The organism is Methylobacterium sp. TK31 (genome assembly GCF_055361545.1).
This window is the reverse complement of record NZ_CM143964.1, coordinates 4,941,561-4,995,602: the sequence shown is the minus strand read 5'-3', so window position 1 is coordinate 4,995,602 and position 54,042 is coordinate 4,941,561. Positions and strand designations below refer to the sequence as shown.

Sequence of the window (54,042 nt, the reverse complement as noted above, 5' to 3'; positions counted from 1 at the left end):
ATACAGCGGCGAGAAGATCGGCGAGGGCAAGACCCAGGCGGGCGGCACGGCGCAGCCGGTCTATTACTGGGACCCGGTGATCGGCCCCTCGGGCATGGCTCTCTACAGCGGCGACGCCTTTCCGGCCTGGAAGGACGCTTTCCTGATCGGCGGACTCGTCAGTGAGGGCCTCGTCGCCGTGAAGCTCGACGGCGACAAGGTGGTGACCGAGGAACGCATCCCCCTGCAGGCCCGCATCCGCGACGTCCGGGTCGGCAGCGACGGCGCGGTCTATGCGGTGACGGACGGATCGGACGGCAAGATCCTGAAGCTGACCCCCGGCAATTGAGGGGCCGGCCCCGACCGGCAGTGCCGAGCTGCCGGTTTCAGGGGTCGGGGATCAGGCGGAGCCGAAGCCGCCCCAGCATGCGCCCGAAGGGTGCGGGTTCGTCGAGGGCCCGCGCCAGGACCAGACCGCCCTGGATCGCCGCCACGGCCTCCTCGGCGAGGTCGGTGGCGGCCTCCGGCCCATGCCCGACGCGCAGCAAAGCCCGGGCGAGCGCCTCGCGCCAGGCCGTGAAATATCCGGCGATGCGTGCGGCGAAGCGGTCCCGCCCCTCGGTCAGGGCGAAGGCCCCGACGAGGCAGGCCCGGCCGCCCGAGCGGAAATAGCTGTCGGTCTCGGCCAGCATCCGGGAGATCGCCGCACGGGGATCGGCGTCCTCGCGCAGGGGCGCGTAGATCCGGCTCTCGAACCAGTCCTCGATGGCTGCGAGCACCGCGTCGGCCATCTCCGCCTTCCCCCCCGGGAAGGCATGATAGAGGCTGCCCTTGCCGAGCCCCGTGCGCGCGCCGAGGAGCGCAAGGCTCGCGCCCTCGTAGCCGAATTCGCGGAAGACCTCGGCCAGGACGGGAATCGCCGCTGCCCGGGCTCCCTCCCCCTTTGCCATGCCGTTTCCCTTTGCGGGCCCCGCCCCTACAGGCCGAGGTCGGTCAGGCCGGGATGATCCTCTGGCCGCGGCGCGGACCGGTCCCAGTAGAACTTGCGCTCGGATTCCGCGATGGCGAGGTCGTTGATGCTGGCGTGGCGCTCGCGCATCAGGCCGTTCGCGTCGAAGGCCCAGTTCTCATTGCCGTAGGCGCGAAACCACTGCCCGGAGGCGTCGCGGAACTCGTAGGCGAACCGCACCGCGATGCGGTCGTCGCTATGGGCCCAGATCTCCTTGATGAGGCGGTAGTCCAGCTCGCGGGCCCATTTGCGCTGCAGGAACGCCATGATGGCGGAGCGGCCGGAAAAGAACTCCGCCCGGTTCCGCCAGCGGCTGTCCGGCGTGTAGGCGAGTGCGACTTTTTCCGGGTTGCAGCCGTTCCAACCGTTCTCCGCGGCGCGCACCTTCTGGATGGCGGTGTCACGGGTAAAGGGCGGCAGGGGCGGACGTGATTCGGACATGGCGGCGGTTCCTCGATTCGGCACGACGCGTCCGCGTCTGTACCGATCGGTACAAACACCCGGATGTTCCGTCAAGCGTGCCCGAGGAGCGTGAGCCAGGCGATGGTGGTGAGCGTCGCCAGCAGGGTCGAGAGCATCACGGCGGCGGCGACCACGCCGGTCTCGGTCCTGTAGCGCGAGGCCAGGAGGTAGGCGTTGATCCCCACCGGCATCGCGGCGAACAGGGTGGCCACGCCGGCATAGGCCGGCGGCATGGTGAAGACGTGGAAGGCCAGCACCCAGACCGTGAGGGGGTGGACCACCAGCTTGAGGACGGTGATGACGGTGGCGCTCGGCAGGTCATGCAGGACCCGGTAGCGCACCAGACCGGCCCCGAGGGCGATCAGCGCACAGGTCGAGGCGGTGCCGGCCAGGGAATCGACCAGCGTCTTGACCATGCCCGTCGGTGCGAGCCCGAGCGCCTTCATGGCGAGACCGACGATCAGGGCCAGGAAGATCGGGTTGCGCAGCAGGACGAGAGCGAGACCGCGCAGGCGCCTGAGGATCGAGGCCTGCCCGTCCGCCTCGATGAGGAAGGTGGCGCAGCCCATCATCAGGGGCAGGTGTACCGCGAGCAGCATGAAGAGCGGGAAGGCGCCCTCCTCGCCATAGGCCTGGAGAATCATCGGGACGCCGATGAAGACGGTGTTCGACTGGCTCGCCGCGAAGCCGTGCAGGATGGCGCCGCGACGCTCCACGCCCGTGCGGCGCAGACTGAGGAGCGAGCCGATCATCCAGGACAGGGCGGCGCCGCCGAAATAGCTGAACCAGTAGGACGGCGTGATCTCGCCCGTCAGGCCAGGCCGCGTCAGCGTGGCGAGGATGAGCGCCGGGACCGCGATCGAGAAGACGTATTCCGACAGGCCGTCGCTGACCTTGTCGGACAGGAAACCGGCCAGGGCCGCGATCCAGCCGACCAGGATCAGGCCGAAGATCGGGGCGACGAGCGACAGGACGGTCATCGGGGTCGAGCCGCTACTCCAACGCGAACGGCCACCGTACGCGCTGGGCGTGCGGCGGCCGTTCGGGATTCAGGACGGATTTATGTACGGGCCGAGGTCGTTTCGGGCCGGACCGATTCGATTCGGTCTGCGCCTCAGGCGGCGGCGGGCGTCTCGACTTCGGCGAGCTTCTTATGCAGCTCACGCTTCAGGAGACGGGCCGTCTGCGACAGCTCGATCTCGCGCGCCTTGATCAGGAAGGCGTCGAGGCCGCCGCGATGCTCGACCGAGCGCAGGGCATGGGCCGTGACGCGCAGGCGCACCCGACGCTTCAGGGCGTCCGACTGCAGCGTGACCTGGCACAGGTTCGGCAGGAACCGGCACTTGGTCTTGCGGTTTGAGTGGCTCACGAGGTGGCCGGTCTGCACGGCTTTGCCCGTGAGTTCGCAACGGCGCGACATTGTTCTATTTCCCGTCTCGTTCCGCATGTCCGACAGGCTGGCGGGAAACCAGAACCGCGTCGCGGCAAACGGCTTCTCGCACGCCAGGCCCGGTGGAGCGGCGTTCTCATTGAAGGCGCGAGCCTATAGGGGACTGTGCCCCTTGGCGTCAAGGTGCGGGACGATCTTTCGCGCCGTTTCGCCGGTGGCGGCCCGTTCGATTTCAAGCGCGACTGTACCGCCTCCAACGATGTGTTAACCATGAGCGCGGACGATGCCGGCGAGATGTCCCCGGCCCGTTCGACCGGAGACCGACAGCCAACCCCGAGTCCCCAGCCATGTGCGGCACCCGCAAGCGCTCCGCCCCGCTCCCCCTATTCGGCGCCAGCCTGCTGACGTTCGCGGCCCTGATTTCCGCTCCGTCGGCTCAGGCGCGCCCGAAGGCGGCCAAGGCGGCCGCTACCGTGACCGTGGACTACGACATCGCCCTGGCGGGCCTGACCATCGGAAACGCCCAGGTTGCCGGCGCCTTCGAGGGCTCCGGCTATCGGATGGACGTCTCGGCCCGCCTGACCGGCCTCGCCGGCGTCGTCACCGGCGGCATGGGCTCGGCCCGCGCCAGCGGCGCCATCGCGGCTGCACCGCAGCCTAACACCTTCGCGATTGCCACCAAGACCACCAACTCCGGCATCGCCGTGCGCATGGCCCTGGCCCGCGGCACCGTCACCCAGGCGGAGATCACCCCGCCCCTCGTCGACATGGGCGACCGGGTGCCGATCACGGCCGCCAACAAGCGCGGGGTCATCGATCCGGCGAGCGCCCTGATGATGCCGGTGCAAGGCCGCGCCGACCCCATGGACCCGGCCAATTGCAACCGCACGCTCCCGATCTTCGACGGCGCGACCCGGTTCGACGTCGTGCTGAGCTATGGCGAGACGCGCAGCGTGGCCAAGCCCGGCTACAACGGCCCCGTCCTCGTCTGCAACGCGCGCTACACGCCCATCGCCGGCCATCGCCCGGACAGGCCCGGCGTGAAGTTCATGGAGGACAACCGCGAGATGTCGGTCTGGCTCGCGCCGGTCGAGGGCACCCGCGTGCTGCTGCCGGTGCGCATCGCGGTGCGGACCACCGTCGGCACCAACATCATCGAGGCGACCCGGTGGACCCAGACCGGCGGCCAGCAGGGCAGCACCACCGTGTCGGCCCCGGGCAACCCCGTCACGCAGGCCAGCCTGGCGCAGTGACGGCGGTGCCCGGCATGCGAATCGGCCGGCGCTGCGGGCTCGCCGCGCTGCTCGTCCTGGCGGCCCAAGAGGCGCCAGCCCAGTCGAGCCTGTCCACCGGACCGAATTGCGGCGGCGACGCCTATTCCTCGGCGCAGGTCATCGAGAACCGACCGCCCCGGCGCGGCCCGCTCACCGCGGTCCCCGAGACCCTCTGCGCCGATGTCGCACCACAGGGCGCGCAGCCGCCCGTTGAGATCGGAATCTACCCGAGCCTCGGCGCATCCGGCATGCCGCCACGGGATGGCAGGCGGGGCTATGGCGACCCATATGAGGCGCAGCCGCCCCGGCAGCGCCGCCCCTGAAGGTGCCGCGGCGGTCTCCCCCGTTCCTGAGCCTGCCGGCCTCGCCGAAGGGACCGCCCCCACCTCATGATCCGCCCTTCCCTCTCCCCGCAGGCCCGCGCACGCGGCGTCACGGCGGTGCTCGGGCCGACCAATACCGGCAAGACCCATCTGGCCATCGAGCGGATGCTCGCCCATCCCACGGGCATGATCGGCCTGCCCCTCCGGCTGCTGGCGCGGGAAGTCTACCTGCGCGTCGTCGCGAAGGTGGGGGTCGACAAGGTGGCCCTCGTCACCGGCGAGGAGAAGATCAAGCCGGACCGGCCGCGCTACTGGATCTCCACCATCGAGGCGATGCCGCGCGACCTCGACGTCGCCTTCGTGGCGATCGACGAGATCCAGCTCGCCGCCGACATGGACCGGGGCCACGTCTTCACCGACCGCCTGCTGCATCAGCGCGGACGCGAGGAGACCCTGCTCATCGGCTCCTCGACCATGCTGCCGCTGGTGCAGTCGCTGATTCCCGGCGTCCATACGACCACGCGGCCGCGCCTGTCGCAGCTCACCTTCGCGGGCGAGAAGAAGCTCGGCCGCCTGCCCCGGCGCTCGGCCATCGTCGCCTTCTCGGCCGAGGAGGTCTACGCGATCGCAGAGCTGATCCGGCGCCAGCGCGGCGGCGCCGCGGTGGTGCTCGGCGCGCTCTCTCCGCGTACCCGCAACGCCCAGGTCGAGCTCTACCAGTCCGGCGACGTCGACTACCTCATCGCCACCGACGCGGTGGGTATGGGGCTCAATCTCGACGTCGATCACGTCGCCTTCGCGGCGAACTGGAAGTACGACGGCACCCGGTTCCGCAAGCTGACCCCGCCGGAGATGGGACAGATCGCCGGCCGCGCCGGGCGCCACCTCTCGGACGGTACCTTCGGCTCCACGGGGCGCTGCGCCCCCTTCGAGCCCGAAATGATCGAGGCCCTGGAGACCCACGACTTCGAGCCCCTGCGGGTCCTGCAATGGCGCAACCCCGACCTCGACTTCACGTCCCTAAAGGCGCTGCAGGAGAGCCTCGACGAGCATCCGCGCGAGAAGGGCCTGACCCGGGCCCCCATGGGCGAGGATCAGTCGGCTCTCGAAATCCTGATGCGCGAGGACGACATCCGCGATCTCGCGAACCGGCCCGCCCATGTCCGGCGGCTCTGGGACGTCTGCGGCGTGCCCGACTACCGCAAGGTCCATCCGCAGACCCATGCTGACCTCGTCGCCCAGCTCTATCGCTTCTTGATGCGCGGTATGGCGGGGCGCATCCCCGACGACTGGTTCGCCAAGCATGTCGCCATGATCGACCGCACCGACGGCGACATCGACGCGCTCTCCCAGCGCATCGCGCAGGGGCGGACCTGGACCTTCGTGGCGAACCGTCCGGATTGGCTCGTCGATCCGGTGCATTGGCAGGGCGAGACGCGTCGGGTAGAGGACAGGTTGTCCGACGCCCTGCACGAACGCCTCGCGAGCCGTTTCGTCGATCGGCGCACCAGCGTCCTGATGCGGCGCCTGAGAGAGAATACGATGTTGGAAGCTGAGATCACCGCCGGCGGGGACGTCACCGTCGAGGGCCAGCATGTCGGCCATCTGCATGGCTTCCAGTTCGTTCCGGATCCCGGTGCGGAAGGGCATGAGGCCAAGACCCTGCGTTCGGCCGCCGAGAAGGCGCTCGGCGGCGAGATCGAGGCCCGCGCCGAGCGGTTCTCGTCGGCCGCCGATGCCTCCCTGGTGCTGAGCCATGACGGCGTCATCCGCTGGACCGGCGACCCGGTCGCCAAGCTGACGCCCGGCGACAAGCTGTTCGAGCCGCATGTCCGCCTGCTCGCCGACGAGCAGCTCACCGGTCCGGCTCGCGACAAGGTCGAGGCCCGGCTCGTCGCCTGGCTCAAGGCCTACGTGGTGCGCCTCCTCGGCCCGCTGATCGAGATCGAGACCGCGGCCGACCTTACGGGGCTCGCCAAGGGCATCGGATTCCAGGTGGTGGAGGCTCTCGGCGTGCTGGAGCGCGCCAAGGTGGTGCAGGAGATGCGCACCCTCGACCAGGAGGGCCGCGGCGCGCTGCGCCGCCACGGCGTCCGCTTCGGCGCCTATCACATCTTCCTGCCGGCCCTGCTGAAGCCGGCGCCCCGGACCCTGGCGGCGCAGCTCTGGGCCTTGAAGAACGGCGGCCTCGACCAGCGCGGCCTCGACGAGATCGCCCACCTGGCCAGCTCCGGCCGGACCTCGATCAAGGTCGACCCCGAGATCGCCAAAGGTCTCTACCGGGCGGCCGGCTTCCGGGTCTGCGGTGAACGCGCCGTGCGCGTCGACATCCTCGAGCGACTCGCCGACCTGATCCGCCCGGCCATCGCCTATCGGCCCGGCACCACGCCGGGCGAGGCGCCGGTCGGCGCAGCCGACGGCGACGCCTTCGTGGCGACGGTGGGCATGACCTCCCTGGTCGGCTGCTCGGGCGAGGATTTCGCCTCGATCCTGAAATCGCTCGGCTATGCCCCCGAGACCCGCCCGGGCCCGGCCATCACCGTCCCGCTGCTCCCGGCCGCGCCGACCCATCCGGCGGTGCCGAACGTCGCCGCGGCGGGCGGCGAGACGGCCACGGACGAGAATGCACCGGCCGAGGCCGCAAGCGAAGCGGCTCCCGAGAGTGCGACCGAGGCGGCTCTGACGGACGACGGCACGGTCACGGCCGAGAGCGTCGAGCCGGAGATCGCGCCCGGCTCGACGGAGGATTCCGTCGCGGCTCCGGTGGAGACCGCTGCCGAGGAGACGACCTCGCAAGAGTCCGCCTCCGTGGAGAATCCGTCCGAAGAAGGCTTGGTCGCGGACGGTTCTATCCAGGACCATGCAGCCGAGGAGCCCGTTGCGTCGGCCGAGTCCGCCGAGGACTCCGCTCCGCAGCCCGTCGCAGATGCGGCGGCTGTCGCCGAAGCCGCGGAGCATCCGGCGGTGGGAGCCGAGACCACTGGGGCGGAGGCAGCCGCCACCGACGCGCCGACGGACGGCGAGGCCGCCGCGGCCGAAGCTTCGGCCGAGGTTGCGACCGTCGAGGTCTGGCGACTCCAGCGCCACCAGCGCAACGCCAATCCGCGCCAGAACCGTCCGCGCGGCCAGAACCGCGAGGGCAATGCGCCTCGCGCCGCCGGTGAGGCGCGCCCCGACCATCGCCGTCCGGGCGGCCCCGGTGCCGAAGGGCGCGACCGTCCGCGCGGCGGTACTCCGGGCGAGCGCCCCGATGGGGGCCGCCGCGGCGGTCCCGGCGAGGGACGGCCGGATGGTGGACGGCCGCAGCGCCGCGAGCGCTTCGAGCCGGGCCGGACGCGGCCCGAGCGCCGGGACGAACCGCGGGCGGCACCTCGCGACGAGCCCCGTCCGCAGCGCCGCGAGCGGGCTCCGGATCCGGATTCGCCGTTCGCGAAGCTCGCCGCCCTGAAGGCGCAGCTCGAGGCGGGGAATGACCGCAAGCGCTGAGGTGGGATGAAGCCGGGACGTCAACGGCTCGACAAATGGCTGTGGTTCGCGCGCTTCGCGCGAACCCGATCGCTCGCGGCGCGGCTCGTCACCGACGGCTACGTCCGGGTCAACGGCAAGCGGGTCGAAACCTCCGCGACCGCCGTCGCCCTCGGCGATGTCGTGACCGTCGCGGCGGCCCACGCTACGGTGATCGCCAGGGTGCTCGACCTCGGCGAGCGGCGCGGCCCGGCGCCGGACGCCCAGCGCCTCTACGAAGTGGTGGGCGACGCGCCCGACTGAGCAGGGCCTTCGTGTCACCGGCGCGACACGCCGCGGCGTGGTCATGCCCAGGGCCCGTCCGCCTGCTTGTCAGCCCCCCGGACAGGGTCTAGAGCCAGCGCGACTCCCTCTTGCCCATGCGATCCCGCATCCAAGCCACCCTGCATTAATTCATCCGTGCAACGATCTGCGCGAGCGACCATGCACAGGCATCGAGACGCTCCCGGCGATGCCCGGATCAAGGACTGAAGGCCCCATGACCTACGTCGTCACCGACAACTGCATCAAGTGCAAGTACATGGACTGCGTCGAGGTCTGTCCGGTGGACTGCTTCTACGAAGGCGAGAACATGCTCGTCATCCATCCGGACGAGTGCATCGATTGCGGCGTCTGCGAGCCCGAGTGCCCGGCCGAGGCGATCAAGCCCGATACCGAGCCGAGCCTCGAGACCTGGCTGAAGGTGAACGCGGATTACGCGCGCACCTGGCCGAACATCACGCAGAAGAAGGACGCGCCCGCCGACGCCAAGTCCTGGGACGGCGTCGCCGGCAAGTTCGAGGCGCATTTCTCCGCCAAGCCCGGCACCGGCGACTGATCGCCGCGACGCAGCGTCCGAACGCGGGTCCCTGACGGGTTCGGCTCTCCGCCAAGTGGCTGTGGAGAGCCGCGGGGCCGAGCGCGATCGCACGGCCGAGGACCGGCAATCCTTTGATTCGGCGACCGGTTTGTGTTATTACAAAGTTCTGCCGTCGTTCGTGCCCGACGTGCTGCCTCCAGCCATCACCTGATGGGTCTCACACTCAGTTGTGGATCGGGGCCGCATGCGATCGATCGCTGAAGGCTCCTGCTTTCTGCGAACGCTCCCTCGTTGTGCGATCATCGGCTTGCCCGGGAACCGGCGGGTTGTGCGTCGCAGATGCAGATCCTTCGGACAAGGGGCTGGAGCCGGGTGACCCACCCCGGATTACAGGGTTCGGCGCGGCGTTCAAGGCCGCGCAATGTTCTGGAGGCGCTTCTCGCATGACCACAGCCAAGAAGACGACGGCAGGCCGCCAAGGCTTCAAGACCGGCGAAGCGGTCGTGTATCCAGCCCACGGTGTCGGTCGCATCACTGCCATCGAAGAGCAGGAGATTGCCGGCTACAAGCTTGAGCTGTTCGTGGTGTCCTTCGAGAAGGATAAGATGGTCCTGCGCGTCCCCACCGCGAAGGCCAACAGCGTCGGCATGCGCAAGCTCGCCGAACCGGACCTCGTGAAGAAGGCCCTGGACCTCCTCACCGGCCGTGCCCGCATCAAGCGCACCATGTGGTCGCGTCGCGCCCAGGAATACGAGGCCAAGATCAATTCGGGTGATCTCCTGTCGGTCACCGAGGTGGTTCGCGACCTGTATCGCTCCGAGGCCCAGCCCGAGCAGTCCTACAGCGAGCGCCAGCTCTACGAGTCGGCTCTCGACCGGGTCGTGCGCGAGATCTCGTCGGTAAACCGCATCACCGAGACAGAGGCCCTCAAGCTCATCGAGCAGAGCCTGGCCAAGTCCCCGCGCCGCGCCAAGGGCGAAGCCGAGGCGGAAGGCGAGGCCGAGGGCGACGACCTGCAGGAAGAGGCCGCCTGATCGGCAGCTTCTCGTACTCCGGTCCCAGTCCCGGACAGGCGAATTTCGAGCCCGGCGCATCGCGCCGGGCTTTTTCGTTGCGGATCGATGAACGCAGGTCTCCGCTCACGAGACCGTGTGAAGCACCCCGGATCCGGAACCATCCCACGGACCTCGGGTTGTCGGGTTGCCAGGCACAGGTCTCCGGTCCGATTTCCGTCGGCGATGTCGACCCGTGGTCAGAAGCACACGTTTCATCGAGGCGGAGGCGGGGATGGCGGATATCGCAGGGATACGGCGGCAGTTCATACGCACGGCGATGGAGGCGCCCTTCCTTGCGCGGGATGAGGAACGCGGGCTTGCCGTCCGCTGGAAGGACGAGCGCGACGAACGTGCCCTTCACGGGCTGATCTCGGCCCATATGCGCCTCGTCATCGCCATTGCCGGACGCTTCCGGCACTACGGACTTCCGATGGCAGACCTCGTCCAGGAGGGCCATGTCGGCCTGATGGAAGCGGCGGCCCGGTTCGAGCCGGAGCGCGAGGTTCGCTTCTCCACCTATGCGACGTGGTGGATCCGGGCCTCGATCCAGGACTACATCCTGCGGAACTGGTCCATCGTCCGCGGCGGCACGAGTTCCGCGCAGAAGGCGCTGTTCTTCAACCTGCGCCGCCTGCGCGCGCGGCTGATGCAGTCGACGGAAGAGCATGTGGGCGACGAGATCCATCGCCGCATCGCCACCGCCATCGGCGTCTCGCGGGAGGACGTGGCCCTGATGGATGCCCGTCTCTCCGGGCCCGACATGTCGCTCAACGCCCCGGTCGGTGAGGAGAGCGAGGCCTCGTCCGAGCGGATGGATTTCCTCGTGGACGGTGCCGCCTTGCCCGACGAGACGGTCTCGGCGACGGTCGACGGCGAGCGCCGCCTGATCTGGCTCAACGAAGCGTTGACTGTCCTGTCGGAGCGCGAGTTGCGCATCCTGAAGGAGCGCCGGCTCGCCGAGGATCAGGCCACTCTCGAAGCCCTCGGGCACCGGCTCGGCATCTCAAAGGAGCGGGTGCGGCAGATCGAGAACCGTGCCCTGGAGAAGCTGCGCCGCGCTCTCGCCGAACGGTTCCCGCAGACCGGGGGCAACGTCTACGCCTGAGCGGATAGCGGGCAGCTCGCACCTTTCAGCGTGTGCTGCCCCTTGATATGACCGTCCCGGGGCGCGGTTCGCGCGCTGAGCCCAGGAGACTGCCGGCCATCGAAACAGTTCGACCCGTCGCCGACGATCCACGACCCTCCGATCTGCTCCGTGCCGATTGGAGCGCGTCTCTTGTCGGGGTGGATCGTGAGGTTTCCGTCTGGCTGATCGATCTGACACCCGTCGCGGCCGATCAGACGAGGCTTCTCGCCTGGCTCTCGCCAGAGGAACGCGCGAGGGCCGATCGCTTCCTCCGCGTTCCGGATCGCGAGCGTTTCATTGGCAGCCATGCAGCGCTGCGGCTGATCCTGGCGCAGGCCAGCGGCCTTGCCCCGCAGGCGCTGATCTTTGAGCAGGATGCCGGCGGAAAGCCGGTTCTGACACCGTCTCAGCAGGCAGACTTCCACTTCAACCTGTCGCATTCGGGTTCCCAGGCGCTGATCGGCGTCTCGACCGTGGCTCCGATCGGGGTCGACGTGGAGGCGATCCGGCCCATCGGCGATCCGCTCGCGATCGCCCGGGCGCATTTTCATCCTGACGAGATCGCGGGCCTGATGCGCGCTTCTGGAAACCAGCTGACCACGGCGTTCTTTCGATACTGGACGCGCAAGGAGGCGGTGGTGAAAGCCCTGGGCATGGGCCTCGCGCTGCCCCTCGACAGCTTCTGCGTCACCGAACCATCCGGCGATGCGATCCGCTGGAAGGGCGCGGACCCGGCATCGCAGGGTTGGTCGCTGATCGACCTCGACGTTGGGCCGGGCGCTACCGCCGCCGTCGCGATTCCCCTACCCGGTCAGGCTTGCCACCGCTTCCGTCTGCCGAACCGCTGGCCGGATCTCGCCTGACGGCGCAGCCGCCGTACGATTTCCGCTACGGAAGCGCTTGCGGCATCCGAGAGGGCTCGCTATACGTCCGCTCGCCGGCCCAAACAGCCGGCTTTGTCGGAGTGTAGCGCAGTCTGGTAGCGCACCACGTTCGGGACGTGGGGGTCGCAGGTTCAAATCCTGCCACTCCGACCAGCTTCTCAAGGCTCTGCCTTTTCCCGAGATCTTTTGAATTCCTAGCTGTGAAATGGCTCTCGCCGGTCGGCGGGACAGGTGCTCGCGTGCCCCTGGGATGCTCATCATCGTGAACGCCGCCACGGCGCGCGATAGGTCGATCGGCCCTGGATTCCCGCTCACCGAAGATTCAGCTCTCCGCCATAGCCTCGGATCGAACCGCTTCCGGTGACACCGGTGGCGCCCAGGCGAGCGATGATCGGGGACGCGTGACGGACCGACCGGACAGATCCGTCGCGATCACCCCTCCCGATTTGGTCGCCAACCGCTTCGGCCCGCGGGCGCACGGCATCGCAGGGTGGCCCTACGCCGTGCCCGCACCCGTTCTCCCGACGCATCCCGCTCCCGGCCAGCCCTGGCCGCATCTGCGCATCCTGACCCTGATTCACGAGGAGTCCGACGCTCTCGCCGCCACGCGAGCCTCCGTGGCGGCTCAGGGATACCCGAACCTTCACCACGTTCTGATCCCACGCGCCGACGCTGCGACGCAGTTTCGCTCCATCCTCTCGGACGAGGCCTGGGACGGTCTCCTAGTGCTGCGGCCGGGTGACCTCCTGGCGCCCGGCGCCCTCGCGGCCCTGAGCCTTCAGCGCGTTCTCAGCGGGGCGGATCTGATCGTCGGCCTGCGCGTCGTCTTCGACACTGCGCCGCTCGGCCTCGATGCTCTCGCGACCCCACCGGGAAAACGGATCGATCCCGTCCCACCGGATGGGCCGCTCGCTCCCTTCACCGGCGGCGAGATCCTGCTTTCGCGGGCCGTGGTGCAACGCGCCGGAGGCCTCGATCCCGAGGCGGACCATCCGGTCGCCGCGCTCTGGCCTCGGCTCGCGCGCGAGGGCCCGCAACTGGCCCGAGTCGGCCGGCCGGTCCTGCTGCAATACGAACCGGGCCGTTCGGCGCCCCCTATGGCGCCCGGCCTCTCGGTGGCCAGCCTGACCGATCGGGGCCCTGTCGGCGGAGCCGGGATCGCTCACCGGCGCCTCGCCGATGCTCTGGTCCTGGCGGGCCACCGCGTGAGCGAGCATCGCCTCTCGTCGGAATCGCCGCCGGCTGCGGCGGAATGGGTCGATGCGTTTCCGCAGACCGAACAGGCCCTGGTGCGGGGAGGCTACGATCTCGTTCTAGCCGGAAATCTTCACGGTGCGACCCGCCGCACCACGATCCTGAACCGGCTCGGACGGACCGTTCCCATCGCGGCTGTGCTGCACGACCTGTTCCCCGTCACCGGGCGCTGCGCCTCGCCCGACGGGTGCCCGGTCATCGCCGGCGGATGCGACGCAAGCTGTCCCTCGCCGGATGCCTATCCACAGCTGGAGTCGGACCGGATCGCCGGCGTGTATGCCGAAAAGCAGGCCGTCCTCGCAGCGGTCGAGGGGCCTCTCCTGCTCGCCGCGTCCGATTGGACCGAAACCGCGGCGCGTGCGCTCGCTCCGGCCGGGACCTCGATCGCCCGGATCGATCTCGCCTTCCCCACAGGGGTCTTTCGGCCTGAACGGCGCGAGGACCTGCGCTGCAGGCTCGGCCTACCCGTCGACGAGACCCTCGTCCTGTTCGCCGCCGTCATCGCGGACGCGCCCAGCAAGGGAACGGCCGAGCTCGCCGCCATCCTTCGCCGGATCGCGCGGCCGGGGCTCCGCTTCGTCGCGGTCGGTCGCTTGGACGACCCGGCCTCCCTCGGGATTCCGAACCTCATCGCCACCGGGGCCATCGCCGACGAGGCGACGCTGGCGGCCTGGTACGGCGCCTGCGACATCGCCATCACGGCGAGCCGCCTGGAGACGTTCGGTCAGACGCCGGTGGAAGCCGGCCTGTGTGGAACACCGACGATCGCCTACCGGGCCACCGGCCTGGCCACGGCGGTGATCGACGGGATCTCCGGCCGCCTCGTGCCGCCTGAGCCCGGCGCCCTCGAAGGGGCGCTGCTTGACCTGATCGCGGACGCGCCCGAGCGTCGACGGCTGGGGTTTCTCGGGCGCATCGCCCTGGAGAGCCGTAACAGCCATGCCGCCGCCGCTTGGCGCCTGAACGACGTGCTCGTCGCGCGAGGCCTGCTGCCACCCGCAACCGCGACCGGACGCATCCGCTTCACGCCAGCGATGCTGTCCGCCTTCGCCATGGCACAGGACCCTGCGCCCGGACGGACCGGACTGGTCCCCAAGGACGCATCGCCACTCCTGCGCCTCGCCCGCCGGGCCAAGCACAGGCTCGTCGGTCGGGACATGCCGCCGTGGCTGCGCCGCCTCCTCTCCGCGACCGCCACGCTTCGCATGCGCGTATGGAAGGAGCGCCCGATGACCGGTAGCCCCCAGCGGCCAACGCGCCGCATCTATCTCGACCTGACGCACCTGCGCGGGCACGTGACCGGCATCGAGCGCGTCGCCATCGACCTGTTCACGCCGGAGTCACTGCATCCGCACCCCGTCACCGCGATCCGCGCGACGGGCATCGCCGGCATGATCGCGGCTCAGCAGATCGGCCTGCCGCTGCGGGCCCTGCGCGACCCCTCCGCCCTGTTCATCTTTCCCGGGTTTCCGCCGAGCCCGCTCGCGGCCCTGCGGCGGCGGCACTGCATCACCTATGTCCACGACACCTTCCTGCTGACCCGGCCGCAGGACCTGAGTTGGAAGAGCCGGCTCTACATGGCGCCGAGCTTCGCCTTCGCGCTGCGCCACGGCCGCTTCTTCCTCGTCAATTCCGTCACCACTGGAAACGCGGTTCGTGCCCTCTGCGCCCGCGAGGCGCGGGTCGCCCTGCTGCGGCCGGCCATCCGCGACGTGTTCGGACTGGCCGACCTGCCGGCACCTCCGGCCTACCGCCCCGGAGATCCGCTCCGTCTCCTCTGCATCGGGACGATCGAGCCGCGGAAGGACTATCCTGCGGCGATCGCCATCACCGCCGCGTTGAACGCGATGGGGATCGCGGCGGAACTCCATATCGTCGGCCGGGTCGGCTGGGGCCGGCACGCCTTCCTCACCGCGCCGCCACCCTTCCTGACGCTTCACGGCTACCTCGACGACGCGGGTCTGCGCGGACTGGCGGGCCGATGCCACCTGCTGCTCTCGACCTCCAAGGCGGAGGGTCTCGGGCTGCCACTGCTCGAAGCCCAGCATGGCGGCCTCCCCGTCGTCGCCCCGCACGGCCCCGTCTTCTCCGAGGTCCTGGCCGGCTCGGGGCTGCACATCGCGCCCTCCGCGCCGGAAGAGTCGGCGGGCGCGATCCTCGAATGGGTCGCAAGGCCGACCTTCGCGAGCGTGCCGACGGCCGCGCGCGCGAATGTGGCACGCTGGAACCACCTCGCGGCCAGGGACGCGGCCTGCTTCGCGACCTTTCTGAGGATCGGCCCCGCGGCGTACGACACAGCGAGGGACCGTCTCGTACCGCCTTCCGATCGTCGCTCCGCATGACCCATGTCGAAGTTGTGCACAGGGAAGAGATCCAAACGGGGCCGCCTAAGCAGATCGCAACATGTCCGCAGGCCTGTTCTCGACAATATCCTAGCGATTCCCGGCTTCTACGGGAGTGCCCGGGATGACCGTCTTCGTCACGCCCACCGCAGAAGGTTCGTTGGCACGTGGCGTGCGGACGGGAGGGTGTCGTTCAGGGTCCGCCAAGCTTCTGTCCCGTTTGGGAACAGGTGGGCGCTGAAATTGGGACGATGTGGCTCGAAGCGGCGAAGCAGAACCGCGCGGGTGGCGGCCAGGTCGGGAGACGAGACGGATGTTCGACTTCGGAAGGCCGGTCCACGGTGAGCCGGTGATCCTCGACAGGAAGGTTCCGGCCGAATTCGACGCCGGTGCAATCCTGCGCCATCTCCTGCGCGGCACGGGCGTGATCCTGCTCGGCGGCCTCGTGGCGGTGATCGTCGCGATCATGCTGCTGAACGTGGCGACCCCGACCTACACCGCCGTTACCCAGATCCTGGTCGATCCGGCGGACCTGCCCGTGATCGCCAACGACCTCAGCAACAGGCAGCCCCAGGCCGACAGCGGCGTCTCCATCGCCGAGAGCCAGACACGGGTGATGCAGTCCGACAGCGTTCTGCGTCGCGTGGTCGAGCGTCTCGACCTGACGCAGGACGACGAGTTCGTTCCCACCCCCTCGACCAATCCGCTGCTGCTGCGGATCAAGGCGATCCTCGGCATGGAGCCGCCGCCGGCAAGCCGCGATCCTGTCAATCTCGCTCTCGACACCTTGCGCCTGAAGCTCGGCATCCGTCGCGCGGAGCGGACCTTCGTCATCGACGTCTACGTCCAGACTCAGGACCCGGAGAAGTCCGCCCGGATCGCCAACGCCATCGCGGAGGCCTATTTCGCGGAGGACGCTGCGGCCCGTACCGAGGTGGCGCGCCGGGCCTCCGACGCTCTGACGAGCCGCCTGACCACGCTGCGCCAGGCGGTCGAGGAGACCGAGCGCAAGGTCCTGCAATATCGCACCGCGAACAAGCTCGTGACGTCGAGCGGCCGCCTGCTCAGCGACCAGCAGCTCAGCGATCTGAACCAGCAACTCGTCACCGCCACCCTGAGGACGGCGGACGCGAAGGCGCGGCTCGATCAGGCGCGCCACATGCGTACCGGCGAAGCCGGGACCGCCCTGCCGGAGATGCTGCAATCCCTCGAGATGCAGAACCTTCGGCAGCAATACGCGACGCTGTCGCGCAACACCGCGGAACTGGCTGCGCGCCTCGGCGACCGCCATCCCGCCATGGCCGACCAGTACGCGCAGCAGCGGGATCTCCAGCGCCTGATCCAGCGCGAGAAAGAGCGCATCATCGACACCTCGCAGAAGGACTACGATCGCGCCGTTACCAGCGAAGCGGCGGTGCGGCGCAGCCTGGATCGCGCTAAGACCGAGACGGCGGGCAACGATCGCGCCAATGTCGGTTTGCGCGAACTCGAGCGCGAGTTGGAGGCCCGACGCTCGATCTACGAGGCCTTCCTCCGCCGCTCGCGCGAAACCAGCGAGCAGGAGCGCCTGAACAGTTCGAACGTACGGGTCATTTCCACCGCGACGCCCCCTCGCCTCCGGACATGGCCGCCCTCTCCCAAGTTGGTCCTGCCCCTCGCCCTGCTGCTCGGCCTCGGCCTCGGAGCCGGCGCCGCACTCTGGCTCGGAACCCGCCGGGACCGGCGCATCGCCCGGCCCCCCAGGCCGAGCGCGCCGACGGGGGCTCGCAGCTTTCGAGCAGTCGATGCCTGACAGGTTTCCCGTCCGCCGTTTCCTAGACCGCTCCCTTCACACCCCGCCCGAGCCGGCCTTCCCTAACCCGGGGCGGGCGGGCTTCGGGGTCCCGTCGCGCACCCCTTCCGTCGGCACGGGACGAGTTTCAAAGGCGATGACATGAGCGTCCGCTTGTTCGACATCACGTTCACGCCCGGTTCGGCCGCCGACATCCTCGCGACTGCGGCCCGCCGGCCGGCGACGCAGCCGCGCATGATCGTCACCGCGAATCTCGACCACATCGTCACGCTGTCGGAGAACGCGGCCTTCCGAAAGGCTTACGACGGCGCGGTCGCCCATACGCTGGATGGCACGCCCCTCGTCTGGCTGGCACGGCTCTGCGGGGCCCGGTCGGCGCGGCGGGTCACCGGTCACGACCTCGTGGCGGCGGCCTTCGCCGCGCCTTGGCCCGCCGGACGGCAGATCTTCCTCGTCTGCTCGTCCGAGGCCGTTGGACTGCGGCTCACCGAGCGCTTGAGGTCGGAGGGCGCCCCGCGCGCCTCGATCAGCTTCGTCGTGCCGCCCTTCGGCTTCGAGAACGATGAGGCCTATGGAGCGCAGCTCTGTGCCGCGGTGCGCGCCCACGGCACGACGCTCCTCGTCTTCGGAGTCGGCGCGCCGCGCTCGGAGATCTGGGTCGACCGACAGGGCACCAAGCTCGGCACTCCCGTCGTGCTCGCCGTCGGCGAGGCCCTCAACGTCGCGGCGGGGCTGGTGCCCCGCGCGCCGGCCCTGATGCAGCGCGTCGGTCTCGAATGGTTCTTCCGGTTCTGGCACGCCCCGCACCGGCTCTTCGGCCGCTACTTCGTGCGGTCCTGGGGCCTGATCGGAATCGTTCTGCGCCGCGCTCTGTACCGCAAGCCCAAGCGCCGGCCCCAGGCCGCGCGGTCCAGACCCGACGGACGCCGCGCGCCCGACACCCCCTGAGGTGTCGGCAGGATCAGGCCGCCGCGAACAGGTGCGGGTGCCGCACTCGGAGCGTCAGGATCAGCGCCAGCGTCTTGATGTCGGTGACTTCGCCGCGGTCGGTCATGGCCGCGAGTTCGCCCAGAGGCATCTCCCGCACGGTGATGTCCTCATGTTCGCCGAGCAGGCCGCCGCCGGGTCCGACCCGGTCGGGCGCCTCGTAGGCCGCCAGGAACAGGTCGATCTGCTCGGTCGAGATTCCTGGCATGCTCCAGGCGCAGGCTACGGATTCCAGCACGCCGAGACGAACCCCGGTCTCCTCGTAGGCCTCGCGCCGTGCGCCCTCCTCCGGCTCCGATTCGTCGAGCAGGCCCGCAGGCACCTCCAGGACGGAGGTGGCCCCCGCCGCATAGAAAGCCGGGGTCCGGAACTGCTCGACCAGCAACGCGACCCGCCGCGTCGGATCGTAGGGCAGAACCGCGGCAGCCCGTCCGTGATCCTCGATCTCGCGCGCCAGGCGTGTGCCGTCGGGCATCGTCACTTCGGCGACGAGAAACCGGCTCCAGCCGTCATGCACGATCCGGGTGCCGCGAATAATCGGCGCCATTCTGCTCTCCCCCGTCGGGCCGCCGAAGCCGTGGCGACCGGATGGCGCGGACTAACAGGGCGTTGGCGCATCAATGAGGCGTGGAGCGCGTGTTTTCGGCAACGGTCCCGGGGATTGTGAAGTTTCGACGGATCGCGAAGGTCAGGACGCTCGCATCCCGGTCCTGCCGGACGAGGGTGTCGCCCTCCTCCCGCACCAGGTGCGGAATGTCGATCACCGCCATCGGATCGGTGCAGGTCACAACCAGGAGGGTGCCGGGCGGAAGCTGCCGCAGCGCCTTGCGGGTCCGCAGAGCCGGCAAAGGGCATTTCAAACCGGTGAGGTCGAGATAGGTCACCTCGCTGGTCTCGTCAGTCATCGATATCGCGTCCCGAGTCTCGTCTACCGACGATGACCTATCATGGCGACGCAAAAAATCCCGCCGGAGGATTCAACCACCGACGGGATCTCGAAGGCCGGATCGGGGCGCCCATGGCGCCCCAAAATCGCGGATCAGTAGCCGTAGCCGTAGGCGGGATAGCCGTAGCCATAACCGTAGGACGGGGCGGCGTAGTAGCCATAGGCCGGCGCACCGTAGCCATAGCCGTAACCAGTCCCGACATAGCCGCGATCGTAGTAGCCGTAACGGGGCGCCTGGCTGGCCGCGATGGCGCCGCCGATGATGCCGAGGGCCGCACCAGCCGCAAGGGCGCCGCCGACGCCGGGTCCGCGACGGTAACCGCCGTAATAGCCGCGGCCGTAGCCGCCGCGGTAACGAACGGTCTCGACGGTCGCGCCGCCGCCGACCTGGGCCGCGCTCAGAGCGGGCATCGGGGCGGCCTGGGCGGCGGTGAAGGAACCGGCCGAGAGGCCGATGGCGGTGGTGCCCGCGAGGGCGAGAGACAAGATGCGCGACATGCGAGCGTTCTCCGTCACAGGTTCGAATATTCCTGGAAACGGTGAAGTTGGCGATCCGTTCCAGAATCGCCACAGTCAAGCTCCGGCTGCGCGTGCCTTCAAGCACATCCAGGTGTTCAGGACATTATGTCCCCGGTTTCGACGATCCGGCAGCTCTAGAAGATGCATTCCGTGAAGGCCGGCTCCACCGAGCGCTGCCAGCGCCCCTCATAATTGGCAAGGCGCTCCTCGGCGAGGGAGCGCCCGGCCGCCACGATGGCCTCGAGCGGTTGCAGGAAGTGGGTCTCGTCCCGGCCTTGCCCATCCCGCCGCGCCCGGGCGGCGAGTCCGGCACGGGCGATCGTCAGCGCCTCCGCCGCCACCGCCCCGAGCGGTCGCCCGGCGATGCGGGCCGCGAGACCGAGCCGGGGCACGGTGGCCCGCAGGCCTTCGCGATCGCAGGCGTTCCAGCCCTTCGCGATGTCCCAGGCCGCGGCCTGCGAGGCCTCGTCGTAGAGCAGACCGACCCAGAAGGCTGCCTGTGCGGCGATCATCGCCGGACCGCCCACGTCGGAGCCGCGCATCTCGATGAATCGCTTGAGCCGAACCTCGGGGAAGGCGGTGGAGGCGTGATTGGCCCAATCCGACACCGTGGCGCGTTCGCCCGGCAGCGCGGCGAGGCGGCCGGCCATCAGATCGCGGAAGGAGGCCCCGGAGACGTCGTGGTAGGTTTCGCCCCGCTTGACGAAGTACATCGGCATGTCGAGCAGCCAGTCCACGTAGGACTCGTAGCCGAAGCCGTCCTCGAAGGCGCGCGGCAGCATGCCGGTACGGTCGCCGTCCGTGTCGCGCCAGATCTCGGACCGGCGGGAGAGGAAGCCGTTGGGGCGCCCGTCGGTGAAGGGCGAGTTGGCGAAGAGCGCAGTGGCCACCGGCTGCAGCGCCAGGGCGACGCGCATCTTGGCGACCATGTCGGCCTCGGAAGCGAAATCGAGGTTCACCTGGACGGTGGCGGTGCGCAGCATCATGTCGAGGCCGAGGCTACCGACCTTGGGCATATAGCCCGCCATGATCTTGTAGCGGCTCTTCGGCATCACGGGGGTTTCCTCCCGTGTCCATTTCGGGCTCATGCCCAGATCGAGGAAACCGATGCCCAGGCCGTCCGCGACCCGGGCCGTCGCGTCGAGATGCGCGCGCAGCTCGGCCGCGGTCGCGTGCACGTCGGCGAGCGGCGCGCCGGAGAGCTCGAACTGTCCGCCGGGCTCCAGGGAGATGGCGCCACCCTCGGCACCGGCGAGGCCGATCAGGTGCCCGGCATCCTCGATCGCCTCCCAGCCGGTCTCGCGCCCGAGCCCCTCGAGGAGTGCCCGGATGCCCTTCTCACCCGCATAGGGGACCGGACGATTCCCATCGCGGTAGAATGGTACCTTCTCGTGCTCGGTGCCGATGGCGAAGCGCGCACGCGGCTTCTCGCCCTCCGCGAACCAAGCGATGAGTTCGTCCCGCGTGGTCAGGGGCGTTGTGTCGGACGTATCGCGCGCCATGCGCTGCCTCTTCAGGAAGGTCTTTCAGGGGAGAGGCGCACCGGACCGCAGCGGCGTGGCCCCTTCAATCGGGTCAACGCGCCTCATAGGCCAGCGGGCCCGCGCGAACAACGCGGCCTTGGACGACCTCAGCGGGCGTCGCCGAGCACGGCCTGAACCAGGGCCAGGACCGTCACGGCCGCCGTATCGGCGCGCAGGATGCGCGGCCCGAGGGAGAGCGCCACCGTGTTCGGGCGCTCCCGGATCAGCGCGCGTTCCTCCGGAGCGAACCCGCCTTCCGGCCCGACCAGCACCGCAAGCGGCGGCGGGGCCGCCGGATCCGCCGCCTGCCGCAGCGCGAGAACGGGATCGGAGACCGGCGCGTCCTCATCGCAGAAGACCAGCAGGCGCAAAGGGTTGAGCTCGGTGAGCGCAGCCGGGAGCTTCGCGGCGTCCCGGATTTCCGGAAGATCAAGGATGCCGCATTGCTCCGCCGCCTCGATGGCGTTGGCCCGCAGACGGTCGAGGTTCAGACGCTCGCTCTGGGTGTAGCGGGTCAGGACCGGCCGGAGGGTGCCGGCCCCCATCTCCACGGCCTTCTGCGCCATATAGTCCAGGCGTGCCGTCTTCAGCGGAGCGAACAGGTAGTGGAGATCGGCGCGCGCGGGCTGCTGGCGTGTGCGCTCCCGCACGATCAGGTCGGCGCTCTTGCGCCCGGTCGGGGCAATCTCGGCCCGCCACTCCCCGTCCCGTCCGTTGAACAGGAGGACCGGATCGGCAGGCCCGCGCCGCAGGACGTTGAGGAGATAGTTCGCCTGCGCCCGATCCAGGGGCAGCGTCGCGCCAGCAGCGAGATCGGCCTCGACGAAGAGACGCGGGGCGGTGAAGTCGTAAGCGGCCATGGTCCGCGTCGTCGCGTGGGGTATCCCGGCTGTCAACGCCGTGGGCTCAAAGCGGATCGGCTGATGCAAAGCCGCAACAGGCGGCGACATTGCGCCGGAAATACACGCCGGAATGCCGCCCGGCGTTTGCGGCTCGAAAGACGCCACATTCCTATGCCGAAACAAAGCCAAGACCAGCGTGCGCCGGATACCGGACGCATCCGGGCACGAATCAGGCCATTCCGCATCCGATCGAGGGGTCACCCCCATCGGATCGCGGATGGAGGGAGAAAGGATCTCGAGGCATGTCGTTCAAGACCATCGCGGTGCTGGCCGCCGCCATCGCCGGCACCGCGCTCTCCGGCAGCCAGGCCTTCGCCCAGGGCGCCGAGTGCGGCGAGATTCAGCAGACGCTCCAGGCCCGCAAGGATCTGATCGGCAAGGCCAACGCCGCCTCGAACTCGAAGAAGAAGATGACGCCGGCCGAGGCCTGCGCGCTGTTCGGCAAGCTCCAGGCCAACGGCGCCGCCGGCCTCAAGTGGATCACCGCAAACAAGGAGTGGTGCTCGATCCCGGATTCCTTCGCGGAAGGCTTCAAGGCCGATCACGTCAAGGTGTCGGGCATCAAGACCAAGGTCTGCGGCGTCGCCGCCCAGGCCTCGAAGATGGAAGCCCAGGCTCGCGCCCAGGCCCAGAACGGCGGCGGCGGTGGTCTGCTCGGCGGCCCCGGCCTCACCGGCAGCCTGAAGATGCCACAGGGCGCTCTCTGATCCTGTGCTGATGCTCGCACGGACGAGTCGGTCCATCGCGCCCACCCGTCCATGGACGGCGTGAGCCCCCCGAACGCGGACCGCCGCGTCGTCGATGCGGTGGCCGGACATTGGGTCGACCGGATCGCGCCGCGCTGGGCGCGGCCTTACCTGCGCCTCGCCCGCATCGACCGCCCGATCGGCTGGTGGCTCCTGTTGCTGCCGTGCTGGTGGTCGGCCTCCCTCGCGGCCATCCGGTCCGGTGCTGCTTTCCCCGATCCGGTCCATCTAATTCTGTTCTTCGTCGGCGCCGTCGCCATGCGTGGTGCGGGCTCGACCTACAACGACATCGCCGACCGCGACCTCGACGCACAGGTGGAGCGCACCCGCTCGCGACCTTTGCCCTCCGGGCAGATCCGCGCGCGCCACGCGGCACTCTTCCTAGTGGCGCAGGCCCTGCTCGGCCTCGCGGTGCTGCTGCAGTTCAACGGCACCGCCATCGCGGTCGGCATCGCCTCCCTCGTGCCGGTGGCGATCTATCCCTTCATGAAACGCGTCATGCCGGTGCCGCAGGCGGTCCTCGGCCTCGCTTTCGCGTGGGGCGCGCTGATGGGATGGGTCGCGGTCTTCGCGCACCTCGATGCGCCCGCCCTGCTGCTCTACGCAGGCACCATCGCCTGGGTGATCGGCTACGACACGATCTACGCCGTGCAGGACATCGAGGACGACGAGATCGCCGGCATCCGTTCCTCGGCCCGCTTCTTCGGTCGCCGGATGCGGGGGGCGATCGGATTGTGCTACGGCGCCAGCGTCGCCTTCATCGCGCTGGCCGCCTTCCTGGCAGGCGCCGGCCCCGTGGGCCTTCTGGGCGTCGCCCTGTTCGCGGCCCATCTCGGGCGGCAGGTGCTGCAACTCGACACGCGCGACGGACGCGGTGCCCTCCATCTCTTCCGCTCCAACCGGGAAGCGGGCCTGATCCTGTTCATGGGCCTGGCAGCGGATGCCGCCGTGAAGCAGATCCTTTAGGTCTCGTGGCCCGGCTCAGCAGCGTGCGCCCGAGATGATCTCGCTTTCGCCGCGATGAATCAGCGGGCGCACCGGCAGCGCACCGGTCTTGCGGCGGACGAGGAAGCGCGGGCGGCGGCCGTTGAGGAGGCCGTGACGACGGCGGGTCCGGGTCCGGCCCAGAGCCACCGGTCCGAGCTGGTTCGAGACGCCGGCGAGTTCGCCGTCCTCCTTGACGATCATCCGCGGCAGGCCAGACTTCGCGGAAACGTCGCGCCAATGCGCCACCACCTCGTCCTCGCAGAACGGTCCGAGGCGGGTGACGACCCGGCCGGCGGCATCGACGAGGAGCAGATCGAAGCGGTCTTCGCCGCAGGCATCCGAATCATCTTCGGCGAAGGCGAGGGCCACCCCGGCCGGCCGGCCGGGCCCTTCGCGGTCGATCACCGGAAGACGGGACACCGCGAGGGTCGGGACAGTGCCGACGAAGGAGGCATCCGCCGACATGTCGTTCATGTTCGCGAAAGTGTTCATGGCTCGTACACCCTGTTGGCGCCGGCAACCTCTATGGGTCACCCGTCTATGACAAGCAGATTTGCGTCTAACCTCCTCAGACCAGCTTAAGAGTGAGCGTTAAGCGAGTATGGACAAGCCTGAAGCAGACGGAATGCTCAACGCTTCCTTGCTTCATTCCACGAGATTTGCCCGTATCGACATCTGCGTCGCTCTGCTTGTGACAACCCACCCGGCACCGTACAACGAAGGTCGCGCCGCCCTCCAGGCATCCATGCCGGGGCGACGGGCTCTTCAACAAGCGCCCAGCCAGACCTCCAGACCCGTATGGAGACGCATGTCCGATCCGATCGCCCCGGAAGCCGCGTACGCCCTCGTTCCCGCCCTGCGCGAGACGATCCGCGAAGCGGCCGCCCTCGCCCTGCCGTTCTACAAGGCGGGGGGACAGACGGGCGCGCGGGTCTGGTCGAAGGCCGGCGGGTCTCCGGTGACCGAGGCCGACGTCGCGGTGGACACCTTCCTGAAAGTCCGCCTCAGCGCGATGCTGCCGCGGGCCGCTTGGCTCTCGGAGGAGACCAGCGACAATCCGGTGCGCCTCGATGCCGGCCTGGTCTGGATCGTCGATCCCATCGATGGAACGCGCGCCTTCATGTCGGGGCATCCCGACTGGTCGATCGCCGTGGCCCTCCTCTCGGCGGGGCAGCCGATCCTTGGCTTCGTCCACGCACCCGTGACCGACACCTTCTATGAGGCGATTGCCGGCGCAGGCGCGACCCGCAACGGGCAGGCCATCGCCGTCTCTGGCCAGGAAGCCGTCGAGGGCGCACGGGTCACTGGCCCGAAGCCGATGATGGACCGCCTTGCCCGGGGCGCCGGCGCGCACGGGCAGCAGGTCGATCTCGTCACGGTCGAGCGAGTGCCGTCCCTGGCTCTGCGGGTCGCGCGGGTCGCCGAGGGCTCCATCGATATCGGATTGGTCTCGCCCCATGCCCGGGACTGGGATCTGGCCGGCGCCGACCTGATCCTGCGCGAGGCGGGCGGCACGGTCAGCGACCTGCAGGGACGCCCCACGACCTACAATCGCCCGGACCCGGTCCATGGGGAACTCGTCGCGGTCTCCAAGGGCCTGCATGACGATGTTGTCGCCGCGCTGGCGCCGCGCTGAGCCTGACTTAGGCTGCCGTCGCGACGGTTCGGATACAGGAAAGCCCGACACCTGGGCGCCGGGCTCGACCTTGATATCGGTTCGATGATGAGATGCGATCCGCCCCGACAGAATCAGGGCGGCGTCGGATCAGTGATGCTCGCGCAGGGCGATCGCCTCTGGGGCCATGCCGAACCGCTCGGCCAGATGCCAGCGCAGTTCGCGCGGCGAATGGTAGTTGTAGGAGGTATCGATGAGGTGGCTGAGGTCGACGGTCTTGGCTTCGTGAGCCATGGTCTGCTTCAGGTGACCCACCTTGAAGGTCGCCGCATCAGTGACGGGCGAACGGACGCCGCGGCGTCGGGTGTATTCAAACAACATATTTTTCTTGTGTGCTTTCAAAACGTGCAGATTTTGCGTGCAATGTCTCGGACGGTTCAGGCTCGACGAGCCATGGGCGTCGTTGGAGTTGCGGGACTTGCCGGAGCTTCGACCCCATCTCCCCAGAAGGGTGTCGGTCGCCGGCGGCGGAGGCTTCGTCGAAGCCATTCGGGGTGACGCCAGCCCAGGGGGCTGGCGCCGGGAGCGTCAGGCCGCCTGGAGGTTACCAGCCGAGTCCTTGCCGCTGCGCTTGTCGGTCTGGATCTCGTAGGAGATCTTCTGACCTTCAATGAGGTTGCGCATGCCAGCGCGCTCGACCGCGGAGATGTGAACGAACACATCCTTGCCGCCGTCGTCAGGCTGAATGAAGCCGTAGCCCTTGGTCTCGTTGAACCACTTTACAGTGCCGGTATTCACGAAATAGATCCTCGTATCGTTCGTCGATCAACAGCGTGCGTCTACTCGACGCAAGCGGCGGATCCTCTTCGGTAGGCCTGACGGAATCAGCAGGACGTGAGACGCTTGCGGTACAAGATCCCAGCTCACCGATACCCGCTATCACCCATGTAGTCCCATCATGCGGCCGCAACAAGGCGTCCTACCCCACCGAAACGACGGCGGCGTGGCTCGCCCGCGACGGCAGACCCGGTGTCATTCGCGGGGGCGACCGCATATAAGAGTTCCTGAACAAGCGGTTAGGCGATCCATGGCGGGCATCTCGGTTTCCCTCGAAGGGGCGAACATCCAGCTTTCCTTTCAGAAGGACGATCAGGCCACAGCGGTGGTGATGGATGCCCGCGCGGCGCGCGCCCTTGTGCGCGCGGTGGGCCAGCTTCTCACCGCCATCGACGAGCCAGACGATACCGACCTGTCGGAAGATATGAGCGACGAGGAGATCGCGATGCTGGACGTGACGTCCTCCGCGATCGAAGTCGGCACCGACGAGAAGGGCCAAGCCGTGGTGGCGCTGCAGGCGGGTGCCCTGCCCCCGTTCCAGCTCCGCCTGACGGACGAAGAGGCCCGTCACGTGGCGACGAGCCTCTCCGAAATCCTGAGTGCACCGCGCGACGTGCGCGCATCGCACGGCGATCACTGATCCGCGCTACATCCGAACGCCGGGGTCGGTCGGACCGCCCGGCAGGTAATCCGGTTCAGACCCGGGGCCGGCCGGCTCGTCGATGCCCGGATCGTTGACCGGATAGGGCGTGCGCGGCCCTGTCGGCCCGATATCGGGCTGCTCGTCGGGCGGTGGCGGTGCCGGCAGATCACCGGGAATTCCACCCGGCAGCGGCTCGGGGATCGGCAGGCCGGGATTGGCCATCTCGTGGTTGGCCATGCGAAGCCTCCTGTCTGTCTGAGGGATGTGCGGACCAACACCGGCGAATGCGGCCGGGTTCCCGCGCACGCTGGGCCCGTGGGGAACCTGCGTCCGGCAGGACCTGTTCAGTGCCGTACCCTCAGAAATTCCGGAGAATTCCCATGTCTGACATCGGACAGGCCAAGGTGTTGATCGTCGCCACCGATGGCTTCGAGGAGACCGAACTCACCGTTCCGCAGAGCAAGCTCAAGGAAGCCGGAGCGACCGTCCACGTCGCCGCGCCGCAATCCCGCACGGCCAAGGAATCCATCCGCGGCTGGGACAAGACCGATTGGGGCAAGAACGTCGCCGTCGACAAGGACCTCGAGTCGATCTCACCCGAGGACTACGACGCCCTCGTCCTCCCAGGCGGTCAGATCAACCCGGACAAGCTGCGCCTGGAGCCGAAGGCCCTCGAGGTAATCCGCAGCTTCCTGGAATCCGGCAAGGTGGTGGCCGCCATCTGCCACGCGCCGTGGCTCCTGATCGAGGTAGGAGCCGCGAAGGGGCGCCGGATGACCTCGTTCGCGTCGATCCGGACGGACGTCGTGAATGCGGGTGCGGAGTGGAAGGACGAGGCGGTCGTCACCGACCAGGGGCTCATCACAAGCCGAAACCCCGGCGATCTCGACGTCTTCTGCGCCAAGATCATCGAGGAGATTCAGAAAGGCAAGCACGGCAGCCGCGCGGCAGCCTGATCGGTCCGAAGGCCCGTCGCTGATCGGCGCACGCCCGGGGCCCGGGCGTGCGAACCAGCCGGCTCGATTCATCGCGATGTTCCAGGCGCCGTGTCCTAGCGCTTGGCGACCGCCTTCTGCACCTTCGCCTTCTCCGGCGACGCGCCGGCGAAGAGCTCCGAAAGGTGACGCTGGTCCAAGGTCTTGGCGAAGTCCGGGACCGGCTCGGAGACCGCCGCGGGCTCGGCCCGCCGCGGCGTGATCGATCCGGTGGTGACGGGGTCCGCAAGGTCCGCCTGGGCGCGGAGCGGAGAGGTCGGCTCGCGCTGCAGGCGCAAGGTCCAGTGAGCGGCGGTGGAGAGCGCAGCGACCGCGAGGATCGCCTTGATGCCACCCGTCAGGAGGCGTCTCATAGTGGTCAGGCCCGAAACTACGCGGTGGCAGGCGACCGGTTCCCCGGCCGACACCCACACTTGCCCAGGATCCTTAACGACGGCGATCGGGGCGATGGCGGCCTCCGTCCCACAATGGGACGAAGCCGATGAGGTGGGCCATGCGCCAAGGCAGCGGTTCCTGTTCCCCGCGTCCTTGACACGCCTGTCGCCACCCGGCCCACTAGGCCTCACAGGAACCCCGCAGAGAACTGGTCCGCACGGTCCCGTCACGACAGACCCCGCCGCCATGCCAAGCCCGAGAGGGTTCGCGAAACCATCGGGCGCCTCGGCAGCAGGGACCGCCGATGTAGGCGGCGGAGGCTGAGCCGGCAACCGGCATCGCTCGCGTTATGACGGCTGCGACGATCCGCACGCGGCCGCGAAGGCCAGGAGGCGGGCGCGGTCGCCCGCCTCGTCCGCCCCGGACAGGCGCGCGTAGAGGTCGGCCGCGCCGGCGAAGACCTGGCGCCCGGCGACATCGTCACCGAGGAACGCGGCGATCTCGTGCATCTCGGCGACCCAGCGCTGGGCTTTGGGCAGCATGTCGGGCAGGCCGCGGGCGAAGCGCGCGAGGAGAGCCGGCTCGGTTTCGGCGAGTTCTGCCCGCAGGGCCTCGCCGGCCCCCGCCCGTTCGGCCCCCAGCACCATGAGGGCGGCCAGGGCCGTGAGGCCCTTGTTGATGCCCGCATAGGCCATCTTCAGGCCCGAGGCCGCGCCGATACCACCGGAATGCGTCCTGAGGTCGACACCGAGGTCGCGTAGAGGTCGCGCCGATTCGACGGCGTCGCCCGACACGTGGAGGCGCGGACCGGGGGTGCCGGGCTTCGGCGGCAGGCCGATGATCGCAGCGTCGAGGAAGGCCGCCCCGGTGGGCGCGACGATCCCGGCGATGCGTCGGACCGTCTCGACGTCCACCGCGTTGCAATCGACGTAGACGGGCTTGCGGGCCGCCGCCGAGAGGATCGGCACCAGGGAGATCGCGAGCGTCTCGGCGTCGGCCGGCGGGACGATGGCGAGCAGGAGGTCGGCGCGCATCAGGCCGGGCAAGTCGGTCTCGGTCATGCCGGCGGCGAATGCGCGGACCCGGGTCGCCGCGCTGCGGCCGTCGAGGACGGTCAGGACCTCGGCGCCGTTCGCGGTGAGGCGTGCGGCGAGCGCACTCCCCATCGCGCCGGCGGCTAGGATGGCGATCGTGGTCATGCGCAGGCCCCCTCCGAAGCGCGAACGGCCGCGCCGCGGCTCTCGGCCGGGGCGCGGTCGTTCACGGGACGCAAGACTCGGGCTCGGCCCCAGGGGCCGCGCCGGTTGCCGCCTCAGCTCAGGGAGCCGCAGAAGCGCTGGATCCGGGTGCAGGCCTCTTCGAGGGCGGCGTTGGAGGTGGCGTAGGAGATGCGCAGGTTGGGGCCGAGGCCGAAGGCCGAGCCGTGGACGGCCGCGACGCCCTCGGCCTGCAGCAACTCGACCACGAAATCCTCGTCGGTCTCGATGGTCTTGCCGGCCGGCGTCCTGCGCCCGATGGTCTCCGCGCAGGACGGATAGACGTAGAAGGCGCCCTCGGGCGTCGGGCACTTCAGGCCCTTGGTCTGGTTCAGCATCGACACGACAAGGTCGCGCCGGGTGTGGAAGGCCTTGCGGAACTCGGCGAGGTGCGCCTGCGTGCCCTCGAGGGCCGCCACCGCCGCCCATTGCGAGATCGTCGAGGCGCCGGAGGTCTGCTGGCCCTGGACGAAATCCATCGCCTTGATCAGGTGCTCGGGGCCGGCGGCGTAGCCGATGCGCCAGCCGGTCATGGCATAGGCCTTCGAGACGCCGTTCATGGTCAGCGTGCGCTCGTAGAGGCCGGGCTCGATCTGGGCGGGCGTCACGAATTCGAAGTCGCCGTAGGTCAGGTGCTCGTACATGTCGTCGGTGAGCACCCAGACCTGCGGATGGCGCATCAGCACGTCGGTGATCTTCTTCAGCTCGTCGCGGGCATAGGCCGCCCCCGAGGGGTTCGAGGGCGAGTTGAGGATGATCCACTTGGTCTTCGGGGTGATCACCCGCTCCAGCTCCTCAGGCTGAAGCTTGAAGTCATGCGCCATGTCGGTCTCGGCGAAGACCGGGGTGCCGCCGCAGAGCACCACCATCTCGGGGTAGGACACCCAGTACGGACGCGGGATCACCACTTCGTCGCCGGGGTTCAGGGTGGCGAGGAGCGCGTTGTAGATGACGTGCTTGCCGCCGGTGCCGACGATGGTCTGGGACGGCTTGTAGTCGAGGCCGTTCTCGCGCTTGAACTTCTTGGCGATGGCCTCGCGCAGCGGCACGATGCCGGAGACGGGCGGATACTTGGTCTCGCCGCGCCGGATCGCCTCGATGGCCGCATCCTTGATGTGCTGGGGAGTGTCGAAATCCGGCTCTCCCACGGAGAGGCTGATCACGTCCATGCCCTGCGCTTTCAGCTCGCGCGCCTTCTGCGTCATCGCGATGGTCGCGGACGGCTTCACGCGGGACAAGGCGTCGGCCAGAAAGCCCATGGGTGGTCACTCCCGTATATTTTCGAAGGTCGGATCGAGCGGCGCGGACCCTAGTCGCGCCGTCGCGCACCGGCAAGGGAGTTGGGCAAGGGAGATGAGCAAGGGAGTTCGGCAACGGAGACCGGCCGTTGCCGCATCGATCCACGCCGCGACCCGGCAACGGCCTGCAGCGAACGCAGACCGCCGCGGCTCCGGGGGGAGCCGCGGCGGCGAGGCCGTCGATAAGGGTTCGTGCGCGGGCCGGCCGGGCCGGGGCCGAACCCGTCAGATTCCGCCGAAGACCCAGCGCAGCTTCGACAGGAAGCCGCCGCCCGAGCGCTTCTCGCGGACCTCCGCGGGCTCGTCCTTCGCCGCCGTCGCGGCGGGGTCGGCCTGGATCAGGCCGAGGGCCGCCGTGTCGGTGGTCTCGCGGTCGATCAGGATGAAGCCGCCGGTGTCGCGGTTGGCCGTGTAGGCATCCACCGCCACGGCCCGGTCGAGAGTCAGGGTGACGTCGGCGATGTCGTTGGCGGTGAGGCGCGCGGCCGGCTCGGGATTGCCGGTCTCGGGATCGATCCGGGTCCGGATCGTGGACACGACGGCGTTCACCGTCACGGTCCCGATCTTGGCGAGCAGGGTGGCGCCCGGCAGCAATTCGGTCTCGGCCGCCCAGAACAGGCGGGCATCGAGGCTGTCGGTCACCCGCATCGGAGCATCGGCGGCGACGATCACCGAACCGCGCGAGGCGTCGATCTCGTCGGCCAGCACCAGGGTCACCGACTGGCCCTCGACCGCGTGGGCGAGGTCGCCGTCGGCGGTGAAGATCCGGGCGATCCTGGAGGTCCGGCCCGAGGGCTCGACGATCACGGCGTCACCGGGCGCGACGCGGCCGCTGGCGATGAGGCCGGCAAAGCCCCGGAAATCCGAGTTCGGCCGGTTGACCCACTGCACCGCCATGCGGAACGGGGCGGCCTGCTCCTCGACGCGGACCGGGACCTCCTCGAGATACTGGAGCAGCGGCGTGCCCGTGTACCAGGGAGCCGCGGTGCCCGGCAGCACGACGTTGTCGCCGTTCTTGGCGGAGAGCGGGATCGCCCGGATCTCGGTAAAGCCGAGGGGCGTGGCGAAGTCCGTGAACGCGGCCAGGAGTTCCTCGAAGCGGGTCTCGGACCAGCCAACGAGGTCCATCTTGTTCACCGCGAGGGCCACGCGCTTGATGCCGAGCAGCGAGACGAGGAGCGCGTGGCGCCGAGTCTGCCGGGTCAGGCCCTGCCGGGCATCCACCAGGATCACCGCCACGTCCGCCGTGGAGGCGCCGGTGGCCATGTTGCGGGTGTACTGCTCGTGGCCGGGGGTGTCGGCGACGATGAAGGAGCGCTTGTCCGTGGAGAAGAAGCGATAGGCGACGTCGATGGTGATGCCCTGCTCGCGCTCGGCCTGGAGGCCGTCCACGAGGAGCGCCAGGTCGATCTCGGCGCCCTGCGTGCCGTGCTTGCGCGAATCGCGCTGCAGCGCCGTCACCTGGTCGTCGAAGATCTGCTTGGTGTCGTGCAGCAGGCGGCCGATCAGCGTCGACTTGCCGTCGTCGACGGAGCCGCAGGTGATGAAGCGCAGGACTTCCTTGTTCTGATGAGCGGACAGGAAGGCATCGTAGCCGAAGACTTCGGGTGACTGATGGATCGTCATCTTAGAAATAGCCCTCCTGCTTCTTGCGCTCCATGGCGCCCGCGCCGTCCTTGTCGATGACCCGCCCCTGCCGCTCCGAGGTGCGGGCGGCCAGGGTCTCGCCGATGATCTCGGGCAGGGTCGCGGCATCGCTCTCGACGGCTCCGGTCAGCGGATAGTCGCCGAGGGTGCGGAAGCGGACCGAGACGTCCCTGGGGGTCTCGCCCGGGTTCAGGGGCAGGCGGTCGTCATCGACCATGATGAGCTGACCCTCGCGCTCCACCACCGGACGCGGCTTGGCGAAGTAGAGCGGCACGATCGAGATCTGCTCCTGCTCGATGTAGAGCCAGACGTCGAGCTCGGTCCAGTTCGAGAGCGGGAACACGCGCAGGGACTCACCGCGCTTCTTCTTCATGTTGTAGAGGTGCCAGGGCTCGGCGCGCTGGCGCTTGGGGTCCCAGCGATGCTGGGCCGTGCGCAGCGAGACGATGCGCTCCTTGGCGCGGCTCGCCTCCTCGTCGCGCCGGGCGCCGCCGAAGGCCGCGTCGAACTTGTGCTTGTCGAGAGCCTGGCGCAGCGCCTGGGTCTTCATGACGTCGGTGTGGACCTCGGAGCCGTGGCTGACGGGGCCGATGCCGCGGGCGAGACCGTCCTGGTTGGTGTGCACGATGAGGTCGAGGCCGAGTTCCTTCGCGCGCTGGTCGCGGAAGGCGATCATCTCCCGGAACTTCCAGGTCGTGTCGATGTGCATCAGCGGGAACGGCAGGCGCCCGGGCGCGAAGGCCTTCAGCGCCAGGTGCAGCAGCACCGAGGAATCCTTGCCGATGGAATAGAGCATTACCGGGTTCTCGGTCTCGGCGACCGTCTCCCGCATGATGTGGATGCTCTCGGCCTCCAGGCGCTGGAGATGGGTGAGCCGGGCGGACCGGCTCGCCGCTTGGGTGGTGGCCGCTTGCGTGGTGAGGGGGGCGGCGCTCATCGGGCCATCTCCAGGGCGTTCGAGGTCGGGGTGGTTTCGAAGGCGGCCGCTTCCTGGCCGGGCGCGACGGTGTCGGCCTGTGCTCGCTCTTCGGGTGCTTGCTCTTCGGGTGCGTGCGGGTCCGAGGTTTGGACGTGCAGGCCGCATTCCTTCTTGGACGCCTGCTCCCACCACCAGCGGCCGGCGCGCTCGTCCTCCCCGACCCGGATCGCCCGGGTGCAGGGCGCACAGCCGATGGAGGGGAAGCCGCGATCGTGCAGCACGTTGTAGGGCACGTAATTGTCGGACACGAAGCGCTCGACATCGGCGCGGGACCAGTCGGCCAGCGGGTTGATCTTGATCAGGCCGCGCGCCTCGTCGGCCTCTGCCAGCGGCGTGTCGGCGCGATTGGCCGACTGCCCGGCCCGCAGGCCCGTCAGCCAGCCGGCGGCGCCCTCCAGCGCGCGGCCCAGGGGCTCGACCTTGCGGAAGCCGCAGCAGGCCTGGCGGGCGGCGACCGAGTGGCGGAACCCGTTGATGCCGGATTCGGCCACGAACCGCTCCTCGGCCTCCCGCTCGGGCGCATAGGCGCGGATCCGGATGCCGTAGGCCGATTCGGTCTCGGTCCAGGTGTCGTAGGTCTCAGGATAGAGGCGCCCCGTGTCGAGGGTGACGATCTCCGTCCGGCCCTTGTGCATCGCGAGCGCGTGCGTGAGCGCCTGATCCTCGATGCCGAGGCTGGTGGTGAACACGAGACGGCCCGGCACCGTCGCCTCGATCAGCGCGATCCGGCCCTTCAGGTCGAGGCTCGCCATCGCGGACGCGAGGTCCCGCGCCGCGTTTTCCAGTTGAGAGCTCATGAGCGACTTCGCGGTATGACGTGGTGGACGTGACTTGGTGGGTCACTCGGTGAACGGGGTGAGTCACCTGGTGACGAGTGTGGCGATGTGACTTGTCTGGCACCTGAAATGTTCGCTATAACGAACGCTGTCAAGGCATGGCGGCCATCGATACCGGGCAACCCCCAGTCCGATCCCACCCGTGTCGCAACGGGCAGCGCCCCATTCCGTTGCCCGGTGAAGAAAATTCCTTCTCATCGGGCGGTCACGATGTGCTGACCCGCACGTCCACCCGGCTCACGAACCCGCGAGGCCAGCTTGGATTCGATCGATCTGAAGATCCTGGCGCTGCTGCAGCACGACGCCACCCTGTCCATCGCCACCATCGGCGAGAAGGTCGGCCTGTCGCAGACGCCGTGCTGGAAGCGCATCCAGCGCCTCGAGGCGGACGGCGTCATCGACCGCCGGGTCGCCGTGCTCGACCCGGTGAAGCTCGGCCTCGGCCTCACCGTCTTCGTCTCCATCGAGACGGCGGATCACTCGCGCGAGTGGCTGGAACGCTTCGCCGAGACCGTCTCGGCGATGCCGGAAGTGCTCGAGTTCTATCGCATGGCCGGCGACGTGGATTACATGCTCCGCGTCGTCGTCGCCGATATGCGCGCCTACGATACGTTCTATAAGCACCTGATCGCGACTCTGCCCCTCAAGAACGTGACCTCCCGGTTCGCGATGGAGAAGGTCAAGTCCACCACGGCCCTGCCCCTTCCGGCCCCGCCCGCCAACGGACGCTTCACCCCGACGCTGTCGGTGGTGGCCGGGGAATAAAATTCTCTTTTGCACTGCACACGCAGGCAGCTCCTTCTACCGTGACGTCGTTCTGTAAAACGGACAACCCCGTTGACAGCCGGCTTCTCAGGACGACATGGCTTTCCACATGGCACGACACGCGATCATTCCCCGCACGGCTCCCTTCGGCGACACCGAACGCGCGAGCCTCGACGCCGTCCTCGGCGCCGCCTCCCCGATCCAGCGCGCCTGGCTCGCGGGCTTTCTCGCCGGCCTCGACGCCAGCGGCGCACCGCAGGCCGCCGCCGCGCCGGCCGCCCCGCCCAAGGCCGCCGAGCCCCTGACCATCCTGTTCGCGAGCGAGTCGGGCAATTCCGAGAAGCTCGCCGGCGACATGGCCAAGCTCGCCCGCAAGAACGGCTTCAAGCCGAAGGTCGTCGATTTCGCCGACCTGGAGATCGCCAGCCTCGCAGGCGAGAAGCGCGTGGTCGCCATCGCGGCCACCTGGGGCGAGGGCGAGCCGCCGGCCCGGGCCGTGCGCGCCTACAACGAGCTGATGGCCGACGGCGCCCCGCGCCTCGACGGCGTGTCCTTCGGCGTGCTGTCGCTGGGCGACACCTCCTACGCGGAGTTCTGCGCCATCGGAAAGGCCCTGGACGCGCGCTTCGAAGCCCTGGGCGCCACCCGGGCCCATGAGCGCGCCGACCTCGACCTCGATTTCGAGACGCCGGCCGCCGCCTGGATCAAGGACACCCTCAAGGCCCTGGCCCCGCCCCCGAGCGCGGACAACGTCGTGGCGGTGGACTTCGCCGCCCGCGCCGCCGGCGACGAGGAGGACGACGTCGAGCCGAGCCGCGAGCCCCGGGTCGTGGAGGTCATCGACCACGTCAACCTGAACTCGTCGCGCTCCGACAAGGAGACGATCCACCTCGCCCTCGAATTCGAGGACGGCGCCCCCGCCTACGAGCCCGGCGATTCCCTGGAGATCTATCCGGAGAACGACCCGGCCCTCGTCGACGAGATCCTCGGCGCCACCGGCCTGTCCGGCGACGCGGCCCTGCGGCAGGCCCTACTGGCCGAGCGCGACATCACCACCCTCTCGGCCACCACGGTGGAGCGTTTCGTCAAGGCGACGGGCCATGCCGAGGCGCAGAAACTCATCGACAGCGGCGAGCTGCGCGCCTGGATCGAGGGGCGCCACCTGATCGACCTCATCACCGCCTATCCGGCGACGCTGACGGCCGAGCACCTCAACACCATCACCCGTCCGCTGCCGCCGCGGGCCTATTCCATCGCCTCATCGCGAAAAGAGGTGGGCGACGAGGTCCATCTCGTGATCGCGGCCGTGCGCTACGAGACCCACGGCCGGGCGCGCAGCGGCGTCGCCTCGACCCACGTGGCCGACCGCATCCGGAACGGCGCCAAGCTGCGGGTGAAGCTGAAGCCGAACCGGCACTTCCGCCTGCCGCAGGACCCGGCCACCGATATCATCATGGTCGGCCCCGGCACCGGCGTCGCCCCGTTCCGCGCCTTCGTGCAGGAGCGCCGCGCCGTCGAGGCTCCGGGCCGTTCCTGGCTGTTCTTCGGCGACCGGCACTTCACCCACGACTTCCTGTACCAGCTCGAGTGGCAGGAGGCCCTGGAGGACGGGTCGCTGACGCAGATCGACGTGGCCTTCTCGCGCGACCAGCCCGAGAAGATCTACGTGCAGGACCGGATCGCCCAGCACGCGAAGGAGGTCGTCGCCTGGCTCGACGGCGGCGCGAGCTTCTACGTCTGCGGCGACGCCACCCGGATGGCCAAGGACGTGCGGGGCGCCGTGGTGAAGGCCTTCCAGGACGCGAAGTCGCTGAGCCCGGCGGATGCCGAGGCGGCGGTCGCCGCCCTGGAGCGCGCACACCGCTACCAGCAGGACGTCTACTGACGGGCGCATGCGCCCTCCCCCCTCCGCGGGGGAGGGACGCGCACCGACCGCAAAGAACGCGACCTTAGAAGACCGGATGCCCGCCATGGCCGACAAGACCACCACCCGCACCTACGAGACCCCGCCCACCGACCGCCCGATCTCGGACGCGGAAGCGGCGCGTGCGGCGGGACTGGCTGCCAACGAACACATCAAGATCGCCAGCGGCTACCTGCGCGGCACCCTCGCGGACGGCCTCCTGAAGCACGCCACCGGCGCCATCTCCGAGGATGACGGGCAGCTCGTGAAGTTCCACGGGATGTACCTGCAGGACGACCGCGACATCCGGGCCGAGCGCACCAAGAAGAAGCTCGAGAAGGCCTACAGCTTCATGATCCGCCTGCGCATCGCCGGCGGCGTCGTCACCCCGAAGCAGTGGCTGGCGCTGGACGAGATCGCCACGACCTATGCGGGCGGCGCCCTGCGGGCGACCACGCGCCAGACCTTCCAGTACCACGGCGTGATCAAGTCGAACCTGAAGCGCACAATGGCGGCCATCGACGCCACGCTGCTCGACACCATCGCGGCCTGCGGCGACGTCAACCGCAACGTGATGGCGGCGACGAACCCGGCCCAGACCGGCGCCCACAAGGCCGCCTACCAGCTCGCCAAGGACATCTCGGATTCGCTCCTGCCCAAGACCAGCGCCTGGCGCGAGATCTGGCTCGACGGCGAGCGCGTGGTGGGCGGCGAGGACGCGGCCGAGATCGAGCCGATCTACGGCAAGACCTACCTGCCCCGGAAGTTCAAGACGGTGGTCGCGGTGCCGCCGTCGAACGAGGTCGACATCTTCGCCCACGACCTCGGCTTCATCGCGATCCTGGACAAGAAGGGCAAGGTGACGGGCTGGAACGTCACGGTCGGCGGCGGCATGGGCATGACCCACGGCGAGACCGACACCTTCCCGCGCACCGCGGACGTGATGTGCTTCGTGAAGCCGGAGGACGCCCTGAAGGCGGCCGAGGCCGTGATGACGGTCCAGCGCGACTGGGGCAACCGCAAGGTCCGTAAGAACGCCCGCCTGAAATACACCATCGAGCGCTACGGCCTGGCCGCCTTCCGAGCCGAGGTCGAGAAGCGCGTCGGCAAGCCGCTGGACGATCCCAAGCCCTTCGCCTTCACGGGCAACGGCGACCGCTACGGCTGGACCGAGGGCGACGACGGCCGCCATCACCTCACGCTCTACGTCGCGTCCGGTCGGATCAAGGACTACGAGAACGGCCCGCAGCTGCTCACGGGCCTGCGCCGGATCGCCGAGATCCACCAGGGCGACTTCCGCCTGACCGGCAACCAGAACGTCATCATCGCCAACGTGCCGTCCGAGAAGCGGGCGGAGATCGAGGCGCTGGTGGACCAGTACGGCATGATGAAGGGCGCCAGCGCCCTGCGCCGCAACTCCATGGCCTGCGTCGCCCTGCCGACCTGCGGCCTGGCGCTCGCCGAGAGCGAGCGCTACCTGCCGAGCCTGATGGACGAGCTGGAGGCGAGCCTCGCCTCCCACGGCCTCCAGGACGACGAGATCACCATCCGGATGACCGGTTGCCCCAACGGCTGCGCCCGGCCCTTCATCGCCGAGATCGGCTTCGTCGGCCGTGGCCCCGAGCGCTACCACCTCTATCTCGGGGCGGCCTTCGACGGTTCGCGCCTCGGCAAGCTCTACGCCGAGGACGTCACCGCCTCGGAGATCAAGACGATCCTCGATCCGCTCTTCGCGGCCTATGCCCGGAACAAGCAGCCCGGCGAGCGTTTCGGCGATTACCTGATCCGCGACGGCTACGTGACGCGCACGATCAACGGCCCGGACTTCCACGAGAACACGGGTGCGCTGAAGAGCGCCGCCTGATCGCGACCCAGCGAACCGATCCCGCCGGAGGGCGAGCGACCCTCCGGCGGCTATGGTCGCGGCTCCCGTCCGATCCGCCGAAGTGCAGGACAGTTGCGCCGCACCATCACGGCGCCCGACAGGACGCTCACCAAGTCTAACGGCCACGCTTGAACTTCGTGATCCGGGAGCGCAACCGTTCCCGGCCCGGCCCGTTGTCTGGAGAGACAGCCGGGGAGGCCCTCATGGCCAAGCATGAGATCTTGAATTTCTTCGAACATCGGCGCGATGGCGCCTGGGTCTGCGTGAAGCCATTCACGCTGACGACCAAGAGCAGCAGCGTCGATATCCGCCAGGGCATGCGCTTCGACTACGGCAAGCGCATCGGCGGCGTCGATCTCGCCGAGTATCTCGAGCAGCTGGGCTCCCAGTTCGGGTCCTGACCGAGGGAGCGGCCGGGCGCGTCGCGACGCCGCTCGGTGCTACGCATTCGCTCGTTCGCGGCCCGTCGGCTGCCCCGCACGATGGTGGACGCGGCAGGGCGCGTCTTTGACGCCGAGGTGCCAACAGCCTAGTTTACCACCATGACCCGTACAGCGGCCATCGTCCGCGAGATCCCCGACGAAGCGGCCCCGACCACGCGCTGCCGCATCCTCGCGACGGCCGAAGAGGCGTTCCGGCTCGTCGGCTACCAGAAGACCACCGTCGCCGACATCGCGAAGTCGCTTCGGATGAGCCCGGCCAACGTGTACCGCTTCTTTGAATCGAAGAAGGCGATCCACGAGGCGGTGATCAAGCGCCTGATGGACGACACCGAGCAGCGCGTCGGCCTGGCCGCCGTGGCGCCGGGCCGGAACGCGGCCGAACGCATTTCCGACGTCATCACGGTGATGCATCAGGCCTGCGTCGAGCGTTGCGAGGCCAATCCCCGCCTGCACGAGATGGTCGAGGCGGCCATCACCGAGAGCTGGGACGTCTGCCGCGCCCATGTCGATGCGATCGGCGCCGTCTTCAGCCGGCTCGTGCGGGAGGGTGCGGAGGCCGGCGAATTCGAGGCGGCCGATCCGGACGTCGCGGCGCGGTGCATCCACACCGCCATCATCCGCTACTGTCACCCCGCCCTGGTCAGCCGCTATCCCGATGCGGGCGCCCCGGCCCTCGACGCGATGATCGCCTTCCTGATCGGAAGCCTGCGCCGCAGGACCTGAGAGGCCCGGCCCCTATCGCATCTCCGCGACGATGCCCTGTGCCACCGCGCGGGGGTCCGCCGCCTGGGTGATCGGCCGGCCGACCACGACGTGGTCGATCCCGATCCGGCGGGCCTCGCCGGGCGTCATCACGCGCTTCTGATCGCCAGCCTCCGCACCGGCTGGCCGGATGCCCGGGGTGACGATGGCCCGCTCCGTCCCGATCCGGGCGCGTACCGCCTGCGCCTCCGCGGCACTGCAGACGATGCCGTCAATGCCGGCCTCGGCCGCCTGCGTGGCCCTGCGGGCGACCAGTTCGGCCACCGGCAGGGCATAGCCCGCCTCGGCCGCGTCGCGATCGTCGTAGGAGGTCAGGACCGTCACGGCGAGGATCTTCGGGCCGTTCGCGCCCCGGCCCCGGATCGCGGCCTTCATGGTCTGTGGATAGGCGTGGACCGTAAGGAAGGTGGCGCCGAGGTCGGTCAGCGCGCGCACCCCCTCCTCCACCGTGTTGCCGATGTCATGCAGCTTGAGGTCGAGGAAGACCTTGCGGCCGGAGGCGGCGAGGCGCGGCACCAGGGCGAGGCCGCCCGCATAGGCGAGGCGATAGCCGATCTTGTAGAAGGTCGCCGCATCGCCGATCCGGTCGACCAGCCGCTCGGCTTCGTCCACGGTTCCCACGTCGAGGGCGACGATCAGGCGGTCACGCGGGTCCTGCAAGGCGGTCATGGGGCTCTCCAGTTTCGCGGCGAGCGATCCCGCGCGGGGCCGCTCCTGTCAACGGGGCGCCATCGCGTGCGCCACCTCCGTCTTGAGAACGGGCAGCAGCTCGGCCTCGTACCAGGGGTTGGCCTTGAGCCAGCCGCTGTTGCGCCAGGAGGGATGGGGCAGCGGCAGCACCCGCGGCGTGCCGGGGGCCGCCAGGATCTCCCGCCAGCGCCGCACGGTGTCGGTCAGCCCCGCCTTCGACCGCCCGAGATGCCATCCTTGAGCGTATTGGCCGATCACCAGGATGAGTTCGAGCTGCGGCAGGCCGGCGAACAGCTCCACCCGCCAGCGCTCGGCGCATTCCCGGCGGGGGGGCTTGTCGCCCCCCTTGGCATCGTAGCCGGGAAAGCAGGCGCCCATCGGCACGATGGCGAGGCGGCTCGCATCGTAGAACGCCGCCTCGTCGAGGCCGAGCCAGTCCCGTAGCCGGGTGCCCGAGGGGTCCATGAACGGGATGCCGCTCTTGTCGGCGCGGTTGCCGGGCGCCTGGCTCGCGACGCAGAGCCGGGCCGAGGCCCGGCCCTGGACGATGGGGCGCGGCTCCTGCGGCAGGGGCGCGCCGTAGAGCGGCGCGTCCCGGCAGATCCGGCAGGCGCGCAGGCGCGCCACGGTGGCGTCGAAGGGGGTTTCGGCCGTGTCGATCGCGGACAGCATGATGCCCTCCGAGATAGGCGGCCTCGGGACGGCCGACGAGGGGCCGTGTCGTCGCCCCGGTCGCCGCCTCGGCTCAGGCGCCCTTGAGGCCGCTGAGGTCGAGGGGCAGCGAGCGCAGGCGCTGGCCGGTGGCGGCGAAGATCGCGTTCGAGATCGCCGGGGCGATCACGGGCACGCCCGGCTCGCCGATGCCGGTGGGCGCGGCGGTGGAGGGCACGATGTGGACCTCGACCACCGGCATCTCGCTCATCCGGGTCGGCTCGTAGGAATCGAAGTTCTTCTCCTGCACCACGCCGTCCTTGAGCGTGATCTTGTTGCGCAGGACCGAGGACAGCGCGAAGCCCACGGCACCCTCGACCTGGGCACGGATCACGTCCGGGTTGACCGCGACGCCGACATCCACCGCCGCCACGATGCGGTTCACCTTCACCTTGGCGTCCTCGGCCGTCACGTCCGCCACCATGGCGACGTAGGAGCCGAAGGATTCGTGCGCCGCGACGCCGAGGCCCCGGTTCTTGTCTGAAGCCTTCTTCGGATCCCAGCCGGCCTTCTCGGCGGCGAGCTTCAGGGTCGCGGAGAGGCGCGGGGCGCCGCCGAGCAGCCCGAGGCGATAGGCGACGGGATCGGCGCCGGCCGCATGGGCGAGCTCGTCGATGAACACCTCCATCGCCTGGGCGGTGTGGGTGTGGCCCACCGAGCGCCACCACAGCACCGGCACGCCGTCGCGGGCATTGTGGACCTCGAAGCGGTAGGCGGGCAGCGCGTAGGGCGTGTCCGAGGCGCCCTCCACCGTGGTCGCGTCGACGCCGTCCTTCACGATCATGGTCTCGAAGGCGGTGCCGATCATGATCGACTTGCCGATCGTGCGATGCTCCCAGCCCGTGATCCCGCCCTTGGCGTCGAGCCCGGCGCGCATGCGGTGGACCACCATCGGGCGGTAGAAGCCGCCGGCCATGTCGTCCTCGCGGGTCCAGACCAGATGGATCGGGGCCTTGCCGCCGGTGGCGCGGACGATGGAGGCGGTCTCGGCGAAGTAGTCGGCGCCCGGGGTGGCGCGCCGGCCGAAGGAGCCGCCGGCCCACTGCGTGTGCAGCCGGACCTTGTCGGTGGTCACCCCGAGCGTGGCGGCCACCACGGCCTGCTCGATCGTCTGGAGCTGGCAGCCGGCGAAGACGTCGTAGGTGCCGTCCGAGGCCTTCTCGATGGTGGCGTTCAGGGGCTCCATCGCCGCGTGGGCGAGATAGGGGAAGGTGAACTCGGCCTCCAGCACCTTGGCCGAGCCGGCGATCGCCCCGGCGGCGTCGCCCTTCTTCGAGGCGACGAGGCCGGGGCTGTCGAGGCGCTTGCGGTGATCGGCCAGGATCGCGTCGGACGAGCGGGTCTCGGCCGCGCTGTCGTCCCAGGTGACCTTGAGCGCGTCGCGGCCCTTCATGGCCGACCAGGTGTCCTTCGCCAGCACGGCGACGCCGGTGGGAATCGTCACCACGTCGACCACGCCAGCGACGGCGCGGGCGGCCTTGTCGTCGACGGTCTTCACGGTGCCGCCGAAGCGCGGCGCATGGGCGACTACCGCCGTCAGCTGCCCGGGGCGGCGGATGTCGAGGGAGTAGATCGCCGTGCCGTCGGTCTTGGCCACCGAATCGACGCGGGCGACCTTCTTCCCGATGAGGGTGAACTGGTTCGCCTCCTTGAGGCGCGGCTCCTTCGGCACCGGCTGGGCGGCGGCGGCCTCGGCGAGTTCGCCGAACCGGGCCTGCCGGTTCGAGGCCGCGTGGCGCACCGTGCCGGACTCGACCGTGATCTCGGAGGCCGGAACCGACCAGCGCTCCGCGGCGGCCGCCACCAGCATGGCCCGGGCGGCCGCACCGGCCTTGCGCAGCTGGAACCAGGAATTGGCGATGGCGGTGGAGCCGCCGGTCCCCTGGACGGGGCCGAAGGCGAAGTTGTTGTACAGCGTGGCGTCGGCCGGCGCGAAGGTGGTGCGGATGGTCGCCCAGTCCGCATCGAGCTCGTCGGCCAGGATGGTGGCCAGGCCCGTCGTGTTGCCCTGGCCCATGTCGAGGTGCTTGATCACCACCGTCACGGTGTCGTCGGCGGCGATCCGCACGAAGGCGTTCGGCATCGGCGGCAGGGCCGAGAGGTCGGGGCCGGCGGCGGCCTGGGCGAACTTCGCCGGATCGAGGGTGAAGCCGATGACGAGGGCCCCGGCGGCCACGGTGGCGCCGCCCAGGAAGGCGCGGCGGGACGGCACGGGCGGGGCGGCCTGACGGACCTTCAGCATGGGTGGCTCCAGTTCAGACGCGAGTGTCGGGAAGGGTCGAAAAGTCCGGGGAGGCGGGACCGACGGTCAGGCGAGGGTGCGCGCCGCCTCGTGGATCGCCGCGCGGATGCGCTGGTAGGTGCCGCAGCGACAGACGTTGCCGTCCATGGCCCCGTCGATGTCGGCATCGGTCGGCTTCGGGTTCTCGGACAGGAGGCCGATCGCCGACATGATCTGGCCGGACTGGCAATAGCCGCACTGGACCACATCGAGGCCGCGCCAGGCGGTGCGGACCGCGTCGGCGACCTTGCCGGACACGCCCTCGATGGTGGTGATCTTGGCCGCGCCGACATCGCCGATGCGGGTCTGGCAGGCCCGGACGGGCTGCCCGTCGAGATGGACCGTGCAGGCGCCGCACTGGGCGATGCCGCAGCCGTACTTCGTTCCGGTCTGGTTGAGGTGGTCGCGCAGGGCCCAGAGGAGCGGCATCTCGGGGTCGGCATCGACCTCGTGGGAGACCCCGTTGACGGTGAGTTTCAGCATCCCGGCCTCCCGATCGCAGTTTGGAACGAGGCTAATCGTTGCCGGTCCGTAACCATGTGCGGCAGCACACGCTGGTGGATGGGATTCCACCACCGCGCAGGGACCGGACACCCCCCGAAAATTCCTCACGAATTCCTGTTCATACGCCGGCGCCGGGCCGCGGATTTCCGACAATCGTCGCGGTTCCGGCAGGCGGTTCTTAACATATCCGGGGCAGGCTCGGAGGGGTTGTATCCCAGCCTCTCGACGGTCCCGTTCCCGACCGCGACGCCTCCTCCGACTCCTCAAGACGGTGATGACCGACCTGACTGCCGAGATGATTCAGCGCGGCCGTGGTCCCTCTCCCCAGGAGGCCGCGCGCCGTCGCGAGGTGGCGCGCGACATGCGCTCGGCCCGGGAGAAGCTCACCTCGACGAGCGGGCTCGAACGCGCCTTCGACTACGAGCTGATCCGGGTCTACGCGCAGTACCGCTCGGGGGCGGTGATCCCCCTGGCCCTACTCGGCCTCGTGGTGGCCGGCATCGCGGCGATCTGGACCCCGCCGGCCCTCGCGGCGGCCTGGGGCCTCTGCCTGCTGGCGACCGTCGCCGTGGCGAAGCTGCTCACGCGCCGCTTCCTGGCGCAGGACCCGGCCGCGGTCTCGGTGCGCAGCTGGCGCCGCACCTTCATGGCCGCGGAATTTCTGCAGAGCACCGCCTGGGCCATGATGGTGCTGGTCGGGGCCTCGGGCGCCCGCACCTTCGTGCTGTTCGGCCTCGTCATCGTGGCCGCCATGGCGACGATGCTCGCCGCGACCCTGCCGGCCGCCGCCGGGGCCGCCCTGGTGCCCCTCTGCATCGCCGCCCTGTCGCTGCTCGCCGTGTCGCAGGACATGAACACGATGATGCTGGTCACCATGGTGGTCGGCGCGCAGCTGTTCTTCCTCGGCCTGGGGCGCCGGGTCTACGCCTCCACCGTGGAGGCGCTGCAATCCCAGGCGGAGAAGGATTCGATCTTCGGCGAACTCGAGCAGGCCAAGGCCAATTCCGACGAGGCCCGCCGCCGCGCCGAGGAGGCCAACCTCGCCAAGTCCCGCTTCCTCGCCACCATGAGCCACGAGCTGCGCACGCCGCTCAACGCGATCCTGGGCTTCTCGGAGGTGATGAAGAACGAGGTGTTCGGCGCCCACGTCGCCCCCTCGTACAAGGAATACGCCTCCGACATCCACGACAGCGGGATGCACCTCCTTAACCTGATCAACGAGATCCTCGACCTCTCGCGCATCGAGGCCGGGCGCTACGAGCTGAACGAGGAGGCGGTCCAGCTCGGGCACGCGGTGGAGGAGTGCCGCCACATGATGGGCCTGCGCGCCCGCGGCAAGAACCAGACGATCCACGAGTTCATCGACGGCAGCCTGCCCCGGCTCTGGGCCGACGAGCGGGCCCTGCGCCAGATCGTGCTCAACCTCCTGTCGAACGCGGTCAAGTTCACCCCGCCCGGCGGCGAGATCACGATCAAGGTCGGCTGGACCTCGTCGGGCGGCCAGTATGTCAGCGTGAAGGACAGCGGCCCCGGCATTCCCGAGGACGAGATCGGCACCGTGATGTCGTCCTTCGGCCGCGGCTCCCTGGCGATCAAGACGGCCGAGCAGGGCTCGGGCCTCGGCCTGCCCATCGTGAAGGGCCTCGTCGACCTCCACGGCGGCAATTTCCAGCTGAAATCGAAGCCGCGCGAGGGCACCGAGGTCGTGGTGATCTTCCCCGCGAGCCGCGTGATGGAGACCCTCCCGGCGCTGGAGGTCCCCGGCGAGTCGCCCGCCGCGCCCGCCGAGAAGCGCGCCCGCGCCGCCTGAGGGTGTTCAGCCGGCGCTGCGTTCCGAGACCCCGGCCTGGGCGAAGGTCGCCATGTCCCGGTGGCAGGCGAGCGCGCCCTTGAGGAGGCCCAGCGCCAGGGCCGCGCCGGAGGCCTCGCCGAGACGCATGCCGAGGGCCAGCAGCGGCACGAGGCCGAGCCGCTCCAGCACGTCCGCATGGGCCCCCTCCGCCGAGACGTGCCCGGCGAGACAATGGTCGAGCAGCGTCGGCTCGAGGCGGTGCAGGAGCGCGGCCGCCGCCGTCGCCACGTAGCCGTCGAGCACCACCGGCACGCGCTGGAGCCGGGCCGCCAGGATCGCCCCCGCCATCGCGGCGATCTCGCGGCCGCCGAGGCGGGCCAGGATCTCCAGGGGATCGTCGAGATGGCCGGCATGGTGCGCCAGCGCCGCCTCGACGGCCGCGACCTTGCGGGCGAGCCCCGCCGCGTCGACCCCCGTGCCGCGCCCGACCCAGTGGGCGGCCTCGCCCCCGTAGAGCGCCGCGTAGATCGCCGCCGCCACGGTGGTGTTGCCGATGCCCATCTCGCCCAAGGCCAGGCAGTCGGTGCCGGCGGCCACCGCCTCCATGCCGAACGCCATGGTGGCGACGCAGGCCTTCTCGTCGAAGGCCGGCCCGACCGTGATGTCGCCCGTGGGCATGTCGATGGCGAGGTCGAACACCTTGAAGCCGAGGCCGTAGGCGGCGCAGATCTGGTTGATCGCCCCGCCGCCGGCCGCGAAATTGTCGAGCATCTGGCGGTTCACCGCATCGGGGAAGGCCGAGACGCCCCGGGCGGTGACGCCGTGGCTGCCGGCGAAGACGCAGACCAGGGGGCGGTCGAGGGTCGGCTGGCCCTTGCCCTGCCAGGCGGCGAGCCAGGAGACGAGGTGCTCCAGGCGCCCGAGGGAGCCGGCCGGCTTCGTCAGGGTGGCGTCGCGCTCGGCCACCATCGCCACCGCATCCCGGTCGGGCCCCGGGAGGGACTCGACGAGGCGGCGGATGTCGCTGAACGGAGTCGAGGCGGCGGTCTGGTCAACGTCGGTCATGGGGCGATTCCGGTGGCCGGCCCGGCGCCAGGATGGCGGGCCGCCCGTCGCGGGAGCTATAACGGTCCGGGCACGGGTGGTGAAGGCGAGGCAGGGTCCGCGATGAACGAGGAGGCCGAACCCGCCTTTCCGGGCGCCCGCCTGGCCTACGACCTGGCCGGCTGCCTGCGCTTCTATTCCCGGCTGCCCGTGCCGCCGCTGCCCGGCGAGGGCGACCCGCACGCGGTCCCGGACTTCCGCACCCTCCCCCGGATGCTGCCCCTGGCGGGCTTCCTCCTCGGCCTGCCCGGCGCCGCGGTGCTGCTCGGCGCCTGGGGCCTCGGCCTCGGGCCCTTCCTCGCCGCCGGCCTCGCGGTGACGGCGGGCGTCCTGGTGACGGGGGCGCTGCACGAGGACGGCCTCGCCGACGTCGCCGACGGGTTCGGCGGCGGGACCACGCCGGCCCGGCGGCTCGAGATCATGCGCGACAGCCGCATCGGCGCCTATGGCGGCGTCGCCCTGATGCTGTCCCTGGCCCTGCGGATCGGCGCCCTGGCGACGCTCATCGACCGGGTCGAGCTCCTGGCGGCTCCGGCCCTGCTGCTGGCCGCCGCGCTCTCGCGCAGCGCCGCCCTGACGCCCCTCGCCCTGCTGCCCCCCGCCCGCCCCGACGGGGCCGGCGCCGCCGTCGGACGGCCGAGCCGGGAGACCCTGGCGACCGCCGCAGCCCTGACCCTCGCCGTCGCCCTGGTCACACTCTCCGTCGGGCTCCCGGTGCTGGGCCTCGTCCTGATGCTCGGGCTCGGCCTGGGTGCCGCCCTGGCGATCACCGCGCTGGCGCGACGGATGATCGGCGGGCAGACCGGGGACGTGGTCGGGGCCGCACAGCAGGCAGCCGAGATCGCCGCCCTCGTCGGCCTGCTCGCGGCCATCCCGGGCTGACAGGCGGCCGGACTTGATCCCGACGCCGTGGCCCTGGCATGGACAGGGGCGATGACCCAGCCCCGCCCCAAACCCTCCAGTCCCTGCACCAAGCTCTGTCTCCTCGACGGCGCGACGGGCCTGTGCGAGGGCTGCGGCCGCACCCGGGACGAGATCGCGCTCTGGGGCTCGATGTCGGAGCCCCAGCGCCGGGCGGTGATGGCCGAACTGGACCTGCGCCTGCGGATCGCCTACCCGGCCCGCGTCCCGACCCCGGCGGCGTCATGATCCTCGTCGGCCTGATCATCCTCGGGGGCGCCCTGGCGGTGCTGCTCCTGTCTGACGACACCCAGCGCATCGTCGGGATGGAGCCGGACCAGTTCGCGCAATTCGCCATGAGCGCCGGCCTCCTGGCCGTGGTGGCGGCCGGGTTCTGGCACCAGTTCCGCAGCCGCATGAGCGCGAACCTGATGGCCCTGGTGGTCTGGGGTGCCCTCGGGGCCGCCCTGGTCGCCGGCTACGCCTACCGCGACGAGGCCCGGATCATCGGCGACCGCATGCTCGGGGCGGTGCGGCCCGGCAGCGCGGTCACGGACGCGGACGGCACCGTGACGATCACCCGGCGCGCCGGCGGCGATTTCCACGTCCGGGCCGAAGTGAACGGCCAGCCCCAGGGCTTCCAGTTCGACACCGGGGCCAGCGCCGTGGTCCTCACCGCCGAGAGCGCGGCCGCCCTCGGCATCCGACCGGCGGAATCCGAGTTCAGCGTCCGGGTCTCGACCGCCAACGGCGTCACCGTGGCGGCGCCGGCCTTCCTCGACAGCGTTCGGGTCGGCGGCATCGTCGAGCGGCGGGTGCCGGCCCTGGTCAGCCGGCCGGGCGCCCTGCGCGAGAATCTGCTGGGCATGAGCTTCCTCGACCGCCTCGCCTCCTTCGAGGTCCGCGGCGACCGGCTCGTCCTGCGCGACCGCTGAGGCCCCGGCCTTCGGATGCGCACGGCGGCCCGCTTCGCCCTCAGGCCGCGCTCGCTTCCGCCGCGCTCATCCGGCGCTCGGCCTGGGCCACCAGATCCGCCGCCTCCCGCAGGGTCGCCAGGCCGGCCTCGGGCTGCAGGCCGAAGGTCGAGAGGTGCCGGCGATAGGCGCGGGCGCCGGGGCGGCCGTTGAACAGGCCGAGCATGTGCCGGGTCACCGCGTGCAGGCGCACGCCCTCCTGCAGGAAGCTGGCGAGCACGGGCTCGAAGGCGTCCAGGGCCGCGAACGGATCGGCGGCCGGGGCGGGTTCGTCGAACAGGACTGGGTCGACCTCGAGAAGGATCGCCGGATCGCTGTAGGCGGCCCGGCCGATCATCACGCCGTCCACCGCCGCGAGGTGGGAGGCCGCCTCCGCGATGGTGGCGATGCCGCCGTTGATGGCGATGGGCAGGGCCGGATGGGCCTGCTTCAGCCGCGCCACCCGCGGATAGTCGAGGGGCGGCACGTCGCGGTTCTCCTTGGGCGACAGGCCCTGGAGCCAGGCCTTGCGGGCATGCACCACGAGGCCGTCGACGCCGGCCGCGACGACGGCGTCCGCGAGGGCGTCGAGGGCCTGCTCGGTGTCCTGCTCGTCGACGCCGATGCGGCACTTCACCGTGACCGGCACCGACACCGCCGCCTTCATGGCGGCCACGCAGGCGGCCACCACGGCGGGCTCGCGCATCAGGCAGGCGCCGAAGCGCCCGTCCTGCACCCGGTCGGAGGGGCAGCCGACATTGAGGTTGACCTCGTCGTAGCCGAAGCCCTCGGCGATCCGCGCGGCCTCGGCGAGATCGTCCGGGTTCGAGCCGCCGAGCTGCACCGCCACCGGATGCTCCAGCGCGTCGAAGCCGAGCAGGCGCTCGCGAGGGCCGTGAATGACCGCCCCGGTGGTCACCATCTCGGTATAGAGGCGGGCGCGCAGCGACAGGGTGCGGTGGAAGGCCCGACAGTAACGGTCGGTCCAGTCCATCATCGGGGCGACGGAGAAGCGGAGGTCGCGGGCAATCATCGCGCCGACATAACCGTCCGCGCCGCCGCCTTCAACGCGCGGCCGGTCCGCTCAGTGGTCGTGCTTGCAGTCCGGGCCGTGCACGTGGCCGTGCGCGCCGTGATCGTGCGAAGGGGCGTGATCGTGGGAATGCGCATGACCGTGATCATGGTCGTGATCATGACCGTGATCATGGCCTTGGGCCGCATGGGAATGCCCGTGATCGTGCCCCGCATGGTCGTGGCCCGCATGGTCGTGGCCCTTGTGGGCCTGCGCTCCATGGCCGTGGTCCGCGTGGTCGTGCGCGTGATGGGCATGATCATGGTGATCGTGGCCGCACTGGCTGTGGTCGTGGGCCGCGCGCTCGGGCTTGAAGGCACGGGTCACCGGGCTGGCGGCGCAGCCCTGGCCGCGGACGAGTTCGGCGGCGCTGCGGGGCACGTAGAGCACGTCGGCGGCGATCTCGGCCGGCACGTGGCTGCCGCCGAGCTGCCAGGCGAGGCGCAGCAGCCGGGCCGGGTTCTCGGCGCGGACCTCGAGGAGCGGTTCCCCGGCGGCGCGGATCGCGACGAGGCGACCGTCCTCCAGGCGCAGGGCATCGCCGTCCTCCAGGGCCGCGGCCTTGGCCAGGGCGAGGGACAGGCTCAGGCCGCCCTCCCCCGTCAGGCTCTCCGGCGGGGCCTGCCGGGCGGCATGGTCGAGAACGATCGTGTCGACGATCGCATCGGCACGGACGGCGACCTTGCGGACGATGGCGGTGGCGCGCTGCATGGATTCCTCGCGGCGGAACGGGCGGCCGGCGCCGCCCCGATGGGTCCTGATGGCCGCATCACTAGAAGGTTTTTCGGGGAAACGGAAAGGCGGACGGGAACCTTGACCGTACGGCGTGCATTTCCCGGTCGGAATGCTTAAGCTCGGGCGGCACGAACATCACGGCCGAAGGCCGGGTCACGACGCACAAGGGAGTCTCGGAACCATGAAGAAGCTCATCGCCGCCACCCTCGCGGGTGCCCTCGCCCTCTCGGTCGGCGCCTGCAACACGCCGCAGGACCGCGCCCTCGGCGGCGCCGGCCTCGGCGCGCTCGCGGGTGCCGCCATCGGTGGCGCCGCCACCGGTCGCGCCGGCGGCGCTCTCGCGGGTGCGGCCATCGGCGGCGCCGGCGGCGCCATCGTGGGCGCCTCCACCGCCCCGCGCTGCCCCTACGGCACCTACCGCGACGCCTACGGCGACGTGTACTGCCGCTGAGACCCGGCGCCGCGCGGCCCGGAACGGCCGCGCCGGACCATCAGGCTCCCTCTCCCCCGAGAGGGAGCCTTTTTCGTGGGTCGGCGCCTCACGCGCCCCGCTCCATCCAGGCCAGCATGCCCGCCGCCGCCGCGCGGCCCGAGGCGAACGCCCCCTGGAGGAGGTAGCCCCCCGTCGGCGCCTCCCAGTCCAGCATCTCGCCGGCCACGAAGGTGCCGGGCCGCCGGACGAGCATGAAGCCGGCATCGACGTCGCCGAAGCGGACCCCGCCCGCCGTGGAGATCGCCCGGTCGAGGCCGCGCGGCGCGAGGAGACGGAGCGGTACCGCCTTGATCAGGGCCGCCAGGGCCTCGGCGTCCACGGGCAGCGGGTGGGCCGCCTCACGCAGGAGGCCGATCCCCACGGGCGTCAGCGCAGCGGCCTTGCGCAGCCGGTTGGCGAGGGAGAGCCCGGGCTTCGGGTCGCGGAGCGCCCGCGCCAGCGCGGCCTCCTCCACGTCCGGCCGGAGATCGATCTCCAGCCGGGCCTCGCCGCGCTCGGTGGCGGCCCGGATGCGGTGCGCGAGGGCGTAGATCGCCCCGCCCTCGATCCCGTCGGCGCTGATCACGGCTTCTCCGCGCACGCGGGTGCCCTCGAGGCCGAGGGCGATCCGCTTCAGGGGCGTGCCGGCGAAGCGCTCGGCGAAGACCGCCGACCAGGCGACGGTGAAGCCGACATTGGCGGGCTTCAGCGGCGCCACCGCGACGCCGTCCCGCTCGAGCAAGGGCACCCAGGCGCCGTCGGAGCCGAGGCGCGGCCAGCTCGCGCCGCCGAGAGCCAGGAGCACCGGCCGGTGGGCGGTCTCGACCCGTCCCTCCGGGGTCTCGAAGACCGGGCCGCCCGAGTCGGACCAGCCGGTGAAGCGGTGGCGGGTGCGGATGCGGACGCCCAACCCGTCGAGGCGCTGGAGCCAGGCCCGCAGCAGCGGCGAGGCCTTGAAGGCCTCCGGGAAGACGCGGCCGCTCGACCCGACGAAGGTCGGCTGGCCGAGGTCGTCGCACCAGGCGCGCAGGCCGCCGGGCGGGAACGCCGCGATGGCCTCGGCGAGCGCCCCGCCCGCCGGATGGTAGCGCCCGAGGAAGGCCGGGAGCGGCTCGGAATGCGTGAGGTTGAGCCCGCCGCGGCCCGCGATGAGGAGCTTGCGCCCCACGCTCGGCATCCGGTCGTAGAGGGTCACGGCGTGGCCGGCCTGCGCCAGCACCTCCGCGGCCGCGAGGCCGGCCGGTCCACCGCCGATCACGGCGGGTCCGGCCTCGTCCCGGCCTTTGCGTTCGCTGTCAGTCATGCGCCCTGGGAAGCCGCCGGGGACCGGCCCTGTCAAGCGTGACGGGTCGATGCCCTTGATTCGCCCGGTTCAGAGTCCCAACTGCGCCTCATCGGCTGCGGGCCCCTCTGGCGGGATGCTGCATGATGCGTTCCGTGATGTCGGAGCCGATGCTTTCTCTCCTCAAGAAGCATCGACGGTCCTGCGTCATGGTTGATTTTCTGTACTACGAGTGGCTCGGCAAGCCCGTGTGGATGTGGCTCGGGTTCCACGCCCTCGTGGCCGGGTTGCTGGCCTTCGACCTCGGGCTCCTGCACCGCGACAAGAACCACGAGATCGGCGTCAAGGAGAGTCTGCTCCTGACGCTGTTCTACTTCACGCTGGGAATGATCTTCGGCGGCTGGGTCTGGTGGTATCTCGGGCCGCAGGCGGGCCAGGAATACGTCGCCGGCCTTGTGGTCGAGAAGTCGCTGTCGATGGACAACGTCTTCGTGATCGCCGTCATCCTCACGGCCCTGGGCATTCCCCGGGCGGCCCAGCACCGGGTGCTGGTCTGGGGCATCCTCGCCGCCGTCCTGCTGCGCGGCCTGATGATCGGCCTCGGCGCGGCGCTCGTGCACCAGGCCGCCTGGGTGCTGTCGATCTTCGCCGCCTTCCTGATCTTCGCCGGCGTCAAGATGCTGTTCTCGAAGGACGAGGAGCCAGGCGACATCCGCGAGAACCGGGCCGTCCGGTTCCTGCAGCGCGTCCTGCGCATCACGCCCGAGCTGCACGGGCAGCACTTCATGGTGCGAAAGGCCGATCCGAAGACCGGCAAGACCGCCCTCTGGCTGACGCCCTTGGCCCTGGCGCTCATCCTCGTGAACGGCGCCGACGTGATCTTCGCCGTCGACAGCGTGCCGGCGATCTTCGCCATCACCACCGACACCTTCGTGGTCTACACCTCGAACATCTTCGCGATCCTCGGCCTGCGCGCCCTCTACTTCGCGCTGGCCGCGATGGTGGACCGCTTCGCCTATCTCAAGACGGCCCTGGCCTTCATCCTGATCTTCATCGGCGGGAAGATCGTGGTGGCCGACACCTTCGACCTCGTCCACGTGCCGCCGTGGGTCTCCCTCGCGGTCACCGTCGTCTTCCTCATCGCGGGCATCGCCTACAGCCTGTGGCGCACCCGCGGCACGGTGCCGGACGAGGCGCACGGGGACGTGCACGGGCATGGCGGCGAGGCGGTGCAGCACCGGGCGTGATCGGACAAGACCCCCTCCCCCCCTCTGCGGAGCATGCGGGAGAGGGGGCGACCTCTCCGAAACCGGCGCTCCCCTCTCCCGATCCGCCGATGCGGGCCACCCTCTCCCGCAGAGGGGAGAGGGGAACGCGTCTCGTTCTGAGATCGTCAGACTTTACCGTCCCGGGAGCGCCGCGATCAGGTCCCGTAGGGTCGTGATGGTCGAGGCATCGGCGACGCCGTCGACGCGGGCCGGGC

General features: G+C 70.0%; 56 protein-coding genes and 1 tRNA gene (2 of these 57 running past the window's edge). 29 read left to right on the top strand and 28 right to left on the bottom strand.

Features of this window, described 5'->3' with window-relative positions; genetic code table 11:
* Positions 1-328 carry the 3' portion of a PQQ-dependent sugar dehydrogenase gene (locus ACXJY8_RS23410; protein WP_463774564.1) on the top strand. It extends 956 nt beyond the left edge of the window, so 328 of the gene's 1,284 nt are visible here — the last part of the coding sequence; its start codon lies off the left edge, out of view; the stop codon is at positions 326-328.
* 37 nt (positions 329-365) lie between these two features.
* On the opposite strand, the gene ACXJY8_RS23405 is transcribed toward ACXJY8_RS23410, so the two are convergent.
* The 4 genes from ACXJY8_RS23405 to rpmB all read right to left on the bottom strand — a co-directional run bounded on the left by ACXJY8_RS23405 (position 366) and on the right by rpmB (position 2,870).
* Entirely contained in the window at positions 366-929 is a 564-nt protein-coding gene (locus ACXJY8_RS23405; RefSeq protein WP_463774562.1) for a TetR/AcrR family transcriptional regulator, read from the bottom strand.
* Between the two features lie 26 nt (positions 930-955).
* Complete coding sequence (locus ACXJY8_RS23400) at positions 956-1,429, bottom strand: nuclear transport factor 2 family protein (RefSeq protein WP_463774558.1); 474 nt, start codon at positions 1,427-1,429, stop codon at positions 956-958.
* A gap of 71 nt (positions 1,430-1,500) precedes the next feature.
* Positions 1,501-2,430 carry an AEC family transporter gene (locus ACXJY8_RS23395; RefSeq protein WP_463774556.1) on the bottom strand — a complete coding sequence of 310 codons (930 nt, stop codon included), beginning with the start codon at positions 2,428-2,430 and terminating at the stop codon, positions 1,501-1,503.
* 134 nt (positions 2,431-2,564) lie between these two features.
* A complete protein-coding gene (gene rpmB / locus ACXJY8_RS23390; RefSeq protein WP_055956796.1) occupies positions 2,565-2,870 on the bottom strand; it encodes a 50S ribosomal protein L28 in 306 nt (101 codons plus the stop codon).
* A 317-nt stretch (positions 2,871-3,187) separates the two neighbouring features.
* Here rpmB and ACXJY8_RS23385 point away from each other — a divergent pair, with 317 nt between their 5' ends.
* The 12 genes from ACXJY8_RS23385 (at position 3,188) to ACXJY8_RS23330 (ending at position 18,162) form a co-directional block, all read left to right on the top strand.
* Positions 3,188-4,093, top strand: a complete 906-nt coding sequence (locus tag ACXJY8_RS23385; protein ID WP_463774553.1) for a DUF3108 domain-containing protein — start codon at positions 3,188-3,190, stop codon at positions 4,091-4,093.
* 14 nt (positions 4,094-4,107) lie between these two features.
* Positions 4,108-4,437 carry a hypothetical protein gene (locus ACXJY8_RS23380; RefSeq protein ID WP_463774550.1) on the top strand — a complete coding sequence of 110 codons (330 nt, stop codon included), beginning with the start codon at positions 4,108-4,110 and terminating at the stop codon, positions 4,435-4,437.
* A gap of 66 nt (positions 4,438-4,503) precedes the next feature.
* Positions 4,504-7,923, top strand: a complete 3,420-nt coding sequence (locus ACXJY8_RS23375; RefSeq protein ID WP_463774548.1) for a helicase-related protein — start codon at positions 4,504-4,506, stop codon at positions 7,921-7,923.
* 6 nt (positions 7,924-7,929) lie between these two features.
* Positions 7,930-8,205 carry an RNA-binding S4 domain-containing protein gene (locus ACXJY8_RS23370; RefSeq protein ID WP_463774546.1) on the top strand — a complete coding sequence of 92 codons (276 nt, stop codon included), beginning with the start codon at positions 7,930-7,932 and terminating at the stop codon, positions 8,203-8,205.
* A 235-nt stretch (positions 8,206-8,440) separates the two neighbouring features.
* The gene (gene fdxA / locus ACXJY8_RS23365) at positions 8,441-8,779 is read left to right on the top strand and encodes a ferredoxin FdxA (protein WP_463774544.1); all 339 of its coding nucleotides are present in this window, start codon (positions 8,441-8,443) and stop codon (positions 8,777-8,779) included.
* 425 nt (positions 8,780-9,204) lie between these two features.
* Positions 9,205-9,795: a CarD family transcriptional regulator gene (locus tag ACXJY8_RS23360; RefSeq protein ID WP_103710281.1), complete on the top strand. Its 591-nt coding sequence runs from the start codon at positions 9,205-9,207 to the stop codon at positions 9,793-9,795.
* 253 nt (positions 9,796-10,048) lie between these two features.
* A complete protein-coding gene (locus ACXJY8_RS23355) occupies positions 10,049-10,921 on the top strand; it encodes an RNA polymerase factor sigma-32 (RefSeq protein ID WP_055956812.1) in 873 nt (290 codons plus the stop codon).
* A 179-nt stretch (positions 10,922-11,100) separates the two neighbouring features.
* A complete protein-coding gene (locus tag ACXJY8_RS23350) occupies positions 11,101-11,805 on the top strand; it encodes a 4'-phosphopantetheinyl transferase family protein (RefSeq protein WP_463774540.1) in 705 nt (234 codons plus the stop codon).
* 97 nt (positions 11,806-11,902) lie between these two features.
* Positions 11,903-11,979 (top strand) — tRNA-Pro (locus ACXJY8_RS23345).
* A gap of 350 nt (positions 11,980-12,329) precedes the next feature.
* A complete protein-coding gene (locus ACXJY8_RS23340) occupies positions 12,330-15,422 on the top strand; it encodes a glycosyltransferase (protein ID WP_463774538.1) in 3,093 nt (1,030 codons plus the stop codon).
* Between the two features lie 313 nt (positions 15,423-15,735).
* The gene (locus ACXJY8_RS23335) at positions 15,736-17,214 is read left to right on the top strand and encodes a GumC family protein (RefSeq protein ID WP_463774535.1); all 1,479 of its coding nucleotides are present in this window, start codon (positions 15,736-15,738) and stop codon (positions 17,212-17,214) included.
* Between the two features lie 141 nt (positions 17,215-17,355).
* Positions 17,356-18,162, top strand: coding sequence for a WecB/TagA/CpsF family glycosyltransferase (locus ACXJY8_RS23330; protein WP_463774533.1), 807 nt, complete (start codon positions 17,356-17,358; stop codon positions 18,160-18,162).
* 13 nt (positions 18,163-18,175) lie between these two features.
* On the opposite strand, the gene ACXJY8_RS23325 is transcribed toward ACXJY8_RS23330, so the two are convergent.
* From ACXJY8_RS23325 to ACXJY8_RS23305, 5 genes are all read right to left on the bottom strand, one after another.
* Positions 18,176-18,748 carry an NUDIX domain-containing protein gene (locus tag ACXJY8_RS23325; protein ID WP_463774529.1) on the bottom strand — a complete coding sequence of 191 codons (573 nt, stop codon included), beginning with the start codon at positions 18,746-18,748 and terminating at the stop codon, positions 18,176-18,178.
* Between the two features lie 70 nt (positions 18,749-18,818).
* On the bottom strand, positions 18,819-19,085 hold the full coding sequence (locus tag ACXJY8_RS23320) for a sulfurtransferase TusA family protein (protein WP_463774524.1): 267 nt from the start codon (positions 19,083-19,085) through the stop codon (positions 18,819-18,821).
* 155 nt (positions 19,086-19,240) lie between these two features.
* A complete protein-coding gene (locus ACXJY8_RS23315; RefSeq protein WP_463774520.1) occupies positions 19,241-19,645 on the bottom strand; it encodes a hypothetical protein in 405 nt (134 codons plus the stop codon).
* Positions 19,646-19,800: 155 nt separating this feature from the next.
* Complete coding sequence (locus tag ACXJY8_RS23310; RefSeq protein ID WP_463774517.1) at positions 19,801-21,168, bottom strand: glutamate--cysteine ligase; 1,368 nt, start codon at positions 21,166-21,168, stop codon at positions 19,801-19,803.
* 128 nt (positions 21,169-21,296) lie between these two features.
* The gene (locus ACXJY8_RS23305; RefSeq protein WP_463780933.1) at positions 21,297-22,049 is read right to left on the bottom strand and encodes a 16S rRNA (uracil(1498)-N(3))-methyltransferase; all 753 of its coding nucleotides are present in this window, start codon (positions 22,047-22,049) and stop codon (positions 21,297-21,299) included.
* Between the two features lie 284 nt (positions 22,050-22,333).
* On the opposite strand from ACXJY8_RS23305, the gene ACXJY8_RS23300 reads away from it, so the two are divergent.
* Both ACXJY8_RS23300 and ubiA read left to right on the top strand, forming a co-directional pair.
* The gene (locus ACXJY8_RS23300; protein WP_463774514.1) at positions 22,334-22,798 is read left to right on the top strand and encodes a hypothetical protein; all 465 of its coding nucleotides are present in this window, start codon (positions 22,334-22,336) and stop codon (positions 22,796-22,798) included.
* Between the two features lie 51 nt (positions 22,799-22,849).
* Positions 22,850-23,803 carry a 4-hydroxybenzoate octaprenyltransferase gene (gene ubiA / locus ACXJY8_RS23295; protein WP_463774511.1) on the top strand — a complete coding sequence of 318 codons (954 nt, stop codon included), beginning with the start codon at positions 22,850-22,852 and terminating at the stop codon, positions 23,801-23,803.
* 15 nt (positions 23,804-23,818) lie between these two features.
* On the opposite strand, the gene ACXJY8_RS23290 is transcribed toward ubiA, so the two are convergent.
* A complete protein-coding gene (locus ACXJY8_RS23290) occupies positions 23,819-24,298 on the bottom strand; it encodes a DUF6101 family protein (protein WP_463780930.1) in 480 nt (159 codons plus the stop codon).
* Between the two features lie 334 nt (positions 24,299-24,632).
* On the opposite strand from ACXJY8_RS23290, the gene ACXJY8_RS23285 reads away from it, so the two are divergent.
* Positions 24,633-25,460 carry a 3'(2'),5'-bisphosphate nucleotidase CysQ gene (locus tag ACXJY8_RS23285; protein ID WP_463774508.1) on the top strand — a complete coding sequence of 276 codons (828 nt, stop codon included), beginning with the start codon at positions 24,633-24,635 and terminating at the stop codon, positions 25,458-25,460.
* Positions 25,461-25,589: 129 nt separating this feature from the next.
* On the opposite strand, the gene ACXJY8_RS23280 is transcribed toward ACXJY8_RS23285, so the two are convergent.
* Both ACXJY8_RS23280 and ACXJY8_RS23275 read right to left on the bottom strand, forming a co-directional pair.
* The gene (locus ACXJY8_RS23280; RefSeq protein WP_055956852.1) at positions 25,590-25,820 is read right to left on the bottom strand and encodes a hypothetical protein; all 231 of its coding nucleotides are present in this window, start codon (positions 25,818-25,820) and stop codon (positions 25,590-25,592) included.
* 207 nt (positions 25,821-26,027) lie between these two features.
* Positions 26,028-26,237: a cold-shock protein gene (locus ACXJY8_RS23275; protein WP_055956856.1), complete on the bottom strand. Its 210-nt coding sequence runs from the start codon at positions 26,235-26,237 to the stop codon at positions 26,028-26,030.
* Positions 26,238-26,526: 289 nt separating this feature from the next.
* Between ACXJY8_RS23275 and ACXJY8_RS23270 the strand changes: the two genes are divergently transcribed.
* Positions 26,527-26,916 carry a hypothetical protein gene (locus ACXJY8_RS23270; protein WP_463774502.1) on the top strand — a complete coding sequence of 130 codons (390 nt, stop codon included), beginning with the start codon at positions 26,527-26,529 and terminating at the stop codon, positions 26,914-26,916.
* A 6-nt stretch (positions 26,917-26,922) separates the two neighbouring features.
* Here the strand turns inward: ACXJY8_RS23270 and ACXJY8_RS23265 are convergent, their stop codons facing one another.
* On the bottom strand, positions 26,923-27,141 hold the full coding sequence (locus tag ACXJY8_RS23265) for a hypothetical protein (RefSeq protein ID WP_463780926.1): 219 nt from the start codon (positions 27,139-27,141) through the stop codon (positions 26,923-26,925).
* A 158-nt stretch (positions 27,142-27,299) separates the two neighbouring features.
* Here ACXJY8_RS23265 and ACXJY8_RS23260 point away from each other — a divergent pair, with 158 nt between their 5' ends.
* Entirely contained in the window at positions 27,300-27,875 is a 576-nt protein-coding gene (locus ACXJY8_RS23260; RefSeq protein WP_463774500.1) for a type 1 glutamine amidotransferase domain-containing protein, read from the top strand.
* A 95-nt stretch (positions 27,876-27,970) separates the two neighbouring features.
* Here the strand turns inward: ACXJY8_RS23260 and ACXJY8_RS23255 are convergent, their stop codons facing one another.
* The 6 genes from ACXJY8_RS23255 to ACXJY8_RS23230 all read right to left on the bottom strand — a co-directional run bounded on the left by ACXJY8_RS23255 (position 27,971) and on the right by ACXJY8_RS23230 (position 34,266).
* Complete coding sequence (locus tag ACXJY8_RS23255; protein ID WP_463774496.1) at positions 27,971-28,267, bottom strand: hypothetical protein; 297 nt, start codon at positions 28,265-28,267, stop codon at positions 27,971-27,973.
* A gap of 369 nt (positions 28,268-28,636) precedes the next feature.
* The gene (locus ACXJY8_RS23250; RefSeq protein ID WP_463774494.1) at positions 28,637-29,488 is read right to left on the bottom strand and encodes an NAD(P)-dependent oxidoreductase; all 852 of its coding nucleotides are present in this window, start codon (positions 29,486-29,488) and stop codon (positions 28,637-28,639) included.
* 113 nt (positions 29,489-29,601) lie between these two features.
* Entirely contained in the window at positions 29,602-30,804 is a 1,203-nt protein-coding gene (locus ACXJY8_RS23245; RefSeq protein ID WP_463774488.1) for a pyridoxal phosphate-dependent aminotransferase, read from the bottom strand.
* Positions 30,805-31,068: 264 nt separating this feature from the next.
* The gene (gene cysN, locus ACXJY8_RS23240) at positions 31,069-32,469 is read right to left on the bottom strand and encodes a sulfate adenylyltransferase subunit CysN (RefSeq protein WP_463774483.1); all 1,401 of its coding nucleotides are present in this window, start codon (positions 32,467-32,469) and stop codon (positions 31,069-31,071) included.
* Position 32,470: 1 nt separating this feature from the next.
* A complete protein-coding gene (cysD, locus tag ACXJY8_RS23235; protein ID WP_463774480.1) occupies positions 32,471-33,427 on the bottom strand; it encodes a sulfate adenylyltransferase subunit CysD in 957 nt (318 codons plus the stop codon).
* Positions 33,424-34,266 carry a phosphoadenylyl-sulfate reductase gene (locus ACXJY8_RS23230; protein ID WP_463774476.1) on the bottom strand — a complete coding sequence of 281 codons (843 nt, stop codon included), beginning with the start codon at positions 34,264-34,266 and terminating at the stop codon, positions 33,424-33,426. Before ACXJY8_RS23230 ends, cysD begins: the two co-directional genes overlap by 4 nt.
* Positions 34,267-34,563: 297 nt before the next feature.
* Here ACXJY8_RS23230 and ACXJY8_RS23225 point away from each other — a divergent pair, with 297 nt between their 5' ends.
* The 5 genes from ACXJY8_RS23225 (at position 34,564) to ACXJY8_RS23205 (ending at position 40,024) form a co-directional block, all read left to right on the top strand.
* Entirely contained in the window at positions 34,564-35,070 is a 507-nt protein-coding gene (locus ACXJY8_RS23225) for an Lrp/AsnC family transcriptional regulator (protein ID WP_056185002.1), read from the top strand.
* A gap of 109 nt (positions 35,071-35,179) precedes the next feature.
* Complete coding sequence (locus ACXJY8_RS23220; protein ID WP_463774470.1) at positions 35,180-36,955, top strand: diflavin oxidoreductase; 1,776 nt, start codon at positions 35,180-35,182, stop codon at positions 36,953-36,955.
* A 76-nt stretch (positions 36,956-37,031) separates the two neighbouring features.
* Positions 37,032-38,837 carry an NADPH-dependent assimilatory sulfite reductase hemoprotein subunit gene (locus ACXJY8_RS23215; RefSeq protein ID WP_463774466.1) on the top strand — a complete coding sequence of 602 codons (1,806 nt, stop codon included), beginning with the start codon at positions 37,032-37,034 and terminating at the stop codon, positions 38,835-38,837.
* A gap of 224 nt (positions 38,838-39,061) precedes the next feature.
* The gene (locus tag ACXJY8_RS23210; RefSeq protein WP_055956893.1) at positions 39,062-39,259 is read left to right on the top strand and encodes a hypothetical protein; all 198 of its coding nucleotides are present in this window, start codon (positions 39,062-39,064) and stop codon (positions 39,257-39,259) included.
* A 141-nt stretch (positions 39,260-39,400) separates the two neighbouring features.
* Positions 39,401-40,024, top strand: coding sequence for a TetR/AcrR family transcriptional regulator (locus ACXJY8_RS23205; protein ID WP_463774463.1), 624 nt, complete (start codon positions 39,401-39,403; stop codon positions 40,022-40,024).
* Between the two features lie 12 nt (positions 40,025-40,036).
* Here the strand turns inward: ACXJY8_RS23205 and pyrF are convergent, their stop codons facing one another.
* From pyrF to ACXJY8_RS23185, 4 genes are all read right to left on the bottom strand, one after another.
* Positions 40,037-40,732 (bottom strand): orotidine-5'-phosphate decarboxylase, encoded by a 696-nt coding sequence (gene pyrF / locus ACXJY8_RS23200; protein ID WP_463774458.1) that lies wholly within the window; start codon positions 40,730-40,732, stop codon positions 40,037-40,039.
* 48 nt (positions 40,733-40,780) lie between these two features.
* The gene (locus ACXJY8_RS23195) at positions 40,781-41,425 is read right to left on the bottom strand and encodes a uracil-DNA glycosylase family protein (RefSeq protein ID WP_463774454.1); all 645 of its coding nucleotides are present in this window, start codon (positions 41,423-41,425) and stop codon (positions 40,781-40,783) included.
* A gap of 73 nt (positions 41,426-41,498) precedes the next feature.
* Positions 41,499-43,706, bottom strand: coding sequence for a xanthine dehydrogenase family protein molybdopterin-binding subunit (locus ACXJY8_RS23190; RefSeq protein ID WP_463774449.1), 2,208 nt, complete (start codon positions 43,704-43,706; stop codon positions 41,499-41,501).
* Between the two features lie 66 nt (positions 43,707-43,772).
* On the bottom strand, positions 43,773-44,228 hold the full coding sequence (locus tag ACXJY8_RS23185) for a (2Fe-2S)-binding protein (protein WP_463774446.1): 456 nt from the start codon (positions 44,226-44,228) through the stop codon (positions 43,773-43,775).
* Between the two features lie 295 nt (positions 44,229-44,523).
* Here ACXJY8_RS23185 and ACXJY8_RS23180 point away from each other — a divergent pair, with 295 nt between their 5' ends.
* Positions 44,524-46,059: a sensor histidine kinase gene (locus ACXJY8_RS23180; RefSeq protein WP_463774444.1), complete on the top strand. Its 1,536-nt coding sequence runs from the start codon at positions 44,524-44,526 to the stop codon at positions 46,057-46,059.
* 6 nt (positions 46,060-46,065) lie between these two features.
* Here the strand turns inward: ACXJY8_RS23180 and cobT are convergent, their stop codons facing one another.
* The gene (gene cobT, locus ACXJY8_RS23175; protein WP_463774441.1) at positions 46,066-47,106 is read right to left on the bottom strand and encodes a nicotinate-nucleotide--dimethylbenzimidazole phosphoribosyltransferase; all 1,041 of its coding nucleotides are present in this window, start codon (positions 47,104-47,106) and stop codon (positions 46,066-46,068) included.
* Positions 47,107-47,208: 102 nt separating this feature from the next.
* On the opposite strand from cobT, the gene cobS reads away from it, so the two are divergent.
* From cobS to ACXJY8_RS23160, 3 genes are read left to right on the top strand one after another with little or no spacing between them, the layout of a single operon-like run.
* Positions 47,209-48,027 carry an adenosylcobinamide-GDP ribazoletransferase gene (gene cobS, locus ACXJY8_RS23170; protein ID WP_463774438.1) on the top strand — a complete coding sequence of 273 codons (819 nt, stop codon included), beginning with the start codon at positions 47,209-47,211 and terminating at the stop codon, positions 48,025-48,027.
* 51 nt (positions 48,028-48,078) lie between these two features.
* Positions 48,079-48,294, top strand: a complete 216-nt coding sequence (locus ACXJY8_RS23165) for a DUF1289 domain-containing protein (protein ID WP_463774436.1) — start codon at positions 48,079-48,081, stop codon at positions 48,292-48,294.
* Positions 48,291-48,980 carry a retropepsin-like aspartic protease family protein gene (locus tag ACXJY8_RS23160; protein WP_463774434.1) on the top strand — a complete coding sequence of 230 codons (690 nt, stop codon included), beginning with the start codon at positions 48,291-48,293 and terminating at the stop codon, positions 48,978-48,980. Before ACXJY8_RS23165 ends, ACXJY8_RS23160 begins: the two co-directional genes overlap by 4 nt.
* Before the next feature lie 40 nt (positions 48,981-49,020).
* On the opposite strand, the gene dusA is transcribed toward ACXJY8_RS23160, so the two are convergent.
* Positions 49,021-50,031: a tRNA dihydrouridine(20/20a) synthase DusA gene (dusA, locus tag ACXJY8_RS23155; protein WP_463774432.1), complete on the bottom strand. Its 1,011-nt coding sequence runs from the start codon at positions 50,029-50,031 to the stop codon at positions 49,021-49,023.
* A gap of 51 nt (positions 50,032-50,082) precedes the next feature.
* On the bottom strand, positions 50,083-50,781 hold the full coding sequence (locus ACXJY8_RS23150) for an urease accessory protein UreE (RefSeq protein ID WP_463774430.1): 699 nt from the start codon (positions 50,779-50,781) through the stop codon (positions 50,083-50,085).
* A gap of 205 nt (positions 50,782-50,986) precedes the next feature.
* Between ACXJY8_RS23150 and ACXJY8_RS23145 the strand changes: the two genes are divergently transcribed.
* Complete coding sequence (locus ACXJY8_RS23145; protein ID WP_056212224.1) at positions 50,987-51,256, top strand: YMGG-like glycine zipper-containing protein; 270 nt, start codon at positions 50,987-50,989, stop codon at positions 51,254-51,256.
* Positions 51,257-51,344: 88 nt separating this feature from the next.
* Here the strand turns inward: ACXJY8_RS23145 and ACXJY8_RS23140 are convergent, their stop codons facing one another.
* The gene (locus ACXJY8_RS23140) at positions 51,345-52,580 is read right to left on the bottom strand and encodes a TIGR03862 family flavoprotein (RefSeq protein ID WP_463774425.1); all 1,236 of its coding nucleotides are present in this window, start codon (positions 52,578-52,580) and stop codon (positions 51,345-51,347) included.
* Between the two features lie 188 nt (positions 52,581-52,768).
* Between ACXJY8_RS23140 and ACXJY8_RS23135 the strand changes: the two genes are divergently transcribed.
* Entirely contained in the window at positions 52,769-53,806 is a 1,038-nt protein-coding gene (locus ACXJY8_RS23135) for a TerC family protein (protein WP_463774421.1), read from the top strand.
* A gap of 153 nt (positions 53,807-53,959) precedes the next feature.
* Here ACXJY8_RS23135 and ACXJY8_RS23130 read toward each other — a convergent pair whose 3' ends face one another.
* A protein-coding gene (locus ACXJY8_RS23130; protein ID WP_463774417.1) for an N-acetylmuramoyl-L-alanine amidase crosses the window boundary here: on the bottom strand, positions 53,960-54,042 show its end. The gene runs 673 nt beyond the window's last position; only the last 83 of its 756 coding nucleotides appear in the window; the start codon falls outside the window, past its right edge; its stop codon occupies positions 53,960-53,962.

What these genes read in the sequence shown, in the direction of transcription:
- ACXJY8_RS23370 (WP_463774546.1), top strand. Translation starts at nt 7,930, where the DNA reads ATGAAGCCGGGACGTCAACGGCTCGACAAATGGCTGTGGTTCGCGCGC.
- rpmB (WP_055956796.1), bottom strand. Translation starts at nt 2,870, where the DNA reads ATGTCGCGCCGTTGCGAACTCACGGGCAAAGCCGTGCAGACCGGCCAC.
- ACXJY8_RS23245 (WP_463774488.1), bottom strand. Translation starts at nt 30,804, where the DNA reads ATGGGCTTTCTGGCCGACGCCTTGTCCCGCGTGAAGCCGTCCGCGACC.
- ACXJY8_RS23395 (WP_463774556.1), bottom strand. Translation starts at nt 2,430, where the DNA reads ATGACCGTCCTGTCGCTCGTCGCCCCGATCTTCGGCCTGATCCTGGTC.
- cysN (WP_463774483.1), bottom strand. Translation starts at nt 32,469, where the DNA reads ATGACGATCCATCAGTCACCCGAAGTCTTCGGCTACGATGCCTTCCTG.
- ACXJY8_RS23145 (WP_056212224.1), top strand. Translation starts at nt 50,987, where the DNA reads ATGAAGAAGCTCATCGCCGCCACCCTCGCGGGTGCCCTCGCCCTCTCG.
- ACXJY8_RS23360 (WP_103710281.1), top strand. Translation starts at nt 9,205, where the DNA reads ATGACCACAGCCAAGAAGACGACGGCAGGCCGCCAAGGCTTCAAGACC.
- ACXJY8_RS23405 (WP_463774562.1), bottom strand. Translation starts at nt 929, where the DNA reads ATGGCAAAGGGGGAGGGAGCCCGGGCAGCGGCGATTCCCGTCCTGGCC.
- ACXJY8_RS23265 (WP_463780926.1), bottom strand. Translation starts at nt 27,141, where the DNA reads ATGGCCAATCCCGGCCTGCCGATCCCCGAGCCGCTGCCGGGTGGAATT.
- cobS (WP_463774438.1), top strand. Translation starts at nt 47,209, where the DNA reads ATGAACGAGGAGGCCGAACCCGCCTTTCCGGGCGCCCGCCTGGCCTAC.
- ACXJY8_RS23255 (WP_463774496.1), bottom strand. Translation starts at nt 28,267, where the DNA reads ATGAGACGCCTCCTGACGGGTGGCATCAAGGCGATCCTCGCGGTCGCT.
- ACXJY8_RS23380 (WP_463774550.1), top strand. Translation starts at nt 4,108, where the DNA reads ATGCGAATCGGCCGGCGCTGCGGGCTCGCCGCGCTGCTCGTCCTGGCG.
- ACXJY8_RS23210 (WP_055956893.1), top strand. Translation starts at nt 39,062, where the DNA reads ATGGCCAAGCATGAGATCTTGAATTTCTTCGAACATCGGCGCGATGGC.
- cobT (WP_463774441.1), bottom strand. Translation starts at nt 47,106, where the DNA reads ATGACCGACGTTGACCAGACCGCCGCCTCGACTCCGTTCAGCGACATC.
- ubiA (WP_463774511.1), top strand. Translation starts at nt 22,850, where the DNA reads ATGGACGGCGTGAGCCCCCCGAACGCGGACCGCCGCGTCGTCGATGCG.
- ACXJY8_RS23185 (WP_463774446.1), bottom strand. Translation starts at nt 44,228, where the DNA reads ATGCTGAAACTCACCGTCAACGGGGTCTCCCACGAGGTCGATGCCGAC.
- ACXJY8_RS23160 (WP_463774434.1), top strand. Translation starts at nt 48,291, where the DNA reads ATGATCCTCGTCGGCCTGATCATCCTCGGGGGCGCCCTGGCGGTGCTG.
- fdxA (WP_463774544.1), top strand. Translation starts at nt 8,441, where the DNA reads ATGACCTACGTCGTCACCGACAACTGCATCAAGTGCAAGTACATGGAC.
- cysD (WP_463774480.1), bottom strand. Translation starts at nt 33,427, where the DNA reads ATGAGCGCCGCCCCCCTCACCACGCAAGCGGCCACCACCCAAGCGGCG.
- ACXJY8_RS23205 (WP_463774463.1), top strand. Translation starts at nt 39,401, where the DNA reads ATGACCCGTACAGCGGCCATCGTCCGCGAGATCCCCGACGAAGCGGCC.
- ACXJY8_RS23325 (WP_463774529.1), bottom strand. Translation starts at nt 18,748, where the DNA reads ATGGCGCCGATTATTCGCGGCACCCGGATCGTGCATGACGGCTGGAGC.
- ACXJY8_RS23165 (WP_463774436.1), top strand. Translation starts at nt 48,079, where the DNA reads ATGACCCAGCCCCGCCCCAAACCCTCCAGTCCCTGCACCAAGCTCTGT.
- ACXJY8_RS23230 (WP_463774476.1), bottom strand. Translation starts at nt 34,266, where the DNA reads ATGAGCTCTCAACTGGAAAACGCGGCGCGGGACCTCGCGTCCGCGATG.
- ACXJY8_RS23310 (WP_463774517.1), bottom strand. Translation starts at nt 21,168, where the DNA reads ATGGCGCGCGATACGTCCGACACAACGCCCCTGACCACGCGGGACGAA.
- ACXJY8_RS23315 (WP_463774520.1), bottom strand. Translation starts at nt 19,645, where the DNA reads ATGTCGCGCATCTTGTCTCTCGCCCTCGCGGGCACCACCGCCATCGGC.
- ACXJY8_RS23215 (WP_463774466.1), top strand. Translation starts at nt 37,032, where the DNA reads ATGCCCGCCATGGCCGACAAGACCACCACCCGCACCTACGAGACCCCG.
- ACXJY8_RS23140 (WP_463774425.1), bottom strand. Translation starts at nt 52,580, where the DNA reads ATGACTGACAGCGAACGCAAAGGCCGGGACGAGGCCGGACCCGCCGTG.
- ACXJY8_RS23305 (WP_463780933.1), bottom strand. Translation starts at nt 22,049, where the DNA reads ATGGCCGCTTACGACTTCACCGCCCCGCGTCTCTTCGTCGAGGCCGAT.
- pyrF (WP_463774458.1), bottom strand. Translation starts at nt 40,732, where the DNA reads ATGACCGCCTTGCAGGACCCGCGTGACCGCCTGATCGTCGCCCTCGAC.
- ACXJY8_RS23220 (WP_463774470.1), top strand. Translation starts at nt 35,180, where the DNA reads ATGGCACGACACGCGATCATTCCCCGCACGGCTCCCTTCGGCGACACC.
- ACXJY8_RS23250 (WP_463774494.1), bottom strand. Translation starts at nt 29,488, where the DNA reads ATGACCACGATCGCCATCCTAGCCGCCGGCGCGATGGGGAGTGCGCTC.
- dusA (WP_463774432.1), bottom strand. Translation starts at nt 50,031, where the DNA reads ATGATTGCCCGCGACCTCCGCTTCTCCGTCGCCCCGATGATGGACTGG.
- ACXJY8_RS23400 (WP_463774558.1), bottom strand. Translation starts at nt 1,429, where the DNA reads ATGTCCGAATCACGTCCGCCCCTGCCGCCCTTTACCCGTGACACCGCC.
- ACXJY8_RS23270 (WP_463774502.1), top strand. Translation starts at nt 26,527, where the DNA reads ATGGCGGGCATCTCGGTTTCCCTCGAAGGGGCGAACATCCAGCTTTCC.
- ACXJY8_RS23190 (WP_463774449.1), bottom strand. Translation starts at nt 43,706, where the DNA reads ATGCTGAAGGTCCGTCAGGCCGCCCCGCCCGTGCCGTCCCGCCGCGCC.
- ACXJY8_RS23385 (WP_463774553.1), top strand. Translation starts at nt 3,188, where the DNA reads ATGTGCGGCACCCGCAAGCGCTCCGCCCCGCTCCCCCTATTCGGCGCC.
- ACXJY8_RS23150 (WP_463774430.1), bottom strand. Translation starts at nt 50,781, where the DNA reads ATGCAGCGCGCCACCGCCATCGTCCGCAAGGTCGCCGTCCGTGCCGAT.
- ACXJY8_RS23335 (WP_463774535.1), top strand. Translation starts at nt 15,736, where the DNA reads ATGTTCGACTTCGGAAGGCCGGTCCACGGTGAGCCGGTGATCCTCGAC.
- ACXJY8_RS23180 (WP_463774444.1), top strand. Translation starts at nt 44,524, where the DNA reads ATGACCGACCTGACTGCCGAGATGATTCAGCGCGGCCGTGGTCCCTCT.
- ACXJY8_RS23280 (WP_055956852.1), bottom strand. Translation starts at nt 25,820, where the DNA reads ATGTTGTTTGAATACACCCGACGCCGCGGCGTCCGTTCGCCCGTCACT.
- ACXJY8_RS23375 (WP_463774548.1), top strand. Translation starts at nt 4,504, where the DNA reads ATGATCCGCCCTTCCCTCTCCCCGCAGGCCCGCGCACGCGGCGTCACG.
- ACXJY8_RS23195 (WP_463774454.1), bottom strand. Translation starts at nt 41,425, where the DNA reads ATGCTGTCCGCGATCGACACGGCCGAAACCCCCTTCGACGCCACCGTG.
- ACXJY8_RS23300 (WP_463774514.1), top strand. Translation starts at nt 22,334, where the DNA reads ATGTCGTTCAAGACCATCGCGGTGCTGGCCGCCGCCATCGCCGGCACC.
- ACXJY8_RS23330 (WP_463774533.1), top strand. Translation starts at nt 17,356, where the DNA reads ATGAGCGTCCGCTTGTTCGACATCACGTTCACGCCCGGTTCGGCCGCC.
- ACXJY8_RS23260 (WP_463774500.1), top strand. Translation starts at nt 27,300, where the DNA reads ATGTCTGACATCGGACAGGCCAAGGTGTTGATCGTCGCCACCGATGGC.
- ACXJY8_RS23135 (WP_463774421.1), top strand. Translation starts at nt 52,769, where the DNA reads ATGGTTGATTTTCTGTACTACGAGTGGCTCGGCAAGCCCGTGTGGATG.
- ACXJY8_RS23290 (WP_463780930.1), bottom strand. Translation starts at nt 24,298, where the DNA reads ATGAACGACATGTCGGCGGATGCCTCCTTCGTCGGCACTGTCCCGACC.
- ACXJY8_RS23355 (WP_055956812.1), top strand. Translation starts at nt 10,049, where the DNA reads ATGGCGGATATCGCAGGGATACGGCGGCAGTTCATACGCACGGCGATG.
- ACXJY8_RS23285 (WP_463774508.1), top strand. Translation starts at nt 24,633, where the DNA reads ATGTCCGATCCGATCGCCCCGGAAGCCGCGTACGCCCTCGTTCCCGCC.